We start from the raw sequence: 57,671 nt of genomic DNA on the forward strand, positions 1-57,671 counted from the left end.
CCGAAATCAGTTGCAACACGATATAGCGCATGGCGCCGGCATCGAACATTTTTGGACCGCGGCCGCGGCCGCCGCCACCGCCGTGATGCGGACCATGTGCCGCATGGGGATGGTGTGAATGATGTGAGAATCGAAACATTTGGAACTCCTTCTTCAGATATAACAAGTTAAGATATAACTTATTAAGATATATCTTAGCGTATTTTTGGAAGACTTCAAGTTTCGATTTGTAACAGGCGAAAAAAAAGCAGACCATAACGGCCTGCCTTTGGGTTGCTGCCGTTTCGCGGTCAGCTGTCGAGGTGGGAAATCAGCAGGCGCCGGTTGTCGGTTTCGCCGCTCTTGGCTTTTTGCTGCACCACCACGCGCGAGTTCTGCGTGTCGAGCGAGATGCCCACCGACAGGATGTCGATCAGCAGCAGCTGCAAGATGCGCGAGATCATCGACAGGAACGTTGTGCTGTCCTCCGTGTGATCGACCGCCAGGCAGACGCTGGCCTTCTTCGCCAGCGGCGAGTTGCTGGCGGTGATGGCGATGACGTCGGCACCCGCCGCGCGCGCCGCGTCGACCGCTTCGAGCAGGTCCGGCAGCTTGCCCGAATTGGAAATGGCGATCACCACGTCGCCCGGATTGAGCAGCTCGGCCGCCAACGTCAACAAGTGCGAATCGCCGTAGGCCGACGTCGGAATGCGGAAGCGGAAGAACTTGTGCTGGCCATCCAGCGCCACCACGCGCGAATTCCCCATCGCGTAAAACTCGACCCGCTTGGCCTTGGCCACCAGCGCGATCGCCTTGTCCAGCGAGCGCACGTCCAGCTGGTCGCGGAATTTCAGAATCGCGGAAACAGTATTGTCGATGACCTTGGCGCTCAAGTCGTGCGTGCTGTCGCTGACGCGCACCTGGCTGTGACGCACCGGTATCGCGCCCGTCAGGCTGCTGGCGAACTTCAGTTTGAAATCGGCCAGGCCGAGGAAACCGAGCGAGCGGCAGAAACGGATCACCGTCGGCTGGCTCACTTCCGCCAGGCGCGCGATGTCGGCGATCGGCTCGTTGAGCACAAGGCGCGGCTGCTCCAGCACCAGCTGCGCCACGCGCTGCTCGGCCGGCGTCAGCTCGTGCTGCAGATGCTGCACGCGCTCCATCAACGTATTGGCGCCGCTGCGTCCGCGCAGGTGCTCGGACAAGATCGTCGCCACGCCGTAGAAGGCCGGATTCGGCGTCGTGATGACGTACGTCGGAATCTCCGACAGGTAGCTGGTGAAGCGGCCCTTGGCCTCGAAGCGCGAACGGAACGGCGACGAGGCGAACCACTCCCCCATGCGCGGCACGATGCCGCCGCCGATGAACATGCCGCCGAACGCGCCCAGGGTGACGGCCAGGTTGGCGGTGGCGCCGCCCAGCATCGCGCAGAAGCACTCCAGCACCTCAAGGCACAGCGGATCCTTGTCGGTCAGCGCGCCGGCCATGATCTCCTGCGAGGTCAGGTCGCGCACCTGGCGGCCATTGCGCTTGGCGATGGCGCGGTAGATGATTTCCATGCCGGGGCCGGAGATCAGGCGCTCGGTCGAGACGTGCGACCAGGTCTGCCACGCGTACTGCAGGATCGAATATTCGCGTTCGTCGGCCGGGGCGAAGTTGGTGTGGCCGCCCTCGGAGCCGAGCGTGACAAAGCCGTCGACGGTCGGGATCACGCCCGAGACGCCAAGGCCCGTGCCCGGTCCCAGCACGCCGATGACGGAGTTCGAGGCCGGCTTGCCGCCGCCCACCTGCATCAGATCCGCCGGTTTCAGGCCCGGCAACGACATCGCCAGCGCCGTGAAGTCGTTCACCACTAATAAAGTGTGCAGGCCAAGCGCGCGCCGCACTTCGTCGGTGGAGAATTCCCAATCGCGGTTGGTCATGCGCACATGGTCGCCGCTGACCGGATTGGCCACCGCCAGCGCGGCGTGGTTCAAGGTGATGTCGGCGTGGTCGGACAGGTACGATCGCAGCATGGCGACGATGTCGCTAAAGTCGTCGCACTTGAGCACACGCACGGCGCGGAATTCGCCGGGGGCCGTTTGCAAAGCGAAGCGCGCGTGCGTCGCGCCGATGTCGGCCAGCAGGCGCGGGCCGTCGGCGAACGCCGTGCGGTTGAGTTTTTGGTCTACTTCAGCTTGTTTCATCGTTCGATTCAGTCAAAACAGTTGGCGGAAGCATACCCGAAATATCTGGTGTTAAGAAGTAAAGGCGTTAAACCAAGCCCCGTCTTGCGATACGCTTGCGTCGCGTCTTAGGGGTCGGACCCAGTGGGGTCCGACCCCGCATGGCCGTCCGGGTTAGCTGCGAGCGTAGCCGAACCAGGCGCCGAAGGCCGGCAATTGCACCTGGCTGGCGTCCACCGTTCCAGGCAGGTCGTAACCTTCCATCTGTTCGGCGCCCGCTACTTGCGGTAACGTGAAGCTGACCGGTTCCCCGCCAAGATTGAACACAGCGATGATCCCGCGCTCGCCGTCGGCATCGCGTCGCAGCGCCAGCACCGGCTCCGGCGTGTCGAAGAACTGGATGCCGCCGCGCGTGAGCTGCGGCAGCTTGCGGCGCCAGGCGATGAACTTGCGCGTGAACGCCAGCGACGATTCGGCATCCGATTCCTGCACCGCCGCCGCCTTGGCGATATGGTCCGGCGACACCGGCAGCCATGGCTTGCCGGTGGTGAAGCCGCCATCGGCTTCTCCGGTCCACGCCATCGGCGTGCGGCAGCCGTCGCGGCCCTTGAACTCCGGCCAGAAGGTGATGCCGTACGGGTCCTGCAGCAGTTCGAACGGCACGTCCGCCTCGGCGAACGCCAGCTCGTCGCCCTGGTACAGGCACGGCGTGCCTTTGAGGGACAACTGCATCGCCAGGATCATCTTGGCGAACGCCTTCGGCGCGCCCGGCCCGCCCCAGCGCGTGGCGACGCGCTGCACGTCGTGGTTACCGACCGACCACGAGGCCCAGCCGCCCTTCACGCGCGCCTCGAACTGCTCTACCTGTTTGCGGATGTAGTGCGACGAACAGGTAGGCACCAGCAAGTTGAAGCTGTAGGCCATGTGCAGCTTGTCGCCGCCGGCGGTGTATTCGGCCATGACAGCGAGCGAATCGTCGGCGCCCACTTCGCCGATCGACACCGCCTGGTATTCGTTCAGCAGGGTGCGCAGCTTTTGCAGGAACGGCAGGTTCTCCGGACGGCTCTTGTCGTAGACGTGGGCCTGCATGCCGTATGGGTTCACGTCCGACACGGTGGCGGTGTCGCGGTTGACGGCCGGCGGATTGCTGCGCAGCTCAGGATCGTGGAAGTGGAAGTTCGACGCGTCCAGGCGGATGCCGTCGACGCCGCGTTCGAGCCAGAAGCGCAGCGCGTCCAGGTGCGCCTGCTGCACTTGCGGGTTGTGGAAGTTGAGCTGCGGCTGGCTGACGAGGAAATTATGTAAATAGTATTGACGACGGCGCGTATCCCACTGCCACGACGAGCCGCCGAACACCGACATCCAGTTGTTTGGCGGGTTGCCGTCCGGCGCCGGGTCGGACCATACGTACCAGTCGGATTTCGGATTGTCGCGGCTCGCCCGGCTCTCCTTGAACCACGGGTGCTCCTCGGCGGTGTGCGCCATCACCTGGTCGATCATGATCTTCAGGCCGAGGCTATGCGCCTTGGCGATCATCGTGTCGAAGTCGGCCAGCGTGCCGAACATCGGATCGACGTCGCAGTAGTCGGAAATGTCGTAGCCGAAGTCCTTCATCGGCGATTTGAAAAATGGCGAAATCCAGACGATGTCCACGCCCAGCGATGCGATATAGTCCAGCTTTGCCGTAATCCCGGGCATGTCGCCGATGCCGTCGCCGTTGGTGTCGAAGAAACTACGCGGGTAAACCTGGTAGATGATGGCCTCGCGATACCAGTCTTTAATGTGCGGGGAAACTTGAGTTAGTTGCTTAGTCATAAGAGAATCCGGGGTTGGCTGCGTGTCGTGGAAGGCGCGCGGATGAGTTTGTAGAGAATATACATCACGATATTGTTTTTTTCAATCGTGTACAAGATTTGGAATTATCACAATTAATTCATACAAATCAATTAGTTATGAGTTTTTATCGGAATTCATAAAACAAAAATGAGTAGTCAAACTACACAAATTTTAGGAGAAACTACGTGACCAGCAGCGCTATCGCCAACGGCAACGGGCCGATGCCCCGACAAATTCCCTACATCATCGCCAACGAGGGCTGCGAGCGTTTCAGCTTTTACGGCATGCGCAACATCCTCACGCCGTTTCTTCTAAGCACGCTTTTGCTGTTCATTCCGATGGAAGACCGCACCGCCGAGGCCAAGCACGTCTTCCATACCTTCGTCATCGGTGTGTACTTTTTCCCGCTGCTGGGCGGCTGGCTGGCCGACCGCTTTTTCGGCAAATACAAGACCGTGTTCTGGTTTAGTTTGATTTACGTGGCGGGCCACGCCTGCCTGGCGATCTTCGAGGACAATCTCAAGGGCTTCTATTTCGGCCTGGCGCTGATCGCGTTCGGCTCGGGCGGCATCAAGCCGCTGGTGGTGGCCTTCGTCGGCGACCAGTTCGACCAGACCAACAAGAACCGCGCCAAACTGGTGTTCGACGCCTTCTACTGGATCATCAACTTCGGCTCGTTCTTCGCCTCGCTGCTGATGCCGGTAATGTTGCGCGACTACGGCCCGGCCGTGGCCTTCGGCATTCCCGGCATCCTGATGGCCATCGCCACGCTGGTGTTCTGGATCGGCCGCAAAAAATACGTGCACGTGCCGCCGGCCGCGCCCAATCCGGATTCGTTCAGCAGCGTCGCGCGCACCGCGTTGTTCGCCAAGGCGCCGGGCAAATCGCGTCCGGGCCTGATCGTCGCCGGCATTGGCGCGGCCGGCGCGGTGCTGTCGCTGTGCATGTCGCCGCAGTGGGGCTTTGTGATCGCCGCCTGTACCGCGCTGGTACTGTTGCTGGCGTTCGGCGGTTTCGGCGTGTCGATGCAGCTCGAGCGCGCGCGCGGCCTGCACACCGACGAAGCGGTGGAAGGCGTGCGCGCCGTGCTGCGCATACTGATCGTGTTCGCGATGATCACGCCATTCTGGTCGCTGTTCGACCAGAAGGCGTCGACCTGGATCGTGCAGGCCAACGCCATGGACAGCCCGCTGCTATCCATCTTCGGCTGGGAATTCACCCTGCTGCCGGCGCAGATGCAGGCCATCAATCCGATCCTGGTGATGCTGCTGATCCCATTGAATAACATTGCGCTGTTCCCGCTGATGCGCGCCATCGGCATCACGCCGACGCCGCTGCGCCGCATGGGCATGGGCATCGCGCTGTCCGGCGCGGCGTGGATCGTGATCGGCGCCATTCAGCTGCAAATGGACGGCGGCGACAAGGTCTCCATCCTGTGGCAATTGCTGCCGTACGCGCTGCTGACGTTGGGCGAGGTGCTGGTGTCGGCCACCGGCCTGGAATTCGCCTACAGCCAGGCCCCCGCGCCGATGAAGGGCATCATCCTGAGCTTCTGGTATCTGGCTGTCACGGTCGGCAACCTGTGGGTATTGATCGTCAATTCGGGCGTGAAGAACGACGCGGTCAGCGCGCATATCGCCACCAGCGGTATGAGTTCGATCGCGTTCCAGATGTTCTTCTTCGCCGGCTTCGCGCTGCTGACGGCAGGGTTGTTCGCGCTCTACGCGATGCGTTACAAGATGGTCGATAATTACCGCGTCGCGGCAAAATAACACTGCCGAGCGCGTGCAATCCGACTTGCACACGAGCAGGTATCCTACTTGGAAAGTGTTTTGGGTGTGAAACAATCGTCGCATTATTAGCGCATTCAAGGAGACGATCATGTCCACCCAATCCACCAAGGCCAAAGCCGCCATCGGAATCGCCGCTTTCTGCCTGTCCGCTGCCTTCAGCGCAGGCGCGCAGGCGCAAAGCAAACCGATGTCGGACAAGGATGTTGTTCAACCCACCGGCAGCACCGGCGCCACGGCCTTCCAGTCCAAGGGCGCAGCCAAGGGTGAGGCCGAGGCCAATACCGGCGCCCAGAACGGCAACGCAGGCATGCAGCCGACCAGCAAACCTGGTTTCGACAACAAGCCGCCAAAGGGTGCCAAGGCCGATTGCCACCGCCCTCAAGGCGGTGTCGATGCCTCCGGCGGCGAAAACATCGCCACCGCGCACAAGGACAATACCACCTGCACTAACCAGCCAGCGAAGAAGGCCGGCGGCAAATAGACACGGCGGCCAGGCGCTGCCGGCTGCAATCCAGGTACAGCTGGAGGTTCGTGCCGATTTGCCGCGCCTCGGCCAGCAGGACAGGATCGACCGCCAACGGCGCCACGTCGGCCTGGCGGCTGATCAGCTCATCGCGGTACACGCTGGCGAACTTCTTGTAACGCAGCTGGAATGACCAGTGAATCGACAGAAAACCGAACACCTCGGCGCACTGGCTTTGCATCGACTTGTAATTCACCACCAGATAGCGGTGCCTGGGCAGCTTGTCCAAGGTCTGCAGGATCTTCCGGTTGTACACCACCCAGGCTTTCAGATAACGCTCGCGGTGCTTGCGGCGATGCCGCGCCAGCCGAATAGATCGGTAAAAACACTTCCACGCCATGCGATACGGCCAGCTTTTTGCCCGGTATCGGTTATCGAGCAGGCCGAAGTCGCGCTTGAGCAGCGAATGCACGACCTCCTCGTAATCGCGCAGCAGCACCAGATACTTCGCCTGCGGCAGCAAGGCCGAATACGTGTCCAGCAACAGGCAGGTACGCGGCTCCTTCCAGCCCCATTGGGGGAAACTGGAATTTCTCGCGTCGATGAGGGACCGCATCTCGGCCTGCTCCCGCGCGCTCGGCGTCATCGCCTCGGGCGGATGCAGGCCGTCGGGATGAACACCTTTGTCGATCAGGATCTGCTGGTGCAGCTGGAAGAAGTCTTCGTCTTCAAAATGGCCTTCGACATTCCCAGTGCCCGCGCCCACCAGGCGTTCGCCAACCTGCAGGCCGCAATCGTGCAGCCAGTGCGTGATCAGCGAGGTGCCGGAGCGGTGCATACCGGCGATGACCAGGACGTTATTGGCCACGCCGCGTCCTTCTGCGCTTTGCGACATCAGTCTGGCCCAGCACATACTCGCAGATGCGCGCGGTGCACTCGGCGACGCCGCTGTCGCGGGTGTTGAAATACAGATCCGGTTCGGACGGCGGCTCGAACGGATCATTGACGCCGGTCAGGCAGTTTAACTTGTCGGGCGCATCGTCGGGCAGGCTGGCGCGCCGGTACAATCCCTTGGTATCGCGCCGCTGCAGTTCTTCCAGCGTGCAATCGATGAACACCACCCTCACATCCGGATAGAGCGCGACCAGCTCCTTGCGCACTTCGTCGTAAGGACTGATGGCGCTGACAATACTGACGATGCCATGCGCCGCGAATTTGTCGGCGAGGTAGCCCAGGCGGCGCAAATTCTCGCTGCGGTCCTCACGTGAAAAACCCAGGTCGGAAAATAAGCTTGCGCGATACGCGTCGCCATCGATGACTTCAACCGGCACTAACTGCAGGCCAAGCCGGTCCCTGACGCTGTTGGCAAGTGTCGACTTGCCCGCGCCGGACAGGCCGCAAAATAGCAATATCATGGTAGCCCTTGTAAATTGGAAACGACGCGGCCAAGATAGCAGCGCGCGCGCGACCCACACCCGACAATTACCGATTGATACAGGGCGTACAGTACGGCACAGGGTGTAAACGAAGCGGCAAGAAAATCCGTACACCATGCGGCTTTATGTTAATTTTTGATAAGAAGTAGATGCGTCCGAACGGTGTTTCGTATCGAAACTACAGATTCTGGAGTACCATATCCGCCAAATTTAAGGGTGATGCGCGAGTTCTGTAGTCGCACTACTCAAATCAACGGTATGGAGACGGAATATGGCTGGTAGGCGTTTGATGGCGGGTTCGTTTGGGGGCGCGCTGGCGCTGACATGTTTGGCGGCTTCGGCCGCGCCGGTGCTGGCGGACTGCGACGGCGCGTTTGCCACGCCGCTGCGTGCGGCGCCCGCCATCGACGCCCGTGCCTACTGGCTCAACCGCCAGTTGATCAAATGGCCGGGGGCGGATGCGGGCAACGGGGTGTTTAAACTCTATTATTCGGCGAATGCCTTGCTGCGCGCGGCGCCCGGTGCGCGCGTCACAGGTGCGGACGGCGAGCTGACTTTGTCGCGCTACGATGGCGCCGTGCCATCCGATGTCGCGCGGCGTTTCAAGTTTGTCGGCGACGGCGCGGTGCTGGGCGTTCCCGATGCTGCGCGGCTGCTGACGCAGCAAGTGCTGCTGGTCCGGGAAGGCGAGGACGGCGTCGTGCGCGATGTGACGTCGCTGCAAATCGCCGGCGCGCTGGACGACCTGTACGCCGGCGCCGCCAAGGTCAAGGACCTCGGCGCGACAGTCAATGGGCGCGGCGCGGCTTTCAAGCTATGGGCGCCCACCGCGCAGAATGTGGCCGTGTGCACCTACGCCAGCGGCTCGTCCAAGGCAAGCGCCATCACACCGATGGAGCGCGACGACGCCACCGGCATCTGGTCCGCGCGCGCCAACGGCGCCTATTACCAATACCTCGTCGACGTCATGACGCCCACTGCCGGCATCGTGCGCAACCTGGTCACCGATCCCTACTCGGTGAGCCTGACCACCGACTCCAAACGCAGCTACGTCGCCAACCTGAACGCCGCCAGGCTCAAGCCGGCCGGCTGGGACAGGACGCCGTCGCCGAAGAAGGTCGCGGCGCCGACCGACATGACGGTCTACGAACTGCATGTACGCGACTTCTCGATCAACGACAGCACTGTCAGCGCGGCCAACCGGGGCAAGTACACCGCCTTCACCGAAACCGGCTCCAACGGCATGAAGCACCTGGCCGCGCTCAGCCGCGCCGGCATGACCGACATCCATCTGCTGCCGGTCTACGACATCGCCACCGTGCCGGAACAGGGCTGCGTCGCGCCGGACATCGCCGCCCTGCCGGGCCTCAAACCGGACGGCCCGGAGCAACAGGCGGAAGTCACCAAGGTCAAATTCACCGACTGCTACAACTGGGGCTACGACCCGTATCACTACACCGCGCCCGAAGGCAGCTACGCCACCGATCCGGCCGACGGCGCCAAGCGCATTGTCGAATTCCGCCAGATGGTGCAGGCGCTGCACAAGGCCGGCCTGCGCGTGGGCATGGACGTGGTGTACAACCACACCTTCATCGCCGGCCAGAATGAGAAGTCGGTGCTGGACCGCGTGGTGCCCGGCTACTACCACCGCCTGAACGCGACCGGCGGCATCGAACGCTCGACCTGCTGCGACAACACCGCCACCGAAAACCTGATGATGGCCAAGCTGATGATCGACTCGGTCGAGACCTGGGCGGTGCAGTACAAGATTGACTCCTTCCGCTTCGACCTGATGGGCCACCAGCCGCGCGCCGCGATGGAGGAGTTGCAGGCGCGCGTCAACCGCGCCACGGGCCGCCGCATCGACTTGATCGGCGAAGGCTGGAACTTCGGCGAAGTGGCCGATGGCGCCCGCTTCGTGCAGGCCTCGCAGTTGTCGCTGAACGGCAGCGGCATCGGCACCTTCAGCGACCGCGCGCGCGACGCCATGCGCGGCGGTGGCGCGAGTGATGGCAGCGCCCAGATCATCGCGCAGCAGGGCTACATCAATGGCCTGGTCTACGCGCCCAACGCGCAAGCGCCAGCACGCCCGGCCGGCGACCTGCTGCAAGCGTCGGACATGGTCAAGGTCGGCCTGGCCGGCTCGCTGCGCAACTACACGATGCGCACCTGGCAGGACGAGAGCAAGCAGCTGCAGGACATCGTCTACGGCGGCAACCAGCCGGCCGGTTACGCCAGCCAGCCATCGGAAACCGTCAACTACGTCGAGAACCACGACAACCAGACGCTGTTCGACATCAACGTCTACAAGCTGCCGCTGGAAACCACCGGCGCCGAACGCGCGCAGGTGCAAATGCTGGGCGCCGCCATCAACGCCTTCAGCCAGGGCGTGGCCTACTTCCACGCGGGCTTCGACATCCTGCGTTCCAAATCCCTGGACCGCAACAGCTTCGAATCGGGCGACTGGTTCAATCGCCTGGACTGGACCTACCAGGACAATTACTACGGCACCGGTCTGCCGCGTGAAGAAGACAACGGCAAGGACTACGCGCTGATGAAGCCCCTGCTGGCCAACGCCGCGATCAAGCCCGCGCCGGCGGACATCGCCTGGTCGCGCGACGCCTTCCGCGATTTGCTGGCGATCCGTTCGAGCAGCACGCTGTTCCGCATGCGGACCTCGCTCGACATCCAGCAGCGCCTGCGCTTCCACAACACCGGATCGACGCAGGTGCCGACGGTGATCGTCGCGCACCTTGACGGCGCCGGCTACCCTGGCGCCAACTTCAAGTCGATCACGTATCTGATCAACGTCGACAAGGTCGCGCAGCGGGTCACCGTGGACGATGAAAAGAACCGCCGCTACCAGCTGCATCCGGTGCATCTGCGTCCGGGCGCAGCGGACAAGCGCGTGGCGCAAGAAGCGCGGTACGACGCCGCCACCGGCACGTTCACGCTGCCGGCGCGCAGCGCGGTGGTATTCGTAGAGTAAAAATACCCATCACCCCTCTGGAACCCAAAGCCGCTTCGATGGCGTGACCTTGCTGATCGGCGGCCTGCTGCTTTATTATTCGTCACGACTGGGACGCGCGCCAGTGACAAAAATTTGACTTGCGGGGAATGCGGCATGACTTCGATCTATGCGTTAATGACGGGATGCGCGGCGGTGGCCGGGGCGTTTTCGGGATTGGCTTTTCTGGGCCTGGCGATGGATCGCCACTGGGCCGACGTGCACGGGCGGGGCACGGAACCGTCGCCGGCGCAGCGCCGCCGGCTGCGGTGGTACGGTAGCGGACAGCTGTTATTGTCGCTGTTGGCTTGCCTGGCGCTGCGCGGCAGCACGCAGGGCTGGGTGCTGTGGCTGGGGGCGCTGACGGCGGCTGGGTGGATGGCGGTGCTGATGCTGACGTATGCGGCGCAGCGGTTGCCGCGCAGCGGCATGGCCGCTGGTGGGTTGGCACTGCTGGGGGCTGGGGCGGCGATGTTGATGCATTGAACCAGATCATGAAACTGAACGCACTTTATTTGCCGGCTGTGTTGTTCGCGCTAGCCGGATCGGCATCGGCGGCGCCCGTTGTTGAACCAGTCGACTGGGTCAATCCACTGATGGGCACCGCCAGCAAGCCCGAACTCTCCAACGGCAACACCTACCCGACCATCGCCCTGCCGTGGGGGATGAATTTCTGGACGCCGCAAACCGGCAAGATGGGCCATGGCTGGACCTACACCTACGACGCCGACAAGATCCGCGGCTTCAAGCAAACGCACCAACCGTCGCCGTGGATGAACGACTACGGCCAGTTCGCCATCATGCCCGTGGTCGGCCAGGCGGGCGGCAAACCCAAATTCACGCAGGACGACCGCGCCAGCTGGTTCTCGCACAAGGCCGAAGTGGCCAAGCCTTACTACTACAGCGTCTACCTGGCCGACGCCGACGTGACGACCGAAATCACACCGACCGAGCGCGCCGCGCAATTCCGCTTCACCTTTCCGCAAACCGACGAAGCCTACGTGGTGGTGGACGCCTACGACAAAGGCTCGTACATCAAGGTCATTCCGGCCGAACGCAAAATCGTCGGCTACAGCACCCGCCACGCGCGCGGTCCGCTGCCCAAGAGCTTCAAAAACTATTTCGTCATCCATTTCGACAAGCCGTTCGCCTCCACCAGGCTGTGGAACGGCGACCAGCTGGCCGGCGACCTATTGGAACTGGCGGCCGACCATGCCGGCGCGCTGGTCGGCTTCAAGACCGCCAAAGGCGAGAAGGTCGGCATGAAGGTGGCCTCCTCCTTCATCAGCGAGGAACAGGCGGAGTTGAACCTGAAGCGTGAACTGGCCGACGACAGCTTCGACACGACCGCGCAAAAAGGCAGGGATATCTGGAACAAGACGCTGGGCCGCATCAGCGTCGAAGGCGGCAGCGAGGAGCAGACGCGCACCTTCTATTCCAGCCTGTATCGCACCTTGTTCTTCCCGAATAAGCTCTACGAGATCGACGCCGGCAACCGCATCGTCCATTGGAGTCCTTACAACGGCCAGGTCCTGCCGGGCTATATGTTCGCCGGCACCGGCTTCTGGGATACCTTCCGCGCGCTCTACCCTTTCCTCAATCTGATGTACCCGTCGATCAACCGCGAAATGCAGGCGGGCCTGGTCAACGACTTCAAGGAGGGCGGCTGGCTGCCCGAGTGGTCGAGTCCCGGCTACGCCAACGTCATGATCGGGAATAACTCCGCCTCCGTCGTGGCGGAGGCGTACATCAAGGGCCTGCGCGGCTACGACATCGAAACGCTGTGGCAGGCGCTCAAGCACGGCGCCGACAACGAAGGGCCGATGAGCGCCGTCGGCCGCGCCGGCGTCCGCTATTACAATGATTTGGGCTACGTGCCCTACGATGTCAAGATCGACGAAAACGCCGCCCGCACGCTCGAATACGCGTACGACGATTTCGCCATCTACCAGTTGGGCAAGGCGCTGGGCAAGCCGCGCTCCGAGATCGCCATCTACGGCCAGCGCGCGCTGAACTACAAAAAACTGTTCGACCCGGAGACGGGTCTGATGCGCGGCAAGAACAAGGATGGCACCTTCCAGTCGCCGTTCAACCCCTTCAAATGGGGCGACGCCTTCACCGAAGGGAATAGCTGGCACTACACCTGGTCGGTGTTCCAGGACGTGAACGGGCTGATAGAGCTGATGGGCGGGCGCGACAAGTTCGTCGCCAGGCTCGATGAAGTGTTCACGCTGCCGCCGATTTACGACGAGAGCTACTACAAGGCCGTGATCCACGAGATCCGCGAAATGCAGATCGCGAACATGGGCCAGTACGCGCATGGCAACCAGCCGATCCAGCATATGATCTACCTGTACGGCTACGCCGGCGCGCCATGGAAAACCCAGTACTGGGTGCGCGAGACGATGAACCGCATGTACAAACCGACGCCGGACGGCTACTGCGGCGACGAGGACAACGGCCAGACCTCGGCGTGGTACGTTTTCTCCGCGCTCGGTTTCTACCCTGTCACCCCGGCGGTGCCGCAGTACGTGGTTGGCGCGCCGCTGTTTAAAAAGGCGACGCTGAAGCTGGAGAACGGAAAAACCGTCGTCATCAACGCACCCGCCAACAGCGACAGCAAGCGTTACGTGCGCGCGCTGAAGGTCGACGGCAAGGCCACGTCGAAGAACTGGCTCGGTCACGCGGACCTGACGCGCGGCGCCACCCTTGACTTCGACATGGCGGCCCGGCCAGAAACACGGCGCGCGACATCACCGGCCGACGCGCCCTATTCCCTCTCCACCGATCCGCAGTATCAATAAAGCCACAGGGCGGGCCTCTTCCCGCCCCTGTTTTCCCCCTCGCGTATTTGTCGCAGAGCAATTTTTACGCGCATCGCGCGCAGCGATTTAAAAATCGTGCTATGATTTATTTCATCAACGCAATAATGTTTTCCTTATTGCAAACAGCCTCAGAGCCGCAGAGCCTTAGACACGCTCACCTCTTGCCGTTCAACAGGCGCCTGTGACCCTGCCGTCACGCGCGCCCGCCAGTGCCTCACCCCGCATTGAATAGCACCTTGTCAACCAATTAAAGAATGACCGGACCATGACTATTTCTTGCCAACTCAATGAAGCGCGCCGGCTGGAGGCGCTCAATAAACTCAACCTGCTCGACACGCCGCCCAGCGACGCCTTCGACCGCATCACCCGCATGGCCGCGCGCCTGTTCGACCTGCCGATTGCGGCGGTGTCGCTGACGGACGCCGACCGCCAGTGGTTCAAGTCGCGCGTCGGCGTCGAGCACACCTCGATCCCGCGCCTGCTCGCGCCGTGCGGCGAAGTGGCCGACAGCAGCCGCGTGCTGGTGATCCCCGATATGCTGAACGATGCGGCCTTCCGCGACAGCCCGCTGGCCGCCAGCGGCATCCGCTATTACGCCGGCGCGCCGCTGACCACCATCGACGGCTACTGCCTGGGCGCGATGTGCGTGCTGGGCACCGAGCCGCGCGAGACCACGCAGGCGGAACTCGACATCCTGTCGGATCTCGCCGCGATGGTCATGTCGCAAATCGAGATGCACCACGCGCTGGGCCGCATGGACCCGCTCAGCGGCCTGCCGAACCGCAACCAGTTCATCGAAGACTTCCAGGATATGCAGCGCGACCGGCCCGCCAACGAGCAGCGGCTGGCGGTACTGATCAACCTGGCCACCCCCGGCCAGATGTCGCACGCCGTGCGCGCGCTCAATCCAACCTTCCTCGACGAACTGGTGATCGATTCGGCGGCCTGGATACGCGCCGAGACGGGGCCGCACCGCAAGGTCTATCACGTCGCCGCCATGCAGTTCGCGCTGCTGTCCGAGCCTGGCGTAAAGCTCGAAAACTATTTGCCGATCCTGGAAGAGAAATTGGAGATCGGCGTCAGCATCAGCAAGCTGCGATTCGTCACCACGCCGTCGATCGGCGTCACGCCGTTCGAAGTCGGCACGGCCGATGGCTTGAACGTGCTGCGACAGGCGCAAAGCGCCGCGCAAGACGCCTTCGACAAGACCACCCATGTCGCCGTGTATTCGGCGGTTGAAGACCGCTTGTATCAGCGCCGCTTCGACCTGCTCAACGACTTCGCGGCGGCGCTGACCAGCCGCGATCAACTGCGGCTGGTGTACCAGCCGCGGATCGACATCGCCAGCGGCGAGTGCATCGGCGCCGAGGCGCTGCTGCGCTGGACCCACCCGACGCTCGGCCCGATCGGTCCCGGCGAATTCATTCCCATCATCGAACGCTCCGGCCTGGCCCAGGCGACGACGGCGTGGGTGCTGAACCGGGCCTTGCGCCAGCAGCAGGCATGGCGCAAGGCCGGCCTGGAGCTGCAGCTGTCGCTCAACGTCTCGGCCTCCAATCTGCTGGAGCCGGACCTGGCCGACCGCGTGGTCGCCGGCTTGGAACAATATGGGCTGCCGCCGGAATGCCTGGAGCTGGAGATCACCGAAAGCGCCATCATGGAGCAGCCGGTCAAGGCCAACGCCATGCTCGAAGCGCTGGCCGGCACCGGCGTGCACCTGGCGATCGACGACTTCGGCACCGGCTACAGCAGCCTGTCGTACCTGCAGCGCATGCCCGCCAATGTGGTCAAGATCGACCAGTCGTTCATCCTCGGTCTGGAGGACGACTATCGTCAACAGGGCCTGGTCAGGACCATGATCACGATGTCGCAGGATTTGGGGCACCGCGTGGTGGCGGAAGGCGTTGAGCGCGGCGACGTGCTGGCGTTCCTGCGCTCTGCCGGCTGCGACGAGGCGCAGGGGTATTTGTTCGCGCGTCCGCTGGAGGTGGAAGCCTTCGCGGCGTGGTGCCGCGACAGCAGCGCGTGGGACAATGCGGTCGCCGCGAGCATTCCCCGGCGCGAGGCGCGCGCATTGTGCTCGCTGACGCGGCCGAAGGTTAACACGGCGGCGTCGCGCCGCCGCCACCAGGCGCGTTAGTAGCGATTGGGCGTTACTGTCCGATCAGCACGATCGGGTTGCGCGTGCCGAAACCGACTTTGCCGCCTTTGACCACCGCCGTCTTGCCCGAATAGTAGTCCCTGACCTTCTGGCCATTGGCGAACACGCCGTGCACATTGATCGTGCTGGCCTTATCGGTCGGCAGGTCCAGTGCCACGACAACCTTGTCGCGCAGCCCACCCTTGTCGTACGTCCGCTTGAATACATACGGCTTGGCTTGCAGCTGCTGGTGCACGCCCGCCCCCACCGCCACGTGCGCTTGGCGGAACAGGCCCAGCTTGCTCCAGTGCGCGCGCACGTCGGCGATCTTGTAGCCGTCGCGCGCGGTGTTCTGCTGCAGCTCATCCCAATTCATGAACGTCCGCAGCTTGGCATCGCCCACCGCGTCGGCCTGATCGAGCTTGCGTGCGGTTTCGTCACCGTAGTAAATCTGCGCGGCGCCGGGCGCCAGCAGCAGCTTGGTCGCGCTCTCGAACGGTTTTTTACGTTCGCGATCGAACGGCTGGTCGTAGTCGTGCGAATCGAGATAGTTCAGCACCGAGTAGCCGTTCAAGACGCCGCCATGCAGCGCATTCGAGTAGCTGCTGAACAGCGCCTCGTAATCCTTGTTCGCATCGCGTACCAGGCCGAAGTTGATCAGGCTATCGAAGCCGTTTTGATAGTAATTCGCGCTCTGCCCACCCAGGTCGTAATTCTGGCCATGGGCGATATCGTAGTTGTAGACTTCCGCCGTCATGTAGAACTTGTCGTCGCCGAGCTTCTTGTCCGGATTGGCGCGCTTCCAGTCCTCGAACGCGGCATCGGCCACGGTGCGCAATTCCTTCCACACCCCCGCCTCGACGTGTTTGACCGTGTCCGCGCGGAAGCCGTCCACGCCGAACTTGCGTATCCAGTCGGCGTGCCACTTCATCAGGTAATAACGCGGCGCGCGCGGATAGCCGGTGCGCTTGAAGAACTCGTCGAGTTCCTTGACCTCCTGCGTATAGCGGCCTTCGCGACGCCACTTTTCCACCAGCTGCGGCGGCAGCTCGACCTCCTCGTTGCTGTCGGTGCGCACGTCCGGCAGGTTCTTCACAAGTGTGCACTCGATGGTGGTCTTCGCATCCTTGTGCGTGCACGCCGGCTCGGTGCGCACCCACTGCTGCGGCCATGCCTTGTCGATCGTCGTCTCCGGACCGATGTGGTTCATCACCACGTCGAGGATGACGCGGATGCCGCGCGCGTGCGCGGCTTCGACGAAATTGCGGAAATCGGTTTCGGTGCCCAGGTTGGCGTCGACGGCGGTGAAGTCTTTCGCCCAGTAGCCGTGAAAGCCGTAGGACTTGCCGGTGCCTTCGTCGGTGCCTTCGTGGATCTGCTCCACCGGCGGCGTGAGCCAGATCGCGTTCACGCCCAGGCTGTCGAAGTAGCCGTCGTTGATCTTGTTGGTGATGCCGGCCAGGTCGCCGCCCATGAATCCGCGCAGCGGCGCGGCGTCGGCGTTGCGGCCATAGGCCAGGTCATTGCCGGTGAAGGCGTTGTTGAAGCGGTCCGTCAGCAGGAAATAGACTGTGGCGTTCTCCCACAGGAATGGTTTTTTTGCGGCCGCCGGCGGTGTCGGCGATTTAGCCACCGATTTTGCCACCGCCTGGGCGGCGACTGCCGGCGCGCCGAAGGCCATTGCCAAAGCCATTGCAAGAGTCGTACGTTTACTCCACTTCGTCCATTCCATGCTGTCGTCCTATGTAGTTATGTGGTGACGGTCGGACGCGCGCGTCCGGTCCATCCTTCAATGCCGCCGACCTGCTCGGCGATCAAGATCAATGCGGAAAGCGCCTGCTGGGTAGGCAGGTGGTGCATGGCAGGATCGTCCTCGTAGCGTTCCAGATAAACGCGCAAGGTCGCCCCTTCCGTACCGGTGCCCGACAAACGGAACACGATGCGCGAGCCGTTGGTCATGACGATGCGGATGCCCTGCTTCTTCGACACCGAACCGTCGATCGGATCGGTGTATTCGAAATCGTCGGCGAAATCGACGACGTAGTGGCCCAGGTCCGTGCCCTTCAAGGTCGCCAGCTTGATGCGCAGCGAATCCATCAGCTCATTGGCCCCTTCGACCGGCACGCCCTCGTAGTCGTGACGCGAATAGTAATTGCGGCCAAAGCGCGCCCAATGCTCGCCGACCAGCTGCTCGACCGACTTGCCGGTGACGGCCAGCAGGTTAAGCCAGAACAGCACGGCCCACAGGCCGTCCTTTTCGCGGATATGGTCCGAGCCGGTGCCGTAGCTCTCTTCGCCGCACAGCGTCGCCTGGCCGGCGTCGAGCAGGTTGCCGAAGAACTTCCAGCCGGTCGGCGTCTCGAAACTCGGGATGCCCAGCGCGGCGGCCACGCGGTCCGACGCCTGCGACGTCGGCATCGAACGGGCGATGCCTTTCAGGCCTGACTTGTAGCCCGGCGCCAGCGTCGCGTTCGCGGCCAGCACGGCCAGGCTGTCCGACGGCGTGACGTCGAACTTGCGGCCGACGATCATGTTGCGGTCGCCGTCGCCGTCCGACGCGGCGCCGAAATCCGGCGCGTCGTCGGCGGCCATCAGCTCGATCAGCTGGGCGGCGTTGACGGGGTTCGGGTCCGGATGGTGGCCGCCGAAGTCCTCCAGCGGCTCGCCGTTGATGACGGTACCGGCCGGCGCGCCCAGCATCCCTTCCAGGATCGCTTTCGCATAAGGGCCGGAGACGGCGGACATGCCGTCAAAGCACATGCGGAAGCCGCCGCCGAACAGTTTTTTGATGGCGTCGAAATCGAACAGCTCCTGCATCAGTTCCGCGTAGTCGGCCACGGAGTCGATCACTTCGACGTCCATCTGCTCGATGCGCGAGGCGCCGATTTTATTCAGGTCGATGGCGGCGGCGTCGCTGATGCGGTAGGCGGTGAGCGTCTCGGTGCGCTGGAAGATCGCCTCGGTCACGCTCTCCGGCGCGGGACCGCCGTTGGCGATGTTGTACTTGATGCCGAAGTCGCCATCCGGTCCGCCCGGATTATGGCTGGCCGACAGCACAATGCCGCCCAGCGCCGCGTGCTTGCGGATCACGCAGCTGACGGCGGGTGTCGACAGGATGCCGCCCTGGCCCACCAGCACCTTGGCAAAGCCGTGCGCCGCCGCCATGCGCAGGATGACCTGCACCGCCTCGCGGTTGTGGAAGCGGCCATCGCCGCCGACCACCAGCGTCTTACCGGCGACATCGCCCAGCGTATCGAACACGCTTTGCACGAAATTCTCAAGATAGGACGGCTGCTGGAAGACGGTGACTTTTTTCCGCAGGCCGGAAGTCCCCGGCCGCTGGCCGGGGAAAGGTGTGGTGGTGACTGTCTGAATGCTCATGTTCGCTCCGGGTGGATAAGAATGACAAATTGGTGACATCGGGTGACAACGACGGGTTGCAATCCCGCCCAATCACGCGTCACCGCGCTGCGACGGTTGTACCTGTTCCGGCCAAATCGCGTCGCACAACATACTTGTCTCACGAACAATATTACATCATCAGCCCTTGGGGTCCGCGTTATCCTGGACGGACATCGTCAAAACCGCCGCCACCAGCATGCACACGCCGCCCAGCATCAGGGTCTTGACGGCGTGGCCGTCGAACACGTGCTTGGTCATGAAGCCGAGCAGCAGGCCGCTGACGATCTGCGGAATCACGATGAAGAAATTGAACACGCCCATGTAGTAGCCCATGCGGTTGGCGGGCAGCGCGCCGGCCAGGATCGCATACGGCATGGTCAGGATGCTGGCCCAAGCGATGCCGACGCCGATCATCGGCACGAAGGCCATGTTCGGATCCTGGATCGCGAAAAGGCTGATCAGGCTCGCGCCGCCGATGGCCAGGCAAGTCATGTGCACGAACTTGCGGCTGGTGTGGCGCGCGAACACCGGCAGGATGAACGCGGCCAGCGCGGACACGCCGCTGTAGACGGCGAACATCACGCCGACGTGGTTGCCGGCCTGCTGGAAGGCGGCCGATTGCGCGTCGGTGGTGCCGTAGACGCTTTCGCCGATGGCGTTGGTGGTGTAGATCCACATCGCGAACAGGCCGATCCAGGTGAAGAACTGCACCGCCGCCAGCTGCACCATCGTCTTCGGCATTTTGCCAAAGCCGCTGAAGATCTCCGTCAGCGCGTGGACCAGGCCACGGCTGCGCTGCTGCTCGACGCGGAACGCTTCCAGGTCGCTCGGCGGTTCTTCCTTCGCCGTCAGCACGGTCCACATCACGGCGATCATGTAAATCGCGCCGCCGGCGTAGAACGAATAGCGCACGGTGTCCGGTATCGCGCCGTTGACCGGCACATTGCTCACGCCCAGATAGTCGGCGAAGATGGTCGGCAGCAGCGAGGCGATCACCGCGCCCCAGCCGATGAAGAAGGTTTGCATCGCGAAGCCGGCGGTCTGCTGCGACGGTCCGAGCTTGTCGCCGACAAAAGCGCGGAACGGTTCCATCGAGACGTTGATCGCGGCGTCGAGCATCCACAGCACGATCACCGCCATCCACAGCGCCGAGGAATTCGGCATCAGGAACAGCGCCAGCGACGCCAGCACCGCGCCGATGAAGAAGAACGGACGGCGGCGGCCCCACAGCGGGTGCCAGGTATTGTCGCTCAGGTAGCCGATGATGGGTTGCACCAGCAGGCCCGTGACCGGCGCCGCCAGCCAATACAGCGATAAATCGTCGGGATTGGCGCCGAGCGTGGAGAAAATCCGGCTGGTGTTAGCATTCTGCAGCGCGAAGCCGAACTGGATACCGAAAAAGCCAAAGCTCATATTCCATAGCTGCCAGAACGACAGTATGGGCTTGCTGCTGGAAGATTTCATGCGACGCGTCCCGATTATTGAAATTTGTAGCAAAATAACACGACACCCCATGTGTGTCAATTGAAAGGATACCAAGGTAAAATAACGCTAAACGGCGCACCTTGGACCAAATTTCGTCGCCAAATGTAGCCAAACAACAGAACATTACACATCACGAGACTTTTACCCGACATGACAAGCAATCCCTTCGTTAAACTTGCCGTTTTGCCATTAGCACTATTCACCCTGTTTGCCGGCCACGCCCCGTCCGCGCTGGCGCAGAACGCCGGCCGCATCTTCGCCAGCGCCAAGCTGCATGGCGGCTTCATGGAAGTGCGCACCAGCGACGGCGTTTACCTGATCAAGCCCTACACCCGCAGCATCATCGAAACCACCTTCATCCCCGAGGGCGAGACGGCCGATCCGGCCTCGCACGCGGTGGTGCTGGCGCCGGCGGCGGTGACCACCTCGTTCTCGGAGAAGGCAGACAAGATCGAGTACGCGACACCGGGCCTGGTGGTCACGGTCACCAAGTCGCCGTTCCAGATTTCGTACGCGTACAAGGGCAAGCAGCTGGTCGCGGAGAAGAAGGGCTACATGAAGGTCACCGACGACGTCGCGACCGGCAGCAAGGATATCAACAAGGGCGCGCCGCGCGTGCTGGAGGCGATCGAATTCGCGCTCGACAAGGACGAAGCCTTATATGGCGCCGGTGCGCGCGCGGTCGGCATGAACCGGCGCGGCAACCGCTTCACGCTGTATAACAAGGCGGACTACGGCTACGGCGCGACATCGAAGCAGCTTAACTACGGCATGCCGATCGCGCTGTCGTCGAAACTGTACGCGCTCCATTTCGATAACACCCGCACCGGCTACCTCGATTTCGACAGCAAGAAGGACAACAGCCTGCGCTGGGAAACCATCGGTGGCCGCAAGACCTATCAAATCGTCGCCGGCGACAAATGGGAGGACGTGGTCGACAACTACACCTACCTGACCGGCAAGCAGCCGATGCCGCCGCGCTGGGCGTTCGGTAACTTCGCCATGCGCTTCGGCTACCATAGCGAGACGGAAGCGCGCGCGGTGGTCGACAAGTTCATCGCCGACGACATCCCGCTCGACGCCATCGTCTTCGATCTGTACTGGTTCGGCAAGGAGGTCAAGGGCACGATGGGCAACCTGGCCTGGGATGCGGACAACTTCCCCAACCCTATCGGCATGATCTCGGACTTCAAGCAAAAAGGCGTGCAGACGGTGGTCATCAGCGAACCATTCGTCGTCGACACCTCCAGCCGCTGGAAGGAAGCGGTCGACAAGAAGATCCTCGGCACCGACGCCAATGGAAAGCCGCTGGCCTACGACTTCTTCTTCGGCCATACGGGCCTGATCGACATCTTCGGCCAGCCCGGCAAGGACTGGCTGTGGAATATCTACCGCGACCTGCGCCTGCAAGGCGTGACCGGCGTCTGGGGCGACCTGGGCGAACCGGAGCTGCATCCGACCGAGATGCGCCACGCCACCGGCAGCGCCGACGAAGTCCACAACGTCTACGGCCACCAGTGGGCCAAGCTGGTGGCCGAGGGTTACGAAAAGGACTTCCCCACCGAGCGTCCGTTCATCCTGATGCGCGCCGGCTACTCCGGCACGCAGCGCTACGGCATCATCCCGTGGTCGGGCGACGTCGATCGCAGCTGGGCCGGACTGCAATCGCAGCCGGAGATCTCGCTGCAAATGGGGATGCAGGGCGCCGGCTATATGCACTCGGACCTGGGCGGCTTCGCCAACCCGGTGCTGGACAACGAGCTATATGCGCGCTGGCTGCAGTACGGCGTGTTCCAGCCGGTATTCCGCCCGCACGCGCAGGAGGAAGTGCCGTCGGAGCCGGTCTTCCGCGACAACAGAACCAAGGCGCTGGCGCGCGACGCCATCCGCATGCGTTATCGCCTGCTGCCATATAACTACACGCTCGCCTTCGACAACAACCAGAAAGGGCTGCCGCTGATGCGCCCCATCGTGTACGAGGAACCGGGCAACGCCAAGGTCCGGGCGATGTCGTCGACCTACCTGTGGGGCAAGGACTTCCTGGTCACGCCGGTGATGAAGGCCGGCGCCACCAAGGCCGACGTCTACTTCCCCGCCACCGCCGCGTGGTTCGACTTCTATACCGGCGAGCGCCAGGCCGGCGGCGCCACCCGCTCGGTGAAACTGAGCCCCGACCACGTGCCGGTGTACGTGCGCGCCGGCGCCTTCATCCCGATGACGCGCGTGGTGCAGACGACGCGCGATTACACGACCAAGAACATCGAGCTGCACTACTACCACGACGCGTCGGTGAAAACCGCCACCGGCAAACTGTATGACGACGATGGCCTGACCGCGCAAGCGTTCGAGCATGGCAAGTACGAGCTGGTGACCTTCACCAGCAAGGTGTATCGGCGCGGCCTGTCGATCAGCATCGACTCGGCCATCGGCGACAACTGGCGCCGGCCGGAACGCAGCGTCGACCTGACGGTGCATAACGTCGGCGCCAAGCCGGCGTCGGTGCGGGTCGACGGCAAGGTGACGACCTTCGCCTGGGACGCCGGCAGCAAGCTGCTGACACTGGTGCTGCCACCCAACGCCATGCCTTCGCGGACGGTCTCCATCGCCCTGTAAGCGTGTATGATTGCTGGCCATCGACTCAGCGGATTCGATGGCCGACAAGACTACCCAGGGAGATGCACTTGACACCAAAAATTATCAGCACGCTGCTGGCGGCTTCCGCCATGACAGCCGTCAGCGTTACCGCGCTGGCCGCCCCCGCAAAAAAACCCACCGTCGCCGAAGCGGAACGCTTTTTGGCCGACACGGAAGAACGCCTCAACAAGCTCAACAACGAACAGGCGCGCGGCGCCTGGGTCGGTTCCAACTTCATCACCGATGACACCGAGGCGATCGCCTCCTACTTCGCCGAGCGCTATCTGACGGCGTCCGGCGAAGCGGCGATCGGCGCGCGCCGTTTCAACGGCCTGAAACTGCCGGCCGAATCGGCGCGCAAGCTGATGCTGCTGCAGCAAACGCTGGTCTTCGCCGATCCGAAGGAGCGCGAACAATACGCCCAGCTGCAGGCGGCGATGAACGGCGCCTACGGCAAGGCCAAATACTGCGTCAAGAAGGACGACGGCACCGGCGACGCCTGCATGGCGCTGGGCGAGATGGAAAAGGTGCTGGCGAACAGTCGCGAAGAGCCCAAGCTCAGGGAAATGTGGCTGGGCTGGCACGCGCAATCGCCTTCGTACAAAAACAAGTACACCGAATACATCGCGCTGTCGAACAAGGGCGCCAAGCAGATGGGCTTTGCCGACACCGGCGCCATGTGGCGCGCGCAGTACGACATGCCGCCGGAAGCCTTCGCCGCCGAAATGGAGCGCCTGTGGCAGCAGGTCAAGCCGCTGTACGAATCGCTGCACACCTACACCCGCTACAAGCTGCGCGAAACCTACGGCCCGGACGTGGTGCCGCTGACCGGCCCTATTCCGTCTCACCTGTTCGGCAATATGTGGAGCCAGAGCTGGGACAACCTGTACCCGATCCTCAAGCCGAAAACGGGCGCCAGCGGCTACGACCTGACCAAGGTACTGGAAGCGCGCAAGACCGACGCCAAGCAGATGACGCAATACGCCGAGCGTTTCTACACCTCGCTGGGCATGCAGAAGCTGCCGGCCACGTTCTGGGAACGCTCGCTGCTGACCAAGCCGCGCGACCGCGACGTCGTCTGCCACGCCTCCGCCTGGCCGCTGAATGAAAAGGACGACGTGCGCATCAAGATGTGCATCACGCCGACGGCGGAGGACTTCACCGTCATCCACCACGAGCTGGGTCACGTGTACTACTTCCTGGCCTATAACAAGCAGCCCTTCCTGTTCCGCAATGGCGCCAACGACGGCTTCCACGAAGCCATCGGCGACACGGTGGCGCTGTCGATCACGCCGGATTATCTGAAGAAGGTCGGCCTGATGGAGCAAGCCCCGGAAGCCGACGCCGATGTCGGCGACCTGCTGAAGCGCGCGCTGTCGAAAGTCGCGATCCTGCCGTTCGCCTACTCGGTGGACAAGTGGCGCTGGGATGTCTATGCCGGCAAGACCAAGCCGGATGACTACGACAAAACCTGGTGGCAGTTACGCGAGCAATACATGGGGATGAAGCGCCCGGCCGCGATGGTGGCGGGCGGTTTCGATGCCGGCGCCAAGTACCACGTGGCGGCGGACGTGCCGTACGCGCGCTACTTCCTCGCCGACATGCTGCAGTTCCAGTTCCACCGCGCGCTGTGCCGCGAGGCCGGTTATGCGGGTCCGCTGAACCGCTGCTCGGTGTACGACAACGCCAAGGCCGGCGCCAAGCTGCAGCAGATGCTGGCGATGGGCGCCAGCAAGCCATGGCCGGAAGCGTTGAAGGCGATATCGGGCGAGGACAAGATCGACGGCGGCGCGCTGCTGGAGTACTTCGCCCCGCTGAAAACGTGGCTGGACCAGCAAAACGCCGCCTTCGCCGCCGCCCAGAAATAAACTCCTGAGCCATAAGAAAAAAACCCTCGCCGGCTTGCGCTGGCGAGGGCTGAAGAGCTCAGATACTACCGGTTTAGAACTTGTAGTTCACGCCAGCGATCACGGTGCGGCCATACTTCGCGTATTCCAGCTGCTGGGCGCGGTCGCCGTTATAGGTTTCATACGCGGCGTTGCGCAGGTTGTTGACCTGCAAAACCAAGCCAACACCCTTCATCGCACCGCTGTTGAAGGTGTAGCCGATCTGGAAGTCGACGACATTCTCACCCACCACATAACGCAGCGCGCGGTCGTTCGAGAAGTTGCCGATCTCGCCGACGAAGTCGGAACGACGACGCTGGCTGATGCGCGTTTCAAACCCATTCTTCTCGTAGTAAGCGGTCAGATTGGTGGTGCGCTTCGACAGGCCCGGCAGCGGGATGTTCGAACCGATGCTGCCGCTTGGATCTTCAATGGCGATCTTGCTGTCGGTGTAGGTGGCGCTGGCGCTCACACCGAAGCCGTCGAGCACCGGGGTCAGCATGTTCAGCGGCATCGAGCCGGACAGCTCCACACCCTTGAGGATGCCACCGTTGCCGTTATAGGCGGCGGTGTAGTTACCGGTGCGGCGGTTCAGCGGCAGGCCATCAGCCGTCACGAAACCTGCCGGGAAGTAGTTGGAGAAATCGTATTCCTTGGTCTGCGTGAAGATGTAGGTATCCAGCTTCTTGAAGAACGCGGCGGCCGCGACATACGCCTTCTTGGCGAAATACTTCTCGTACGAAATGTCGACCGCCTTGGCGCGCCATGGGTCCAGGCGGGCATTACCGCCGCTGGCGCTCGGCTCGCGCTTGGCGGTGTCGACGTTGATTTCCAGCGCCGAACGCAGCTGGTCCACCCGTGGGCGCGCCAGTTGCTTGGCCAGGCCGAAACGCACGGTCTGGTCGTGTTCGAAGCCGAACGCCAGGTTCAGGCTCGGCAGGAAGTCGGTGTAGCTCTTGCCGTCGTGGACCGGCTTGATCTGGCTGCCGGCCGGCGCGCTGTTGTCGACATAGCGCGAATCGGACGACTGGGTGGTGTTCTGCATCTGCACGCCCACGTTACCGCGCAGGCTCACCGTCGGGCTCAGTTCCGTCTCGATGTTGGCCTTGGCGAAGCTGGTCACGACTTTCTCGTTGACCGTCCACGCTTTCGGGATCAGGTAGGTCAGGTCTTCGCTCGGCTGGAACGACATGAACTGGCTGACCATGCCCGGCACGTTCCAGGTCGGAATCGAGCCGGCGCCGGCGAAGCCGAGGTCCGCATTGCCATACTGCAGGCTGCCAGGCACGGCGATCGGCGCGCCGACCAGGTTGATGGCGCCTTCCGCCTGGCGCTTGCTCTTGCTGCGGTCGGCGTAGTTGACGCCGAAGTCGAAGCTCGAGAACACTTTTTCCAGATCGCCGCCGGCACGCACGTTGGCGGTCAGCTTGGCGCCCTTCAGTTCGTCTTCCACGCTCGGCACCTTGCCATAGCCGGAGCCGTAGATGGTGTTGCCGACGAACAGGTTGGCCGGGTTGCTGTAATCAAGGCCGGTGGTCAGGCGCGAGTAGCCGCCATTGCCGTAGCCCAGGCTGACCTTGTCGAGCAGGGCCGAGGCGCCGCCGTTGCTGTATTGCAGATTGTTTTCCAGGCCGGTTTCGTTGCGCTTGGCTTTCGAGTAGTTCAGGTCGGCGAAGATGGTGAAGTCGTTGTTGCGGAATTCATTGCTCCAGCCCAGCGCGCGGATATCGTCCTTGCGCTTGTTGTACATGCCGCGCACCAATGGACGCACGTTGTTGAGCGTGCCGCCGGCGATGGTGCCGTTGTTGACCTGCACCGGGTTGTAGTTCGATTCGCTCTGCTCAAGCGAGATTTCCAGCTGGTTGGCGGTTTCCTCGGCCTTGAAGCGCGACGCGTACACGTCAAGGATGCTGGTCCATTGCTTGTTCGGACGGTATTGCAGCACGCCCATGACGCCGTCGCGCTGGTTCTCGCCGCTGCGGGCCACGGCCTTGATGCCGTTCGAGGCGAAGGTGCCGGCCGGCAGGCCGTTGCGCGCATCGCGTTTCCACGGCTCGTACAAGCCGGTTTCATTGGACAGGATCGGAGTCTCCAGGCGCGCGTAGCCGAGCGCGATACCGATCGTGCGGTCGGCGAACTGGTCGATGTAGCTGGCGCTGAAGCGGTTGCCGGTGTCTTTCGCGTTGCCGATTTTGCCCAGCGAATTCTTCTCGCCACGGGCGTTCAACGCCACGGTGCGGCTGGAGAAGTTCAGCGGACGCACGGTTTGCATGTCGATGGTGCCGGACAGGCCCTGGCCGACCAGGCCGGCGTCAGGGGTTTTGTAGACGGTCACACCGCTCATCAGCTCGGACGGGTATTGATCGAACTCGACACTGCGATTGTCGCCGGTGCTGACCTGCTCGCGGCCGTTCAACAAGGTGGTCGAAAAGTCCGGCGACAGGCCGCGAACGCTGATGACCTGGGCACGGCCGGCGACGCGCTGGGCGGCCAGGCCTGGCAGGCGCGAGATCGACTCGGCGATGGAAACGTCCGGCAGCTTGCCGATGTCTTCAGCCGAGATGGCCTCGACGATGGAGCTGGAATCCTTCTTGACCGAGATCGCGCCCTCGATACCGCGACGAATACCGGACACGACGACGGACGCGATCGGCGCCTCGGTCGCCGCCGGCGCGTCGGCGGTGGTCTGCGCGTAGGCCGGGCTGGCCAACGCGGCGACAAACAAAGCGCATCCCGCTGCGACCGGCTTTAGTGGAAATGCAGCGGTCTTGCTGCGCTTATTTGCGAAAATACTCATTCAATGTCCCCTCAACACGACATAAATTAATTTCCCGCAACATCAGGCGCACCGCATCGGGGCGTCACAACTACACGGGAATCCAAGGAAAAGCTGACGTTCTCAAGACGTTCTGGCAAGAATTTTGTACTAAAACTAGATTCACTGTCAATTGAACTTCTGTTTACCTACGGATTGCCGGGCTTGGAGGCAAGCGGCTTCCCTATGAAGATGCGTTTGCCGTTGTATTTCCACTACAGGACTATGCCGAATCATATGTAGTAGAACTACATATTTTCCGAAAAAACGACGTGTTTTTGAAAGCAAATGTCAGTTTACTGCTGAGTTGTCGGCATGCCGGCGCCGTCGCAGGCCGCGAAAATGCGCGCTATTTCGTCACGCCGCCGAAAAACCACAAGATTTTTGTATTTCGAGTAAATTTCGCGGTGGCGCTCTGCTTGGTCGTGTCGTCCATACAGGGTATTCCCCGGCCCGGGGGAGAACATACCGGGTTCGAGCCGCGAAATCGGCTGTTGTAGTACGACTACGTAACGCCCACCGTGGATATCTATAAAGAAAAGCATGACACTGGAGATACAACAATGAGTTTTCGCCTGACCGCGCTGTGCGCCGCCATGTCCTTCGCTTCGCTGGCATCGGCCGCAACGACAGCCACCGCCAACTATCCAACCTGGGACGGCAAGCCGGAGACCGTCCGCTATGCGACGCCGGATGCCAACGCAGCGCTGCGCAGCTACACGCAGGCGACCACGATGCGCGTGCGCGAAGGCGGCAAGCAACAAATCACCTATCAGGAATCGGCGGCCCTGCCGACGGTGCGCAGCGGCACCCTGGCCTTCGACGCGCTGTTCGCGCTGGCCGGTGTCGAGATGAAGCAGGACGCCGTCAGCGAAATCCGCGACGGCAGCTACAACGGCGGCAACGCCATTCCCTGCGAGTGCTTCGAGACCGGCGAGTTATGGCACTACGTGTGGACCCGCGACCTGTCCTACGCCGCGTCGCTGGGCCTTGGCATGCTGGATCCGCAACGCGTGCGCAACTCGCTGCTGTTCAAGCTATCCGGCTATCGCGATGGCGTGCAGCCGGGCGCGCACGTCGCCGGCAGCGCGGACGGCCTGCAGATCATCCAGGACACCGGCAGCGGCGGCAGCTGGCCGGTCAGCACCGACCGTGTCAGCTGGGCCTTCGGCGCCGACGAAGCGCTCAAGGCGCTGGCGCCGGAGGAGCGCCGCGCGTTCGCCGCCACCGCGCTCAAGGCGCTGACCAACACCCTGGAAAACGACAGGATCGCCGTCTACAACCGCGCCGATGGCCTGTACAACGGCGAAGAATCGTTCCTCGACTGGCGCGATCAAAGCTATGCGGCCTGGATACCGGGCGACCTGGCCAGCATGGCGACATCGAAGGCCTTGTCGACCAACGCCGGCCATTACAAGGCGCTGACACTGGCCGCGCAACTGGCGGAGGAACAAGGCGACAAGGCGCTGGCCGCCAAGTACGCGGCGTGGGCGGCCGATCTGAAGCGCGCCATCAACCAGCGCTTCTGGCAGGCCGACACCGGCATGTACAGCAGCCTGACCGCCGGCCACTTCGACGGCGCCCCGCTGTACAAGTATGACTGGCTGGGACAGTCGCTGGCCATCGTCACCGGCATCGCCGACGAACGGCAGGCGCAAAGCATCCTGGCGCGTTATCCGCATGGCCCGCTCGGCGCGCCGGTGATCTTCCCGCAGCAGGCCGGCATGGCCGTCTATCACAACCGCGCCATGTGGCCTTTCGTGACGGCCTACGGCCTCAAGGCGGCGGCCATGCACGGCAACGTGGCGGTGGCCGACGCGGCCTACGACACGCTGATGCGCGGCGCCGCGCTGAACCTGTCCAACATGGAGAACCTGGAATGGATCTCCGGTCAACCGATGCTGGAGGATAAGCGCAAGGTGGACGGCAAGCAGGTCGACCTGAGCGGACCGGTGGTCAACTCGCGCCGCCAACTCTGGTCCGTGGGCGCCTATCTCGGCATGGTGGTGGGCGAGGTATTCGGCGTGCGGACGACCGACAGCGGCATCGCGCTGCGGCCTTTCGTTACGGCCAAGCTGCGCCGGGAGGCGTTCGCCGGCACCGACGTGGCGACGCTGGACAACCTGAAGGTGCGCGGCAAACGCCTGCGGGTGCGTCTGCTTCTGCCCGCCGCCGCGCCATCCGGCACGCAAGGTTACTACGCGGTCGACAACGTGACGGTGAACGGCAAGGCCGCCACCCAATCGCTGGATTGGTCGGCGCTGGCCGGCGACAACCAGATCGACATCCGTTTGGGCGAGCTGCTGCCAGGACGGCAAGAGAAGCGCGACGTCCGCGCAAAACCGCTGGTCGAAGATCCGTCGGTGTACGCGCCATCCGAGCCGCACATCGCCAAGCTGGAACGCGGCAGCTACGGCTTCCCCACCCTGCACATCGCCTATCCCGGTTCCCCCTCCGGTGCCAGCAAGGGTGTGGTCTACAACATCTATCGCAACGGCGAACTGGCGACGCAACGCATCACGGCGCGCAAGTGGGCCGATCGCCGCGCGCCGCGACCCGGCAAGGGCGATGGCGATGGCGGAAATGTGTGCTACGCGGTGGAGGCGATGTATAGCGGTTCCGGCAACCGCAGCCACCACAGCGCGCCGGTGTGCCTCGAAACGGGGCTCGAAATCGGCGCCGCCGACGCCCGCATCCAGTCTGGCATTGCCGCCACCGGCGGACGCATCGCCGGCTGGGGCGCGCCGGCGGACAAGTTTGCGGTGAACGACATCAAGGTGGCGCGCGACGGCAGCTATGCGCTGCAGATCAAGTACCGCAACACCGCGCACCAGATCAACCTGGGCATCAGCGGCGGCGTAAAATGGCTGTCATTGAAGGACGACAGCGGCAAGATCGTGGCCGGCGGCGTGGTTCAGTTGCCGCACTCGCCGGATCAGGCAGGCCCGTCGTATTCGACGCCGATCCGCGCCGTGCTGAAGGCCGGCGGCTACCGCCTGGAACTGGAGGACCACTACAACATGACCTACCTGAAAAGTAACACCACCTACAGCGACGCCGGTGGCGTGAAGGGACCGTCGAACAAGTTCGACATCCACGGCGTGCGCGTCATGCCGGTGGCACCGCAGGCCGGCGCCGATGCCGGCGCCAGCGCTGGCGCCGACGCGGCCGCCGCGCCCGCGCCGGCCGGCACCATCCGCATCGTCGAAAATTTCGCGTCGCCGCAACTGGGCAACAGCCGCAATCTGCGCATCTACCTGCCGCCGGGTTACGAAGCCAATCCGCAGCACCGCTATCCGGTACTGTACATGCACGACGGCCAAAACCTGTTCGACGCCAGGACCGCCGCTTTCGGCGTCGCATGGGATATCGGCATCACGATGGACCGCCTGATCGCCAGCGGCGCGATCGAGCCGGCCATCGTGGTCGGCATCGACAACACCAAGGCGCGCATGGACGAATACACGCCCTGCTGCGACCCGAAACACGGCGGCGGCAACATCGACGCCTACATGGCATTCATCGTCGATACGGTCAAGCCGTGGGCCGACGCCAACCTGCGCACCCTGCCCGGCCGCGAGCACACGGCCATCATGGGTTCCTCGCTGGGCGGCCTGGCCTCGGTGTATATCGCCCAGCGGCATCCGGAGATCTTCTCCAAGGCCGGTGGCGTATCGGGCTCGTTCTGGTGGAATGACGGCGCGTTCATGAAAAACGTGCCCGCGCGGCAGCCGGTCAAGTTCTACCTCGATGCCGGGTCCAAGAAGGACGGTATCGAGCATACGCTGAAGATGCGTGACGCCATGCTGGCGCAAGGCTACAAACTGGATGAGGATTTGTATTTTTACGAGTCACCCGACGGCATCCACAACGAAAAATCGTGGGCAGCGCGCGTGCACCTGCCGCTGACCTGGTTCTTCGCCGCTACGAAGTGATCAACTCGATGCACCGGCCGCGGTTGGCCAGCAAGGTCTCCACCTCGCCGGGCGAGACGGCGGGGCTGAGGCAAAAGCCGAACGCTTCGTCGCAGTTCATCGCCATCAAGCGCGCCAGCTGATCGCCGGTTTCGACGCCGCCGGCGATCACCCGCATGTTCAGCGTGTGAGCCATGGCGATGATGGCGCGCACCATGGCGCCGTCGGCCGCGCCCTTGGTGGCGGCCGTGTTGGCGGCCTTGGGGCCATCATGCATGTCGGCGGGCTGGCGCGCGCCCTGCAGCTCGTCGATAAAGCCCTTGTCGATCTTTACCACGTCAACCGGGAAGCGCCGCAGATAATTGAGCGAGGCGTAGCCGGTGCCGAAATCGCTGATCGAGATGCGCACGCCGAGCTCCTTCAAGCGCCGCAAGGTGCCCTCGCAATTCTGGTTACGGTCGATCAGCATGCCTTCAGTGATTTCCAGCTCGATCAGGTGGCCCGGCACGCCCGCCTGCTCCAGTATCGCGGCGAAGGTCTGGGCGATGTCCTTCTGGTAGAACTGGCGCGGCGACAGATGCACGGACACCGTCAGCGGCAGTCCGCGGTCCATCCACAATCGCGCCTGCGCCGCCGCCGTCGCCAGCACCCAGGCGCCGACCGGCAGGATCAGCGCACTCTCCTCGAGCACCGGCAGGAAATCGAGCGGCATCACCAGGCCGAGCTCCGGGTGGTTCCAGCGCAGCAGCGCCTTGACGCCGGTGATGCGCTGTTCGCGCAGGTCGAGCCTGGGCTGGTAGGCCAGCACGAATTCCTTGTGGTCGAGCGCGTGCCGGAGCGCGGTCTCCAGGATCAGCCGCGAGTACGCCTTCACCTGCATGCTCGGCAGGAAGCGCACGCTGGTGCCCTTGCCGCGCTGCTTGGCCGCGTACATCGCCAGGTCGGCCTTCTCGACCAGGTCTTCGATGCTCTCGTCGTCATCCGGGTAGACCGCCACGCCGACGCTGGCGGCCACCGGCAGCGACTCGCCGTGGATGGTGAACGGCGCGCCGATGGCGGCGATGATCTTCTCGGCCACCTGGCGCGCGTCGTCGGCCTCGCGCAGCTCCGTCAGCAACAGGATGAACTCGTCGCCGCCCTGGCGCGCCACGGTATCGACCTCGCGCACGCACTGCCGCAGCCGCTGCGAGAACTGCACCAGCACCTGGTCGCCGGCGTCGTGGCCGAGCGTGTCGTTGATATGTTTGAAATGATCGATGTCGACGAACAGCACCGCCAGCAGGCTTTTGTGGCGCCGCGCGTAGGCCACGCCGTGTTCGAGCCGCAGCTGGAATTGCAGGCGGTTGGGCAGGCCGGTCAGGCAGTCGTGATGGGCGATGAAGTCGAGCCGCATTTCGGTGTCGCGCTGCGTTTCCAACGCACTTTGCAAATGCGCGCAGCGCCGGCGCAGCACGCGCGCGCGCGTTTCGCCATACCATAGCGCCAACAGACACGGGGTGACGCCTATCAATGCCGGCCACAGGAGCTCCATGGGATCCCTCTTCTTCTGGTACAGCGGTGAAGAGCGAATCATAATGGATACTGCCCGTCAGCAATGGGCGTTCGGCGGAGCGCTTGACGGGCGTCAAACCAAGTTCAGATGTTCCTCAAGCCGGCAATAACTTGCGCCGTTCAGGCGCCGGCAAGCGCGCGGCCGGCCCTTGGGCCTGCTCCTCCAGCTTGAAAATGCTGACCGCCTCCGTCAGGCTTTCCGCCTGCTGCGTCAGCGCCTCTGCCGCAGCGGCGGCCTCCTCCACCAACGCGGCGTTCTGCTGCGTCACGCTGTCCATCTGGCTGATGGCGATGCTGATCTGCTCGATGCCGTCGCGCTGCTCGCCGCTGGCGACCGAAATCTCGCCGATGATGGCCGTCACCCGCTGCACGCTGCTGACCACCTCGCCCATCGTCTCGCCGGCCTGCCCGGCCAGCCGGCTGCCGGCCTCGACGCGGCTGACCGAGTCGCCGATCAATGCCTTGATCTCCTTGGCGGCCGACGCCGAGCGCTGGGCCAGGTTGCGCACCTCCGACGCCACCACCGCGAAGCCGCGCCCCTGCTCGCCGGCGCGCGCCGCCTCCACCGCCGCGTTGAGCGCCAGGATGTTGGTCTGGAAAGCGATGCCGTCGATCACGCCGATGATGTCGACGATCTTGCGCGAGGATTCGTTGATCGAACCCATCGTCTGCACCATCTGCTCGACCGCGTCGCCGCCGCGCTCGGCCACCCGCGAGGCGACGTCGGCCAGCTTGCTGGCCTCGTTGGCGTTGGCGTTGTTCTGCTGGACGGTGGTGGTCAGCTCCACCATCGCCGCCGCCGTCTCCTCGAGCGAGCTGGCCTGCTGCTCGGTGCGGCCCGACAGGTCCAGGTTGCCGGCGGCGATTTCCACCGTCGCGCCGTGGATGGTCTCGGTGCCGGCGCGCACCTTGCCGACGATGCCGCTCAGATTGGTCTGCATGGTCCTGAGCGCGCCTAGCAACTCGCCGATCTCATCCTTGCTATCGACCCGCACCTCGCTGCGCAAGTCGCCGCCGGCCACCGTCTGCGCCACACCCACGGCGGCGTGCAGCGGCACGGTGATGCTCTTGATCAGCCAGAACACCGTCACGCAGCCGACCACCAGGGTCACCGCCAGGGTGATGCCCATGACCAGCATCGCCTCGGCGTGCGCGGCCCGGCTTTCCTCGTCCATCTGCCGCATCAGGCGGCTCGACTCCTTGCCGATGTAGGCGACGATATCGTCGATCTTCTTGGTCGGCTCGCGGTCCATGCCCTTGACCAGGTTGTCGACCACCTTGGCGCTTTCGGGATTGGCGGAGTCGTATTGCTTGAGCGCCTCGAGATAGCGCGCGCCGAGCTCGCTTTGCGTCTTGATGGCGTCGTCGACCAGCGGGGTGCCCAGCTTGAGCGCGTCGAGTTGCGCATCCAGTTTTTGCAGGTTGGCGCGGGTGGCCTCGCCGGCTTTGACGAAGGCCTTGGTGTAGCGGTCCAGCTGCGCCGGATCGTTGCCGCGTATAAGGATGTTCTTCCACTCCTGCACCTGGATCTTGAATTCGACCTGCGCGCCGCGCGCGGTGTCGATGGCCTGGCTGATCGCCAGCGAGCGCTGCAAGGCCTGCAGGCTGCGTGCGTCGCTGTCACCAAGCGCGCGCCAGCCACCCGTGGCAACAATGGCAAGCGCGACAAAAAAGAACGCGCCCAGCAACCCCAGTCGAACCCCTATCTTCAGATCGCCGAGTTTCATAGTTTTTCCTATGGCAAGAGTTGACTTTCATCATGCGCTTGCCGCGCAAGGATGCCAAGACCGGCATGCTGGAAACAGGAAGGATTCGCGCCGTTGCAACAGATCAGGTCGGCTGGGGAGAAAACTCGATGCAGTAAATATTGGTAGGACGATCATTCGGCGGCAACGGCCGGTTCTCGACGAAGCTCAGGCCCAGCTTGTGCAGCAGGCTGATCGAATTGACGTTGCCCGGGTCCGTCAAGCCCAGCACACGCTTCATGCCCAACACGCCGCGCGCGTAGGCCAGCACGGCGACCGCCGCCTCATGGGTATAGCCCTGGCCGAAAAACGCGGGGCGGATGGCGTAGCCGATATCGGGCCCGGGCAGCGTATCGCGCTGGATCAGGCCGCACAGGCCGAGCGCCCGGCCGTCGCCCTTGCGCTCCATCACGTACAGCGAATGGCCGCAGCGCTGCTGCATCGCGCGCGGGCCGTCGATGATGGCGGTGCGGGCGTCGTCGAGGCTGCGGATGCCTTTGTCGCCGATGAATTCCAGCCACGTCGGATCGTTGACCAGTTCGTAATAAAAAGCGGCGTCATCGACTTCGATGGTGCGCAGGCGCAGGCGTTCGGTGTCCAGTATGTTCATGAAGTCAGGCGTCGGGCCAATGGGAGGGGTCGTCCAGCAACTGGTACATGACGTAGACGTCGACGTAGCCCAGGTACTGGTGGTAATAGGCGCGCGGCAGGGTGCCGACGATGGAGAAACCAAGTTTTTTCCACAGCAGCACGGCGGCTACATTGGAACTGACCACGTAGTTGAACTGCATCGCCAGGTAGCCTTGGGCGCGGGCGCGGTCGAGGCAGTCACCGCCGAGCAACTTGCCGACGCCGACGCCCTGGGCCGCCGGGCTGACCATGAACGAGGCGTTGGCGACGTGGCCGCCACGGTCGCGCTGGTTGGGGATCAGGCGGTACATGCCGACCAGGCGTTCGCCGTTGAGCAGCGCGACATACGCTTGCACGCCGGGGCCGAACCAGTAGGCGTGGCAATCTTCGCGGCTGGTATCGGCGGCGAAGTAATAAGTATCGCCGCTGGCGATGAGCTGCTGGAAAATTTCCCACATGGCGCCGAAGTCGGCTTCCGTGGCGGCGCGGATGGCGATTTCTTTCAAGTGGGCTCCAGTACGGATAATGTAAGTCCAACGGAAACGCGTCGGGCGGATTAGGCGGAACGCCGTAATCCGCCAATGCATGCGCTGTCGAAACGCATGCATTGGCGGATTACGCTTCGCTAATCCGCCCTACGTGTCACCAGAAAAATCATGCTCGATTGTCATGGATTTCCGCCGGCAAGTCCAGCCAAGTCCAGCCGCTAACGGTTCAGGCGGAAATTGACGCTGTCGGCCCGGCCCGGCAAATTGAGCCGCGCATGCGCGCGCGGCGATTCGGCGATCACCTCGCCGCGCCGCATCACCAGGCGGCGCGCCGCGCGCAGCCGGATCGCCTCCACCGGATCGGCCGCGTCCAGCAGCACCAGGTCGGCGTGGTTGCCGACCGCGATGCCGTAATGCTCCAGCCCGAGGATGCGCGCCGGCGTCGTCGTCACCGCCTCGAAGCATGCGCGCATCGCGTCCTGCCCGGTCATCTGCGCCACGTGCAGGCCCATCTGCGCGACCTCCAGCATGTCGCCCGAGCCCAGGCTGTACCACGGATCCATCACGCAGTCGTGGCCGAAGGCGACGTCGATGCCGGCCGCCAGCATCTCCGGCACGCGCGTCATGCCGCGCCGCTTCGGATAGCTGTCGTGGCGCCCCTGCAAGGTGATGTTGATCAGCGGATTGGCGATGGCCGCCACGCCGCCCTCGCGTATCAGCGGCAGCAATTTGCTGACGTAATAATTGTCCATCGAGTGCATCGACGTCAGGTGCGAGCCGGTCACCCGGCCGTGCAGGCCGAGCCGGTTGCTTTCATAGGCCAGGGTTTCGATGTGGCGCGAATGCGGATCGTCCGATTCGTCGCAGTGCATATCAACCCGCAAGCCTTTGTCGGCGGCGAACTCGCACAGGATGCGCACCGATTCGGCGCCGTCGGCCATGGTGCGCTCGAAGTGCGGAATGCCGCCCACCACGTCGACGCCCATGGCAATGGCGCGTTTGAGATTGGCCAGCGCCGTCGGACTGCGCAGCACGCCGTCCTGCGGAAACGCCACCAGCTGCAAGTCCAGATACGGCGCCACCAGCCGCTTGACCTCCAGCAGCGCCTCGACCGCCAGCAGGCGGTCGTCGCACACATCGACATGCGAGCGGATCGCCAGCAGCCCGCGGGCCACGGCCCAGTCGCAATACTGCAACGCGCGCTCGATCAGCGCCTGCTGCGTTAGGTCCGGCTTCAACTCGCCCCACAGTGCTATGCCTTCAAGCAAGGTGCCCGAGGCGTTGACCCTCGGCAGGCCGTAGCTGAGCGTGGCGTCCATGTGGAAGTGGGCGTCGACGAAGGGCGCGCTGACCAGATCGCCACCGGCGTCGATCTCGCGCGCGGCGGTGATCGGCAGCGCGAGGCCGATGGCGGCGATACGCCCGTGTTCGACGGCGATATCGACACCTTGCCGGCCATCGGCCAGATTGGCATTTCGGATGACCACATCCATGGAGACGCTCCCGGCGTTGTTTTTCAGTAAGTCGATTGTAGTCATTTTCAGATAAAACCACCACTTGTTGCGCCGCAGCAATCGACGTGTGTTTCGGGGACGTTTTGCGCTGGATCAAACTTCCGTGAAGTAGTGCTCACTCCGCATTTTTCCTAGCGGCACTCTTTCCGCAGTGGTACAAAAAATAACTTTCCAAGGCTGTTGTTCGTCGCTAGAATGTTCTCATATTGCATCGCAACAGACGTTCCACCGTCGTCCAGGAGAAACCATGTCTTCGCTTACCGAACAGTTTTCCGCCGTCACCAAGTCGCAGTTGGAAGCACAGTTTAAGATTTTTAATACCTTCGCCAGCACCGCCGTCGACAGCGCCGAAAAAGTCATCGCGCTTAATCTCAGCACCACCAAGGCCTCGGTCGAGAAATCGTCGGCAGCCGCCAAAAAGCTGCTGGAAGCCAAGGGTCCGCAGGAGCTGTTCGGCCTGAACGCGGGGCAGCCGACCGGCTTCGACAATCTGCTGGCCTATGGCCGCCAGTTGGTCAGCATCGCCACCGCCGCCCAGACCGAACTGCTGCAAAGCGCGCAGAGCGGCATGAAACAGGCACAGGAACAGGCGCAGCAGCTGGCCAGCACGTCGCCGCTGGCGGCAGTGGCCAAGCCGGTCCTGGCCGCCGCCCCGGCGCCCGTCGCCACGCCGGCGCCACTCGCATCGGTCGCCCCGGTCGTCGCGCCGCTGGTCGAAACCGCACCGGCTCCCGAGCCTGCCGCGCCGCCGGCGACCCTGTCCGCCGCCGTTTCGGCCGCCGTGGCCGTGGCAACGCCGGACAGCGCGCCGGTGATCGCGGAAGCCTCGACCGCCTCGGCCAACGAACCGCTCGCTTCGCCGCCACAGAAAGCGGCCAAGAACCCGGTCAAGCCGAAGCCGGCCGCCGCCCCGATCGAGCCGCCCGCGCCGGTCGAAGTCAAGGCCGAGGTCAAGCCCGACCCGGTGAAATCCGCCTTCCCCGCGCCGGCACAAAAGCCGATCGCGCTGGCGCCGGAGACCAAGCCGTCCAAGCTGAAGGAAGTGGCGCCGAAAGGCAAACCGGCGCCGGGCAAGCCGCTCGACATCATCAGCGGCGGCAAGGGCAAGAAATAACAGGCCGCTCCGCGCACCAGGCGCACGCACACGCACACGCATCAAACCAGCGGGCTCCGGCCCGCTTTTCTTTGCCTTGCTGTATCCTAACGGACTACGCGCCGGCAACGTTCCGCCGGCCCCACGCTATTCCGAGGCAACATGTCTACACTCTCAGCGCTGATTGGCGGCTTTGTACGCCAGCACAGCCGCGCCTATGCCGTCTCCGGCCTGATGCTGGCCGGCGTGGCCACGCTCACCGTTTGGGTGCCGCGCAAGGTCGGCTCCATGATCGACGGCCTGGCCGCCCACACCCTGTCCGGCAACGCCCTGCTGATGGAAATCGGCGGCCTGCTGCTGATCGGCCTGGCCATCTATTTCCTGCGCGTGGCGTGGCGCCAGATCCTGTACGGGGCCGCCTACAAGCTGGGCGTGTCGCTGCGCACCCGCCTGTACGCCCGCATGTCGCTGCAGGGCGCCGGCTTCTACCAGCGCCAGCGCACCGGCGACCTGATGGCGCTGGCCACCAACGATATCGACGCCATCGAGATGGCCGCCGGCGAGGCCATGCTGGCCGGCTTCGACGGCGCGCTGACCCTGGTGCTGGTGCTGGGCGTGATGCTGCTCGGCGTCGACTGGCGCCTGGCCTGCGTGGCGCTGCTGCCGTTTCCGCTGATGGGCTGGGCGTTCTGGTATATCTCCGGCCACATCCACACCGCCTCCACCGATTCGCTCAAGCGCTTCAGCGACTTGAACGACCATGTGCAGGAAACCCTGTCCGGCGTGCGCACCCTGCGCGCGCTCGGCCTGGAACAGCGCAGCGCCCAGCAGTTTGGCGAGCTGGCGCGGCATGCGTCCGACGCCAGCCTGCGCGCGCAGGTGTGGGAAGCGGCGTACGAACCGGCCGTTGGCCTGACCCTGACCGCCGCCAGCGCGCTGACCATCGGCGTGGGCGGCTATCTGGTGTGGCAAAACCAGCTGACCATCGGCTCGCTGACCGCGTTCACCATGTACCTGGGCCAGCTGATCTGGCCGATGTTCGCCGCCGGCTGGGTGCTGTCGCTGATCGAGCGCGGACGCGCCGCCTGGGCGCGCCTGCAACCGATGCTCGACGCGCCGCTGGCCATCGACGACCACGGCAGCCTGACCAAGGTCGAACCCGGCCCGCTGGCGCTGACTGACGTCGGCTACGCCTATCCGGAACAATCGGCGCCCGCCCTCGGCGGCATCACGCTCGAACTCAAGCCTGGCCAGACCCTGGGCCTGGTCGGCCCAACCGGCAGCGGCAAATCGACCCTGCTGCGCGTGCTGATGCGCCAGCTCACGCCGCAATCGGGCAGCGTGCGCTGGAGCGGCCACCCGCTCGACCAGTACCGGCTGCACGCGCTGCGCGCGGCCATCAGCTGGGTGCCGCAGGAGTCGTTCCTGTTCTCGTCGTCGATCGCCGACAACATCGCGCTGGCCCGCCCCGGCGCCACCCGCGCGCAAGTCGAGCACGCGGCCAACCTGGCCGCCATCCACGACGACATCCTCAAGTTCCCGAACGGGTATGAAACCGAGGTCGGCGAAAAAGGCATCACCTTGTCCGGCGGCCAGCGCCAGCGCGTGGCCATCGCCCGCGCGCTGCTGGCCGATAACGACCTGCTGCTGCTCGACGACGCGCTGTCGGCGGTCGATACCGGCACCGAAACGCGCATCCTCGAGCACCTGGAGGAACTGCGCCAGGCGCGCCCGGGCCGCAGCGCCGTCATCGCCAGCCACCGCCTGAGCGCCGTCGTCAACGCCGACCTGATCGTCGTGCTGCGCGACGGCCGCATCAGCGAAACCGGCAGCCACGAACAACTGCTGGAGCAGGATGGCTGGTATGCCAGCCAGTGGCGCTATCAACAATTGGAAGCCAGTCTCGATGCCCTCTAATACCGAAGAAAAAACCGGCAGCCAGACGCGCCAGGCGTTCGCGCTGCTGCACCGTGCCGCCCGCCCCGACCAGCACCACCTGGGCTGGGCCGTGATGTGGCTGATGCTGGCCGCGCTGCTGGAGGTGCTCGGCCCGATCATGGGCAAGGCGCTGATCGACGAACACCTGCTGCCGCGCCACCTGGACTGGCCGCGCATGGCGGCGCTGCTGGCCGGCCTGCTGCTGACCGGCTGGATCGCCAGCGGCCTGCGCTACCTGCAACTGGTGCGCCTTTCCGGCCTGGCGATGCGCTCGGTGATGCGGCTGCGGCAAATGGTCTACGGCCACGTGCTGCTGCTGCCGATGTCGTTCTTCGACCGCGCCATCACCGGCCAGCTGGTCTCGCGCGTGACCAACGACACCGAGGCGGTCAAGAACCTGTACATCCAGGTGCTGTTCGTCATGCTCGACAGCACCATCGTCCTGGTCGGCACCATCGCCGCGATGGCGTGGCTGGACTGGCGCCTGATGTCGATGGTGCTGGCGCTGCTGCCGGCGGTGCTGGTGATCGTCTGGCTGTACCAGCGCTGGAGCGCGCCGGCCGTCACCCGCGCCCGCGCGCTGCGCAGCGACATCAACGGCCAGATGGCCGAGTCGATCGGCGGCATGAGCGTGCTGCAGGCGAACAACGCCGAGGCCCGCTTCGGCGCCCGCTTCGCCGCCACCAACCACGACCACTACACGGCGCGCCTGGCCGAGCTGCGCGCCAACGCCTGGCTGCTGCGCCCCGCGCTGGACCTGTTCAACATCATCCTGCTGGCGGCCGTGATTTTCATGTTCGGCAACCGGGAGATGACGGCCTCCGAGGTCGGCGTGCTGTACGCCTTCATCAGCTACCTCGCGCGCGTGATCGAGCCGCTGATCCAGATCACCATGCAGTTCAGCCAACTGCAGCAGGCGGTGGTGGCCAGCGCCCGCGTGGCGACCCTGCTGGACGAGGCGGCGGCCAACGAGCACGCCGCCGCGTCGCCGAGCAACGGCAACAACGCCCGAGCCGACAGCCGCAAGGTCGGCAACAACGACGGCGCCCGGCCTGCGGTGGCGATCAGCCATCTGAACTTCGCCTACAACGAAGGCCAGACGGTGCTGCACGACCTGTCGCTGGAGATTCCGCAGGGGGCGTTCTTCGGCATCGTCGGCCACACCGGCAGCGGCAAGTCGACGCTGCTGTCGCTGCTGCTGCGCTTTTACCCGGCGCGCCACGGCAGCATCGCCATTCACGGCGTGCCGCTCGACGAAATCGACAACGAGCGCTTCCGCGCCGAGGTCGGGCTGGTGCCGCAGGATCCGTTCCTGCTGGCCGCCTCCGCCCGCGAGAACATCGACATGGGTCGCGGCCTGACGCAGGCGCAGATCGAAACGGCCGCGCGCGCGGCGCACGCGCACGACTTCATCACGGCGCTCGACCAGGGCTACGACACCTCGCTGGGCGAAGGCGGCTCGCGCCTGTCGGTCGGCCAGAAGCAGCTGATCGCCATCGCCCGCGCGCTGGCGGGACAGCCGCGCATCCTGCTGCTCGACGAGGCCACCTCGCACATCGACTCGCAAACGGAGCAGATCGTGCAGGTGGCGATGGACGAATTGCGCGGCAAGGTGACGGTGATCGCCATCGCGCACCGGCTGTCGACGATCCGCGACGCCGACCGCATCATCGTGCTCAATCACGGCCGCATCGCCGAGACCGGGCCGCACGAGCAGCTGATGCAGATCGACGGCGGGCTGTATCAGCGGCTGTACCTGTTGCAGCAATTGGCCGCGTAATTACCACGGGGTTGCCACGGGGTTGCCACTAAGTTGATACGAAGTTGCCAACCCGGCCAGCTTGTTTTGTCAACATGTGCGCTTTTCGATGAAAAATACGCGTACCACGTCTTTCGAAGTTGCAACACGAATATAATTACCCGGACGACTCCGCAGTGGCGGAGCGCTTTCAGGGGGCTTGGCGTTGGCGGTGAAGAGAAACAGCTGGTGGTTGATCCAGGCGCGTAGCAGCGCACTGGCGGCGGCTCTCACGCTCTGCCCCTTGGCGGCCTTCGCCCAGATGGACGAGGCCGCGCTCAACAGCCGCCTGTTCGACATCCGCGAGCAAAGCCGCTTCGTGCCCGACAAGGCGCTGGCCGAGCTGCTGACCTTGCAGCCCGAGGCGGCCGACAAATCCCCGTACACCCGCGCCGAACTGCTGGTCCAGATCAGCGCCTCGCGCATGCGCATGGGCGACAACGCCGAGGCGATGGCCGGCGCCGAGGAGGTCATCGCCTACGGCAAGAGCCTCAAAGACAACGGCATCATCGCCAAGGGCATGCTGAACAAGGTCTACGTACTGTCCGCCAAGGCCGACATCGACGCCGCCCACGCCCTCGCCTTCGACGCCGAAAAACTGGCCGCGACCACCGACAACGCCGCGCTGCGCACGCAGGCGACCATCACCGCCGGCCAGAGCTACGCCGAGCAGGGCAACTTTCCGCAGGCGCTGATCAAGTTGCAGCAGGCGGTCGACCTGTCGCGCACCGTCAAGGACGATCCGGCGATGCCGGCGGCCGCGCTCAACGCGCTGACCACGCTCTACACGCAGATGAAGGAATTCGACAAGGCCTCCGCCAGCTTGGTGGAGCTGCTGGCCGAGACCGAAAAACTCAACTCGCCGGGCCGCATGGCGATGGCCAAGACCACCGAATATGGCCTGGCGATCGACTCCGGACAACCCAAACGCGCCCTGGCGGCGCTGCTGCGCACACTGCAACTGGTGCGCAAGCTGGGCGCCGAACGGATGGTCGGCTCCACGCTGGTCAACCTGTCGGACAGCTATCTCAAGGAGCGGGACTACCCGCGCGCCGCGCAATACGCGCTCGAAGCCTTGAGCGTGACGCAGCGCAGCAACGACGAATCGAGCACCGCCGTGGCGCGCATCAACCTGGCCCAAGCCTATCTGGCGATGGGCCGCATCGCCGAAGGCAAGGAACAGTACGAGGCGGGCATGGCGCGCTATGAGCGGGAAAACAACAAACCCTATCTGCAACAGGTGCTGCGCGAGTATGGCGAGGTGCTGGAGCGCTCGGGCGACCTGGCCGGCGCGTTGTCGGCCTACCACCGCGAGCGCGAGCTGTCGAACGAACTGTTCGAGAAGCAGCGCCAGAAAGCGGTGCTCGAGCTGCAGGAAAAATACGAGACCGAGAAGAAGCAGCGCCAGATCGAACTGCTCAGCCGGGAGAACCAGCTCAAGGGCGTGGAGATCGACAACCGCCGCCTGCAACAGCGCATCTGGTGGCTGCTGGCGCTGGTGTTCGGGCTGGCCTCGGTGATGATCGGCATGTTGTACCGCAAGGTGCGCAACGCCAACGCGCAGCTGGAGGAGAAAAACCTCGAGCTCAAGGCGCAATCGACGCTCGATCCGTTGACGTCGCTGTACAACCGGCGCCACTTCCAGGAGTACATGCGCGGACTCAAGCCGCACGAAAAGCTGCCGCCCGAAATCGAAAAGCGCGCCGAACACCGCAACGACATTGTCGGCGCGCTGTTCCTGCTCGACGTCGACCATTTCAAGAACATCAACGACACCTACGGCCACGCCGCCGGCGACGCCGTGCTCAAGATGATCGCCGAGAATTTGCGCATCGCGTTGCGCGAGACCGACATGATCGTGCGCTGGGGCGGCGAGGAATTCCTGGCCTTCCTGCCGGCCAGTCCGCGCCACGGCCTGGACGACATCGCGCGGCGTATTTTAACGGGCATCTCGTCGCAGACGATCCGCTATCAGGGGCACGATATTTCGGTGAAGGTGTCGGTGGGCTTCTCGCCGTTCCCGCTGACGCCGGGCGGCATGCCGCTGCCGTGGGAGCGCGCCGTCAACCTGGTCGACATGGCGCTGTACCTGGCCAAGTCGCACGGACGCAACCGCGCGTACGGGGTACGCGGCTTCGCCAACCTCGAACGGACATCGATGGAGGCGATCGAACAAGACCTGGAACGCGCATGGCGCGACGGATTCGTCGATTTGAGCGTGGTGTTGGGCGAGACGGCGGCGCAGGCGTTGACGCCGGCCGCCGCCTGACCTCACCGTTGGTTATTTGCCGGCCGTTACTTCGCCGGCGTACTGCCCGCTTCGCGCTCGCGCGCCTTTTCCTGCATCTTCTCGCCCGCCTGTTCCAGCTTGCGGCCGGCCGCATCGGTGGCCTCGTTGAACTTTTGCCCGGCGGTCGTGGCGGCGCTGTCGATCTTCTGCCCCGCCGTCTCGCCGGCGCGGTCCAGTTTTTCCCCGGCGGTCTCGGCGGCCCGGTCGATCTTCTGGCCGGTGTCCCTGGCCGCTTCGCTCATCTGCTGGCCGGCGTTCTCGCGCACCTGGCTCAGCTCGCTGCCAGCCTTGGCGGTGGCCTGGTCGACCTTGCGGCCGGCGCGCTCGGCCGGACCGGCCTCGCTCGGATCGTCCTTTTGGCAACCGCTCAGTAACGCCGCTACCGCCAGCAGCAAGGCGCCGGCGCCGCGAATGGTCGTGCTTGTATTAACAGCCATGATAGTCTCCCTCAAGAATTACATATTGTCATTAACATACAACATCCGGCGCCGATGCAGCGCACGGGACACGATGACAGGGAGACTGCGGGATCAGTCGATTTTCTTGGGAGGGGGCGGCGGCGTGAAGACGATGTTTTCAGACGTCGGCGCGGTGTCGCCGGCTTCCGATGTTTCCAGCCAGTTCAACAACTTTTCCATGCGCCGGATCAGGATACCCTTGCTGCTGATGTAGCCGACCTGCTCGAAGTTTTCCGGCTTGCTGACCATTTTGGACACCGTCGGCAGGTTGTCGGCCAGGCGCTCGAAGGCCTTGCGCGCCTTCTGCTCCCACTTGACCAGATTGGGCTCGTTGAAGCGGTTGCTCTCGTAATAGATGGTTAACGTCCGGTCATGATTGCCGAAACCGACAATGGCCGAACCCTTGCGCACCGTCTCCAGCACGTCTTCCTTGATGCTGGCCGTCGGCACGAACAACGCGGCGCGTCCGTTCGCGTCCGGGCGCTCCAGCGGCAAATCCTGTCCCATTATTACCGTCATATGCATCCTGTTGTTATGCCAAGGAGTTGCTGCTAGGCTATATTCCTGATTCTATATCGCTCCCTTGGTCATTACAAGGAGAATGCGCTGCGGCGTGGCGGCGACGCGAATGCCCATATGAAAGCGTTATAATCCCACCTTTAATGCGGCATTCCCCACGGCAGACCCTGTTTCCTTAATGACTACTCCCCGCTTCGGCGACATTCCCGACCACGCGGTCGACACGGCCGAGCGCAATGTGCGCGACACCCTGGCGCTGGCCATCGAACACGCCGCGCCGCGCGGCGCGCTGATCGTCTACGACACCCGCACCGACCTCAACCGGGCGCTGACCGAGGCCTACCGGCGCGTGGTGCCGGACGCGCGCTTCGTCGACTTCGACACCGTCTCGCCGGACGACGTGCTGGCCGCCTTCGCCGGCATGGCGGCGGGCGACCTGGTGGTACTGATCCAGTCGACCAGCTTCCGGCTCGAGGCCTTCCGCATCCGCATCGAGCTGTTCAAGCGGGGACTGAAGGTGATCGAGCATGTGCACCTGTCGCGCATGCCGGGTGAGCAGGGGCTGCACTACATCGATTCGCTGGCCTACGACCCGGCCTACTATCGCGGCGTCGGCCACGCGCTCAAGGCCCGCATCGACGCCGCGCAACACGGCGTGGTCGACAGCGGCGACGGCGAGCGGCTGGTCTTCGGCTCGCCGTTCGAATCGGCCAAGCTCAATATCGGCGACTACAGCGGCATGAACAACGTCGGCGGCCAGTTCCCGCTGGGCGAGGTGTTCACCGAGGCGCGCGACCTGGAGGCGGTCAACGGGCGGGTACGCATCTTCGTCTTCGGCGACACCGCCTTCCTGGTCAACAAGCCGGCCACGCCGGTGACGTTGATCGTTGAAAAAGGCCGGGTAGTGGGCGCCGAAAACGCCACGCCGGAATTCGACAACATGCTCGCCATCATCCGCGCGCACGAGGGCGAGGTGTGGCTGCGCGAGCTGGGGTTCGGCATGAACCGGGCGTTTTCGCGCGATTGCATGGTCGACGACATCGGCACCTTCGAGCGCATGTGCGGCATTCACCTGTCGCTGGGCGCCAAGCATGGCGTGTACGCCAAGCCGCAGTTCAAGCGCAAGGAGGCGCGCTATCACGTCGACGTGTTCGCGGTGACCGAGGCGGTGTATCTGGACGACGAGCAGGTCTACCGCGAAGGCGCGTGGCAGGTTAAGGTGGCTTAAAAACCATCTAAAACACGTAGGGCGGATTAGGCGGAACGCCGTAATCCGCCATCTGTGAGCCGCCGAGACGCACGCATTGGCGGATTACGCTACGCTAATCCGCCTACGTGGATCCGTGGTCCTTCAACTTGTTGTCCCAAGGCGGCACCGGCTGATACTCGGCCACCAGATAATCGATCAACGCCCGCACCTTCGGCGACAGCTGGCGGCTGGCCGGATACAGCGCGCTCAGATAATTGAGCGGCAGCTCCCAGTCCGCCAGCACCGGCACCAGCGCGCCCTCCCTCAGCGCGCGCCAGGCCAGGAAGGTCGTGTTGTAGACGATGCCCAGCCCCTGCTGCGCGGCCTGCTGCAGCACCAATCCATTATTCGCGGTGAACGCCGCCTGCACGCGCACCGTGCGCCGCTCCTCCCCTTTGCTGAAGTGCCACGCCGTGCCATCGGTCAGATGGCTGAAATGCAGGCAGCGGTGGTCGTGCAAATCCTCCGGCGTGCGCGGCACGCCATGCCGCGCCAGGTACTCCGGTGAGGCGCACAACACGCCCCGGCACGGCGCCAGGGGCCGCATCGCCAGCGCATGCACGTCCGGAATGCCGCCCACCCGTATCGTCAGGTCGAAGCCATGCTCGATCGGATCGAGCAGCGCGTCGTCCAGGTACAGCATCGGCGACAGCTGCGGGTGCAGCAGGTTGAAACGCGCCACCGCGCCGGCCAGCCATTCGCTGCCAAAGCTGGACGGCGCCTGTATCCGCAGCGGCCCGGCGAGCTCCGCGCCCGCGTGGGCGACCACCCGCGCCGCCTCGCGCGCCTGCTCCACCGTCGCCATGCACGGCGCAAGGTAGGCCTGGCCGGCGTCGGTCAGGCTCACCTCACGCGTCGAACGGTGCAGCAGGCGCGCCTGCAACCGATCCTCCAGTTGCAGGATATGCTTGCTGACCATGGCCCGCGTCAGCCCCAGACGGCGGCCCGCCTCGCTGAAGCTGCGCAGCCGTGCCACCTCGACGAATATCTCCATTGCGCGTAACTGATCCATGCCCGATTGTCTCCACTTTGACGACAATGTGTCAACCTTTTGCGGATTGTCCGGCCGCGCGCCGCGCCGTACAATGTTCGATCCTCACTATCACTCCGGAGCCGGGCATGCTGACAGACGCGCAAAAACAACAATACCAACGCGATGGCTACATCGTGCTGCCGGACTTTAAAAGCGCCGCCGAGATCGCGGGGCTGCGCGCGCGCGCCGCGCAGATTGTCAACGAATTCGACCCGAAAGGCGCCGGCATCTTCAGCACCGTCGAACAGGAAAAGACCACCGACGACTACTTCCTGCGCTCCGACAACACGATACGCTGCTTCTTCGAAGAGGAAGCCTTCGGCCCGGACGGCGAGCTGAAACAGGACAAGTCGCTGTCGATCAACAAGATCGGCCACGCGATGCACGATCTCGATCCGGTGTTCCGCAGCTTCTCGGCCGACGCCCGCCTAGTCGCCGTCGCCCGCGACTTGGGCCTGAACGACGCCCAGGTGTGGCAGTCGATGTACATCTTCAAGCAGCCCGGCATCGGCGGCGAGGTGCGCTGGCACCAGGACGCCACCTACTTCGACACCGATCCGGTGAGCGTGACCACGTTCTGGTTCGCGCTGGAAGACGCGACCCTGGAGAACGGCTGCATGTGGGCCGAACCGGGCGGCCATCGCGGCCCGATGCGCGAACGCTTCCTGCGCACCGGCGACCACGTACGCATGGAAAAACTGAGCGACATGCCATGGCCGGACGACAGCACCGCCGTGCCGCTCGAATGCAAGGCCGGCAGCCTGGTATGCTTCCATGGCCTGCTGCCGCACTACAGCGCGCCGAACCGCTCGGCGTTCTCGCGCCACGCCTACACGCTGCACGTCACCGACGCCGCCACCGAATACTCGCCGCTGAACTGGATTCAGCGCGACGCCAGCTTCCCGGTGCGGGGTTTCCTTTGATCGTACAAATCTTCGCCGCCCACTGGGGCAACAACGAGCTGGCGCCGCAGGTGTTCGTCGACCGCGTCAAGGCGGCCGGCTTCGACGGCATCGAAATGTCGCTGCCGCTGGACGCCGCCGCGCGCGAAGACTGGACCGGCCGCATCGCCGCCGCCGGGCTGGGACTGATCGCCTCGCAGTGGGAGACGGCGCTGGTGCCGGACTTCGACGCCCACCGCGACGCGCTGGACGAGTTGTTGAACAACGCCTGCGCCGCCAAGCCGCTGCACGTGAACTCGCAGACCGGCAAGGACTACTTCACGCCGGAGCAGAACGGCGCGCTGTTGGAACTGGCGCAGGCCATCTCGCGCCGCCACGGCGTGCCGATTTACCACGAGATCCACCGCAGCCGTTTCAGCGCGCATCCGATGCTGTTGCTGCCGTATCTGGAGCGGATGCCGGAACTGCGGTTGACGGCCGATCTGTCGCACTGGTGCTGCGCCTGCGAATCGCTGCTCGACGACCAGCCGCAAACCCTGGCCGCGACCTTGCCGCATGTGCGCCACATCCACGCGCGCGTCGGCCATCCGCAAGGGCCGCAGGTGGCGGACTTCCGCGCGCCGGAATCGCAGGCGGCGCTGGCGGCGCATCTGTCGTGGTGGGACGAGGTGGTGCGCCTGCGCCGCGCGGCCGGCGCCGGGCGCATGACGTTGACGCCGGAATTCGGCCCGGTGCCGTACACGCAAACGCTGCCCTACACGCAAAAGGAAGTGTCGAACGCGTGGGAGCTGAACGTGGCGATGCTGGCGCTGCTGCGCGAACGGTATTGCGATTGAGGGACCGCCCAGTTGTCACTGTGGCGGGTCCAATGGCAGCTCCAGGGTCACGCAGGTACCCTTCGCGGGTTCCGCCTCCACCCTGATCGTCCCCCGCAACACCCCGGTGACAATGTTATAAACGATATTCATCCCCAGTCCCGATCCGCCTTGCCCCAGTTTGGTGGTGAAGAACGGATCGAAGATCTTGTGCAGCGTGCCGGACGTCATGCCGACGCCGTCGTCGCGGAATTCCAGCGTCGCCGAGCCCTCGGCGCTGCGCCGCGCCCGGATATGGATGGCGCCACAATCCCGCCCGTCGAAACCGTGCAGCAGCGCGTTGCCGATCAAGTTGCTCAGCACCTGGCCCAAACTGCCCGGATAGGAATCGAACTCCAGATCCTGCGGCACGTCGACAACGACCTCGCATGCGTGTCGCCGCAGCTGCGTGGCGTAGGTCGCCAGCGTGTCGCGCACCACCTCCTCCAGACGAAAGGTGCGCCGCTGGCCGCTGGCCTGGTCCACCGCCACCTGCTTGAACGACGTGATCAGATCGGCGGCACGCGTCAACGAGTGGTTCATGATGTCGCAGGCCTTGCGCGCCTCGGCCAGGTGCGCCTCCAGCGCCGAGCGTTTCAGGCCGCCGTCGGCCGCCAGGCGCCGTTCGAAATCGCGCACCATGTCGCTCAACGCGCTGGCCGTCAGCAGGCTGTTGCCGATCGGCGTATTCAGTTCGTGGGCGACGCCGGCCACCAGCGCGCCCAGCGCCGCCATCTTCTCGGCCGTCACCAGGTTGGTTTGCGCCTGCTTGAGCGTCTGCACCACCGACGCCAGGTCGCTGCGCGCCTGCTCGACGTTGCTCTTTTGCCGCTCCAGCTCCGCCAGGCTGTGTTCCAGCCCGTGCTTGGTGTCGGTCAGGCGCCGCGCCGACACCAGCAGCGCCGCGATCAAGGCGCTGATGATGAATCCCGCCACGCCGATCAGCAGCACCGGCATCGACGAACTGCCGTAGCGCGAGCCCTCGTGGCCGTGGAAGCGCATCAGCCAGCGGCGATGGCCGACCGGCAGCACCTTCACCGACGTTAAATCCAGCGGCAGCAATTTGGCCGGCTCGATGGCATCGACCTTGCCGTCGCTGTCGTACAACAGTTTGTCGCCCGAGGCGGGCGGCATAGCCTTGCCGCCGTAGCCGCTGTCCTCGATCCGCACGTGCAGATGTTCGAGCAAGGGCGCGTCGATCACTTCGCGCATCAGGGTGTTGACGCGGAAGACGATGGCGACGAATCCCACCAGCGCCGCGTCGCGCTGCTCGGCCGTCTGGATCGGCATGCCGTTGCGGAAGACCGCCGCGCGGGCCACGAAAGCCGGCTCGCCGCTGTTGTCCTGCACCAGCGTGATGCGCTCGGTGGCGACGATGTCGCCGCTGTCGCGCGCCATCTCCAGCGACTTCAAATGCAGCGGCAGCGTCGCCAGATCGAGGCCGAAGGCATTCTCGTTGCCCCTGAGCGGCTCGGTGTATTCGATGATGTAGTGGACCGGGCGCCGGCTGGCCGGATGGACGTGGAACGCCGGATAGCCGCGCGGATCGACGCTGGTGTCGCCCCGCACCGACTCGGTGAACGCGGCCAACTGCGGTTCCGGCACCACCCGCACGAACTGGATCGCCTGGAAGCCGGGGTAGCGCCGGTCCAGTTTGAGCTCGCGGATGAAGCGGTTGAAACCGGCGCGATCGATGCGGTTGTCCAGCGCGTACATGCCTTTGATACTGAGCAGCATGTCGAAGTAGGTCTGCAGCCGCACCTCGGTGTCGCGCGTGACCTTGTCGGCGTCGCGCTGGAAGTTGGCCCGCACCTGCGCGCGCTGCTCGGTCGCCACCACGTAGCAAATGCCGATTGTCACGCATATGCCGATGGCGAAAGCCAGTAAGCCGCGCGAGCGCATGTCGGTCCCGGGTCAGGTCTCGACGAACGGCAGCGAGTCGCCGCCCTCGTCGCCCGGGCTGTCGCTATAGCGCTCGGCGATGGCCATGAATTCCTCCTCGGCCGTCAGCATCGCGTCCACCACGTCGGGATCGAAATGCTCGCCGCTGGCCTGGCGTATCATCTCCATCGCCGTCTCGTGGGTGAAGGCGGGCTTGTAGACCCGCTTGGAAATAAGCGCGTCGTAGACGTCGGCCACCGCCATCAGCCGCGCCGACATCGGTATCGCCTCGCCGGCCAGGCCTTCCGGATAGCCGGAGCCGTCGTACTTCTCCTGGTGCGAATAGGTGATCTCGCGCGCGTAGCGCAGGAAGGTGTTGGTGTAGCCGAGGTGGTTTTCGACGTTGACGATGGCGTCGCGCCCGTACACCGTGTGCATTTTCATGACGGAGAATTCGGCCTCGGTCAGGCGGTCCGGCTTGAGCAGGATGGCGTCTGGGATCGACACCTTGCCGATGTCGTGCAGCGGCGCGGCCTTGTACAGCGATTTGATGTTGGCGTCGCTGAGTTCCTCGGAAAAGCGCTTGTGCCCCTGCAGCTGGCGCGCCAGCGCGACCACGTAGTGCTGCACGCGGCGCAGGTGGTTGGGGGTCTCGTATTCGCGCGTCTCGGCCAGCGACGCCAGCGCCCAGATCATCGCGTCGAGCATCTGGCTCAGCTCCAGCGTGACCTCCTCGACCACGTGTTCGAGCAGGTTGCGCTGCTGCTTGAGCAGCTCGCGCGAGTGGCGCAGCTGCAGGTGGGTGTCGACGCGCGCGCGCAACACGTCGCCGACCACCGGCTTGACGACGACGTCGGCGCCGCCCTCCATCAGGGCTCGCTCCTGGTCATCCTCGGACGCCGTCTGCAGGAAGATCACCGGAATGTCGGCGGTGTCGGGATTCGATTTGAGCTGCTGGCAGACGGTGTAGCCGTCGATGTCAGGCAGCGCCGTGTCCAGCACAACCAGATGCGGGCGCGGCACCTGCTGCATCACCGACAGCGCCGCCCGGCCGCTGTTGGCCAGCCGGATTTCGTACTGTTTCTGCAACAGGCTATGCATCTCGATCAGACTGTCCGAAGCCTCGTCAACGATCAATACGATGGCTTTTTTGACGTTCATGTACCGCTACTCCCCCGGTTTGGTCCTATACAACCGCTGTCGCTTGCTGGTCCGCGCAGCATCCGACTCAATCATAACTGAGTGGGGCCGAATAACTAGCCTAATCTCCAGCCTAATCTGCCCCTAACATTTTTTTACACGCAATCGCTTGCAATTGTATAGCGCACTACCCATAATGAAAGCATGAACACGAAAAAACACCCCGACGACACCACGGCAGCCGCCGTACCGCAGCTGGACGGGCAGCTGTGCTTTGCGCTCTATTCGACATCGCTGGCGATGAGTAAAATCTATCGCAAGCTGTTGCGCGGACTGGGCCTGACCTACTCGCAGTACCTCGTCATGATGGTGCTGTGGGAGAAAAACGAGTTGACCGTCTCGGAAGTGGGCGAACGCCTGTTCCTCGATTCGGCCACCTTGACGCCGCTGCTCAAGCGCATGGAGCAGGCCGAATTGCTGACCCGCACCCGCGCCGCCAGCGACGAGCGCCAGGTCATCATCACGCTCACGCCGCAGGGCGATGCGCTGCGCCACGAGGCGGCCAAGCTGCCGCCGTCGATCCTGCAAGCGACCAAATGCACCCTGGACGAGGTGGTCGGCATGAAGCAGCAGCTCGACGCGCTGCGCGCCAGCCTGATGGCCTCGGCCGGCTAAGCGCATGACCACCTCCGCCCCGATTTTTACGCCGCCCGGCGACACCGTGGCGACACTGCGCGGCGCCGGCTACGCCTTGCTGGCGCCCGGCGACGTGGCCGCGCTGGCCGGCGTGACGATCGCCGAGCTCAATGCGCTCATCCCCGCCTGGGATGCGCTGGAGCTGGATAACTATCTGAAGGACGGCGGGCGCTATCGGCGCCGCCGCCATTCGTGCTTCGTGCAGGACGGCGACCAACTGACGCAGACGGCGCACCGCGCCCACTGGCAGCCGCTCGAGTACAACGCCCTGCACGGCGGCATGAACCGCCTGTTCGAGCCGATGCTGCCGGAAACCGTGGCGCAGCCGGCCTGGAAAGCGCTGGTGGCGGCGATCGGCCAGGTATGCGCCGCCGCGCGCGGCGACGCCCACGTGGGCAAGCCGTGGTACGTGGAGGCACACCAGTTCCGCATCGACACCACCGACGGCATCGGCCGCCCGACCCCGGAAGGCGCGCACCGCGACGGCGTCGATTTCGTCGCCGTGATCCTGATCGCGCGCGCCGGCATCAAGGGCGGGGAGACTCGCATCTTTGAAGCCGATGGACCGAACGGTAAACGCTTCACGATGACCGCGCCGTGGACCATGCTGCTGCTCGACGACGCCACCGTGATCCACGAATCGACGCCGATCCAGCCGCTGTCCGGGCATGGCCACCGTGATACGCTGGTGCTGACCTGGCGCGCCGGTGGCTTCCAGGGACAGGAAAATCCCCTGCTTAACAGCTAAATCCGATATAGTCACATCAGCTAAATACAGCAATCAGGAGGGTCGTCTGTGGACGCCAGCTACGAGATACAGCCCGACGAAATCGAAATTCTGATCGTCGAAGACAGCCCTACCCAGGCCGAAAGACTGCGCCGCCTGATCCAGTCGATGCGCTACAAGGCGCGCGTGGCCGGCAACGGCCGGCTGGCGCTGGAGGCGATCCGCGAACGCAAACCGCACCTGGTGCTGTCCGACATCGTGATGCCCGAAATGGACGGCTACACGCTGTGCCGCGCCATCAAGACCGATCCGGACCTGCGCGACATCCCGGTGATCCTGGTGACGTCGCTGATGGATCCGAAGGACATCATCCGCGGCATCGAATGCGGCTCCGATAACTTCATCCGCAAACCGTACGCGGAAGACTATCTGCTCAACCGCATCGGCCACATGCTGATGAACCAGAAGCTGCGCAAGAACCAGAACATGGAAGTCGGCATCGCCCTCTACCTGGGCGATCAAAAGCACTTCATCAACGCCGAACGCCAGCAAATCCTCGACCTGCTGATCTCCACCTACGAGCAGGCGGTGCAGGTCAACAGCGAACTGCAGGCGCGCGAGCGCCAGGTGATCGAACTGAATATGCGGCTGGCCCACCACGCCGGCGAACTGGAAACCATCAACCGCGAGATCGCGCTGAAAAACCTCGAGCTGGCCGAGGCCAGCCGCATGAAGTCGGCCTTCATCGCCAACATGTCGCACGAGCTGCGCACGCCGCTCAACGCCATCATCGGCTTCACCGGCGCGCTGCTGATGAAGCTCCCCGGCCCGCTGACGGTGGAGCAGGACAAGCAGCTCAACACCATCCGCACCAGCGCGCGCCATCTGCTCTCGCTGATCAACGACATCCTCGACGTGGCCAAGATCGAAGCCGGCAAGGTGACACTGGAGCTGGAGACGGTGCAGTGCCAGGAGCTGGTCACCGACGTCGTCGACACCCTGCGTCCGCTGGCGCTGCAAAAAGGACTGGCGCTGGAGATCGACCTGGCGCCGGGGGCCTTGGTGCTGGAGACCGACCGCCGCGCGCTGACGCAGATCCTGCTCAACCTTGGCAATAACGCCATCAAGTTCACCGAAACGGGCACCGTCCGCGTGACGTTGGCGCTGCGCCCGGGCGAAGGCCAGAACCTCATCGAGTTCTCGGTGGCCGACAGCGGCGCCGGCATCCGCGAGGAAGACCAGAGCAAATTGTTCCAGGCGTTCTCGCAGCTCGATTCGACCTCGACCCGCCACGCGGAAGGCGCCGGACTGGGGCTGTACCTGTGCCAGAACCTCGCCAACCTGATCGGCGGCTCGCTGTTCTTCAAGAGCGATTTCGGCCACGGCAGCACGTTTACCCTGGCGTTGCCGCGTCGCGGATAGCGCGGAACTGCTGAGTTATGCGGTGTGGCAACAAAAACACAGTATTTCTACCGTATTGCACCGCAACATAAATCGGGATATATTGGAACTGTCTCCTCCAACCGTTCGCTGAACATTGGAATTCAGCCCGCCACCTCACGGTCGCGGGCTTTTTTTTGCCCTTTTTTTGGTGTTTGCCGAAGAGTTGTCGATGCGCTAGCTCTGCTGCACTGCGATACCTCATCACTAAACTAAACAAACGATTTAGTTATATCATTTGTTTGAGTTATGTGATGTAATCGCGCCATGAACACTAAAGTCCCTTCCCCCACAGCCCCCATCACGGCCGCCGCCGCCAGCCAGCCAGCGGACGACGTCCGCAAGCCACGCTCCGATGGCGAGCAGTCGCGCGAGCGCCTGCTGGTCTCGGCGATGCGGCTGTTCGGCCAGCAGGGATTTTCCAAAACCTCGACGCGCGAGATCGCCCAGGCGGCCGGCACCAACGTCGCCGCCATCAGCTACTACTTCGGCGACAAGGCGGGGCTGTACCAGGCCTGCTTCAGCTTTATGTGCGCCGAGGCGGGAGGGAATCTGGCCGCGTTCGACCAGCCGCATTTCACCTTGCGCCAAGCGCTGGAAGGCTACTACGGCCAGATGATCGCCCCGCTGCTGAACAAGAAGCAGGAGGCGGACGTGATGTTGCGACTGTTCTTCCGCGAGATGCTCGAGCCCACCGGGCTATGGGCGATGGAAGTGGAAAACAACATCAAACCCGAGCACCTGGCGCTGGTCGGGGTGCTGTGCCGCCATCTGGGCCTGGCCGAGGCCACCGACGACGTCCACCGGCTGGCTTATTCGATTCCTGCCCTCTGCGTACAATTATTGATCTCCCAAGACGTCATCAATGCGATCACCCCGCACATGTTGTCCACGCCGGAGGCGATAACCGAGTGGGGCGAACGGCTGGTCGACTATGCCGAAGCGCTGTTCAACGCCGAAAAACTTAGATTCCAAAGGAAAGCATGAAGATTATCGTACGCGCGACGGCGGCATTGGCCGTCGCCACGGCGCTTAGCGCCTGCGCCCTGACGCCACCAGCGCCGCACGTCGACGCCCAGGCGCCACAGCAGTGGCAAGCGCCGCTGCCGTCGCAGTTGCCCCCGCAGTTACCTCACAACGGCAACCAGGCCGACCTGGCCACCTGGTGGCGCCACCAGGGCGACACGCTGCTGGTGCAGCTGATCGAATCGGCGCAGGCGGTCAGCCCGACGGTGGCATCGGCCGCCTCGCGCATTGCGCAGTCGCGCGCCGACCGCGTGGCCGCCGGCGCCGCGCTGGTGCCGACGCTCGACGGCACGGGCAGCATCAGCCGCGCCAACCAGCAATCGGCACTGCCGATGGGGACCACCTCGCAGGCGGCCTTGCAGACAGCCTGGGAGATCGACGTTTTCGGCGCCAACCGCGCCACCCGCGACGCCGCGCAGGCGCGCCTCGACAGCGCGCACGCCGGCTGGCATGACGCCCGCGTCTCCGTCGCCGCCGAAGTGGCCAACCAATACTACGCGCTGCGCGCCTGCGAACAATTGCTGGCGGTCGCCAAACAGGATGCCGCCTCGCGCGCCGACACCGCGCGCCTGACGGAGCTGAGCGCGACCGCGGGCTTCGAATCGCCCGCCAATCTGGCGCTGGCGCGCGCCAGCGCGGCCGAAGGCAACAACCGTTATCTGACCCAGCGTGCCACCTGCGACGTCAACGTCAAGGTGCTGGTGGCGCTCACGGCGCTGCCGGAGGCGGAATTGCGCCGGAAGTTGATCGACGGCGTGGCGGCGTCCGAAGCGGTGGCGCCGGCCATGGCAATCGCCGCGCTGCCGGCCAACACCTTGAACCAGCGCCCGGACGTGTTCACCGCCGAACGCGAAGTGACCGCCGCCAGCGCCGAAGTGGGCAACGCCCAGGCGCAGCGCTATCCGCGCCTGACGTTATC

At 64.1% G+C, this 57,671-nt stretch carries 40 protein-coding genes (2 of these 40 cut by a window edge); 21 read left to right on the top strand and 19 right to left on the bottom strand.

The genetic code is table 11. The features are described 5' to 3' along the window. The 3 genes from AC0IYS_RS25145 to AC0IYS_RS25155 form a co-directional block, all read right to left on the bottom strand. Positions 1–49 carry the 5' portion of a PadR family transcriptional regulator gene (locus tag AC0IYS_RS25145; RefSeq protein ID WP_471707724.1) on the bottom strand. 389 nt of this gene lie to the left of the window's left edge, so only the first 49 of its 438 coding nucleotides appear in the window; its start codon is at positions 47–49; the stop codon falls past the left edge of the window. A gap of 241 nt (positions 50–290) precedes the next feature. After that, entirely contained in the window at positions 291–2,165 is a 1,875-nt protein-coding gene (locus AC0IYS_RS25150) for a glucokinase (protein WP_315221359.1), read from the bottom strand. 153 nt (positions 2,166–2,318) lie between these two features. Then, positions 2,319–3,959, bottom strand: coding sequence for an alpha-glucosidase (locus AC0IYS_RS25155; protein WP_471707725.1), 1,641 nt, complete (start codon positions 3,957–3,959; stop codon positions 2,319–2,321). Positions 3,960–4,201: 242 nt separating this feature from the next. Between AC0IYS_RS25155 and AC0IYS_RS25160 the strand changes: the two genes are divergently transcribed. After that, positions 4,202–5,752: a POT-type proton-dependent oligopeptide transporter gene (locus AC0IYS_RS25160; RefSeq protein WP_471708936.1), complete on the top strand. Its 1,551-nt coding sequence runs from the start codon at positions 4,202–4,204 to the stop codon at positions 5,750–5,752. 109 nt (positions 5,753–5,861) lie between these two features. Continuing rightward, positions 5,862–6,254 (top strand): hypothetical protein, encoded by a 393-nt coding sequence (locus tag AC0IYS_RS25165; RefSeq protein ID WP_471707726.1) that lies wholly within the window; start codon positions 5,862–5,864, stop codon positions 6,252–6,254. On the opposite strand, the gene AC0IYS_RS25170 is transcribed toward AC0IYS_RS25165, so the two are convergent. Together AC0IYS_RS25170 and cysC are read right to left on the bottom strand one after the other, a co-directional pair. Continuing rightward, positions 6,220–7,104 (bottom strand): sulfotransferase, encoded by an 885-nt coding sequence (locus AC0IYS_RS25170; protein ID WP_471707727.1) that lies wholly within the window; start codon positions 7,102–7,104, stop codon positions 6,220–6,222. The genes AC0IYS_RS25165 and AC0IYS_RS25170 overlap by 35 nt on opposite strands. Further along, positions 7,094–7,789, bottom strand: a complete 696-nt coding sequence (gene cysC, locus AC0IYS_RS25175; RefSeq protein ID WP_471707728.1) for an adenylyl-sulfate kinase — start codon at positions 7,787–7,789, stop codon at positions 7,094–7,096. The genes AC0IYS_RS25170 and cysC overlap by 11 nt, the downstream gene beginning before the upstream one ends. Positions 7,790–7,943: 154 nt before the next feature. Between cysC and pulA the strand changes: the two genes are divergently transcribed. The 4 genes from pulA to AC0IYS_RS25195 all read left to right on the top strand — a co-directional run bounded on the left by pulA (position 7,944) and on the right by AC0IYS_RS25195 (position 15,644). Beyond that, positions 7,944–10,661 carry a pullulanase-type alpha-1,6-glucosidase gene (gene pulA, locus AC0IYS_RS25180; protein ID WP_471707729.1) on the top strand — a complete coding sequence of 906 codons (2,718 nt, stop codon included), beginning with the start codon at positions 7,944–7,946 and terminating at the stop codon, positions 10,659–10,661. Positions 10,662–10,796: 135 nt separating this feature from the next. After that, positions 10,797–11,165, top strand: coding sequence for a DUF3325 domain-containing protein (locus AC0IYS_RS25185; protein WP_471707730.1), 369 nt, complete (start codon positions 10,797–10,799; stop codon positions 11,163–11,165). Between the two features lie 8 nt (positions 11,166–11,173). Beyond that, positions 11,174–13,483 carry a GH92 family glycosyl hydrolase gene (locus AC0IYS_RS25190; protein WP_471707731.1) on the top strand — a complete coding sequence of 770 codons (2,310 nt, stop codon included), beginning with the start codon at positions 11,174–11,176 and terminating at the stop codon, positions 13,481–13,483. Between the two features lie 286 nt (positions 13,484–13,769). Continuing rightward, a complete protein-coding gene (locus AC0IYS_RS25195) occupies positions 13,770–15,644 on the top strand; it encodes a sensor domain-containing phosphodiesterase (protein WP_471707732.1) in 1,875 nt (624 codons plus the stop codon). Between the two features lie 13 nt (positions 15,645–15,657). Here the strand turns inward: AC0IYS_RS25195 and AC0IYS_RS25200 are convergent, their stop codons facing one another. The 3 genes from AC0IYS_RS25200 to AC0IYS_RS25210 form a co-directional block, all read right to left on the bottom strand. Next, positions 15,658–17,337: an alpha-amylase family glycosyl hydrolase gene (locus tag AC0IYS_RS25200; protein ID WP_471707733.1), complete on the bottom strand. Its 1,680-nt coding sequence runs from the start codon at positions 17,335–17,337 to the stop codon at positions 15,658–15,660. 56 nt (positions 17,338–17,393) lie between these two features. Further along, the gene (locus tag AC0IYS_RS25205) at positions 17,394–19,025 is read right to left on the bottom strand and encodes an alpha-D-glucose phosphate-specific phosphoglucomutase (protein ID WP_471707734.1); all 1,632 of its coding nucleotides are present in this window, start codon (positions 19,023–19,025) and stop codon (positions 17,394–17,396) included. Positions 19,026–19,184: 159 nt separating this feature from the next. Next, complete coding sequence (locus tag AC0IYS_RS25210) at positions 19,185–20,510, bottom strand: MFS transporter (RefSeq protein ID WP_471707735.1); 1,326 nt, start codon at positions 20,508–20,510, stop codon at positions 19,185–19,187. A 171-nt stretch (positions 20,511–20,681) separates the two neighbouring features. Here AC0IYS_RS25210 and AC0IYS_RS25215 point away from each other — a divergent pair, with 171 nt between their 5' ends. Both AC0IYS_RS25215 and AC0IYS_RS25220 read left to right on the top strand, forming a co-directional pair. Then, positions 20,682–23,144: a TIM-barrel domain-containing protein gene (locus AC0IYS_RS25215; protein ID WP_471707736.1), complete on the top strand. Its 2,463-nt coding sequence runs from the start codon at positions 20,682–20,684 to the stop codon at positions 23,142–23,144. A gap of 62 nt (positions 23,145–23,206) precedes the next feature. After that, positions 23,207–25,033: a M2 family metallopeptidase gene (locus AC0IYS_RS25220; protein ID WP_471707737.1), complete on the top strand. Its 1,827-nt coding sequence runs from the start codon at positions 23,207–23,209 to the stop codon at positions 25,031–25,033. Between the two features lie 73 nt (positions 25,034–25,106). Here the strand turns inward: AC0IYS_RS25220 and AC0IYS_RS25225 are convergent, their stop codons facing one another. Further along, complete coding sequence (locus tag AC0IYS_RS25225; RefSeq protein ID WP_471707738.1) at positions 25,107–27,848, bottom strand: TonB-dependent receptor; 2,742 nt, start codon at positions 27,846–27,848, stop codon at positions 25,107–25,109. Positions 27,849–28,429: 581 nt separating this feature from the next. On the opposite strand from AC0IYS_RS25225, the gene AC0IYS_RS25230 reads away from it, so the two are divergent. Then, positions 28,430–31,801: an alpha/beta hydrolase-fold protein gene (locus AC0IYS_RS25230; protein ID WP_471707739.1), complete on the top strand. Its 3,372-nt coding sequence runs from the start codon at positions 28,430–28,432 to the stop codon at positions 31,799–31,801. Here the strand turns inward: AC0IYS_RS25230 and AC0IYS_RS25235 are convergent. The 5 genes from AC0IYS_RS25235 to AC0IYS_RS25255 all read right to left on the bottom strand — a co-directional run bounded on the left by AC0IYS_RS25235 (position 31,791) and on the right by AC0IYS_RS25255 (position 37,687). Next, a complete protein-coding gene (locus tag AC0IYS_RS25235; protein ID WP_471707740.1) occupies positions 31,791–33,311 on the bottom strand; it encodes a putative bifunctional diguanylate cyclase/phosphodiesterase in 1,521 nt (506 codons plus the stop codon). The two genes, AC0IYS_RS25230 and AC0IYS_RS25235, sit on opposite strands and share 11 nt — an antisense overlap. Positions 33,312–33,426: 115 nt before the next feature. Then, positions 33,427–35,058, bottom strand: coding sequence for a methyl-accepting chemotaxis protein (locus tag AC0IYS_RS25240; RefSeq protein WP_471707741.1), 1,632 nt, complete (start codon positions 35,056–35,058; stop codon positions 33,427–33,429). A 103-nt stretch (positions 35,059–35,161) separates the two neighbouring features. Next, on the bottom strand, positions 35,162–35,686 hold the full coding sequence (locus tag AC0IYS_RS25245) for a GNAT family N-acetyltransferase (RefSeq protein WP_471707742.1): 525 nt from the start codon (positions 35,684–35,686) through the stop codon (positions 35,162–35,164). Between the two features lie 4 nt (positions 35,687–35,690). Beyond that, positions 35,691–36,212, bottom strand: a complete 522-nt coding sequence (locus AC0IYS_RS25250) for a GNAT family N-acetyltransferase (RefSeq protein WP_471707743.1) — start codon at positions 36,210–36,212, stop codon at positions 35,691–35,693. Positions 36,213–36,412: 200 nt separating this feature from the next. Beyond that, a complete protein-coding gene (locus AC0IYS_RS25255; protein WP_471707744.1) occupies positions 36,413–37,687 on the bottom strand; it encodes an amidohydrolase family protein in 1,275 nt (424 codons plus the stop codon). Between the two features lie 268 nt (positions 37,688–37,955). On the opposite strand from AC0IYS_RS25255, the gene AC0IYS_RS25260 reads away from it, so the two are divergent. The 4 genes from AC0IYS_RS25260 (at position 37,956) to AC0IYS_RS25275 (ending at position 44,806) form a co-directional block, all read left to right on the top strand. After that, positions 37,956–38,822: a phasin family protein gene (locus tag AC0IYS_RS25260; RefSeq protein ID WP_471707745.1), complete on the top strand. Its 867-nt coding sequence runs from the start codon at positions 37,956–37,958 to the stop codon at positions 38,820–38,822. 141 nt (positions 38,823–38,963) lie between these two features. Beyond that, positions 38,964–40,718 (top strand): ABC transporter transmembrane domain-containing protein, encoded by a 1,755-nt coding sequence (locus AC0IYS_RS25265; protein WP_471707746.1) that lies wholly within the window; start codon positions 38,964–38,966, stop codon positions 40,716–40,718. Then, complete coding sequence (locus AC0IYS_RS25270; protein ID WP_471707747.1) at positions 40,708–42,519, top strand: ABC transporter ATP-binding protein; 1,812 nt, start codon at positions 40,708–40,710, stop codon at positions 42,517–42,519. Before AC0IYS_RS25265 ends, AC0IYS_RS25270 begins: the two co-directional genes overlap by 11 nt. A gap of 190 nt (positions 42,520–42,709) precedes the next feature. Continuing rightward, positions 42,710–44,806, top strand: a complete 2,097-nt coding sequence (locus AC0IYS_RS25275) for a tetratricopeptide repeat-containing diguanylate cyclase (protein ID WP_471707748.1) — start codon at positions 42,710–42,712, stop codon at positions 44,804–44,806. A 26-nt stretch (positions 44,807–44,832) separates the two neighbouring features. On the opposite strand, the gene AC0IYS_RS25280 is transcribed toward AC0IYS_RS25275, so the two are convergent. Then, positions 44,833–45,264, bottom strand: coding sequence for an apolipophorin (locus AC0IYS_RS25280; RefSeq protein WP_471707749.1), 432 nt, complete (start codon positions 45,262–45,264; stop codon positions 44,833–44,835). A gap of 93 nt (positions 45,265–45,357) precedes the next feature. Further along, positions 45,358–45,804, bottom strand: a complete 447-nt coding sequence (locus tag AC0IYS_RS25285; protein ID WP_471707750.1) for a hypothetical protein — start codon at positions 45,802–45,804, stop codon at positions 45,358–45,360. A 178-nt stretch (positions 45,805–45,982) separates the two neighbouring features. Here AC0IYS_RS25285 and AC0IYS_RS25290 point away from each other — a divergent pair, with 178 nt between their 5' ends. Then, positions 45,983–47,032 carry a M29 family metallopeptidase gene (locus AC0IYS_RS25290; RefSeq protein ID WP_471707751.1) on the top strand — a complete coding sequence of 350 codons (1,050 nt, stop codon included), beginning with the start codon at positions 45,983–45,985 and terminating at the stop codon, positions 47,030–47,032. A 103-nt stretch (positions 47,033–47,135) separates the two neighbouring features. Here the strand turns inward: AC0IYS_RS25290 and AC0IYS_RS25295 are convergent, their stop codons facing one another. Further along, entirely contained in the window at positions 47,136–48,065 is a 930-nt protein-coding gene (locus AC0IYS_RS25295) for a LysR family transcriptional regulator (RefSeq protein WP_471707752.1), read from the bottom strand. Between the two features lie 107 nt (positions 48,066–48,172). Between AC0IYS_RS25295 and AC0IYS_RS25300 the strand changes: the two genes are divergently transcribed. Together AC0IYS_RS25300 and AC0IYS_RS25305 are read left to right on the top strand one after the other, a co-directional pair. Continuing rightward, complete coding sequence (locus tag AC0IYS_RS25300) at positions 48,173–49,009, top strand: phytanoyl-CoA dioxygenase family protein (protein ID WP_471707753.1); 837 nt, start codon at positions 48,173–48,175, stop codon at positions 49,007–49,009. Continuing rightward, complete coding sequence (locus tag AC0IYS_RS25305) at positions 49,006–49,824, top strand: sugar phosphate isomerase/epimerase family protein (protein ID WP_471707754.1); 819 nt, start codon at positions 49,006–49,008, stop codon at positions 49,822–49,824. Before AC0IYS_RS25300 ends, AC0IYS_RS25305 begins: the two co-directional genes overlap by 4 nt. A gap of 15 nt (positions 49,825–49,839) precedes the next feature. On the opposite strand, the gene AC0IYS_RS25310 is transcribed toward AC0IYS_RS25305, so the two are convergent. Beyond that, positions 49,840–51,702: a CHASE domain-containing protein gene (locus AC0IYS_RS25310; protein ID WP_471707755.1), complete on the bottom strand. Its 1,863-nt coding sequence runs from the start codon at positions 51,700–51,702 to the stop codon at positions 49,840–49,842. Between the two features lie 54 nt (positions 51,703–51,756). Beyond that, positions 51,757–52,884: an HD-GYP domain-containing protein gene (locus AC0IYS_RS25315; RefSeq protein ID WP_471707756.1), complete on the bottom strand. Its 1,128-nt coding sequence runs from the start codon at positions 52,882–52,884 to the stop codon at positions 51,757–51,759. 183 nt (positions 52,885–53,067) lie between these two features. Here AC0IYS_RS25315 and AC0IYS_RS25320 point away from each other — a divergent pair, with 183 nt between their 5' ends. From AC0IYS_RS25320 to AC0IYS_RS25340, 5 genes are all read left to right on the top strand, one after another. After that, positions 53,068–53,538, top strand: coding sequence for a MarR family winged helix-turn-helix transcriptional regulator (locus AC0IYS_RS25320; RefSeq protein WP_471707757.1), 471 nt, complete (start codon positions 53,068–53,070; stop codon positions 53,536–53,538). A 4-nt stretch (positions 53,539–53,542) separates the two neighbouring features. After that, positions 53,543–54,307, top strand: coding sequence for a 2OG-Fe dioxygenase family protein (locus AC0IYS_RS25325; RefSeq protein WP_471707758.1), 765 nt, complete (start codon positions 53,543–53,545; stop codon positions 54,305–54,307). 48 nt (positions 54,308–54,355) lie between these two features. Next, positions 54,356–55,708: a hybrid sensor histidine kinase/response regulator gene (locus AC0IYS_RS25330; RefSeq protein ID WP_471707759.1), complete on the top strand. Its 1,353-nt coding sequence runs from the start codon at positions 54,356–54,358 to the stop codon at positions 55,706–55,708. A 285-nt stretch (positions 55,709–55,993) separates the two neighbouring features. After that, on the top strand, positions 55,994–56,713 hold the full coding sequence (locus tag AC0IYS_RS25335) for a CerR family C-terminal domain-containing protein (RefSeq protein ID WP_471707760.1): 720 nt from the start codon (positions 55,994–55,996) through the stop codon (positions 56,711–56,713). Continuing rightward, positions 56,710–57,671 carry the 5' portion of an efflux transporter outer membrane subunit gene (locus tag AC0IYS_RS25340; RefSeq protein ID WP_471707761.1) on the top strand. Its footprint extends 520 nt past the window's final position, so the window shows 962 of its 1,482 coding nt (coding positions 1–962); it begins with the start codon at positions 56,710–56,712; its stop codon lies off the right edge, out of view. Before AC0IYS_RS25335 ends, AC0IYS_RS25340 begins: the two co-directional genes overlap by 4 nt.

The sequence above is a fragment of the Duganella sp. AC237 genome (genome assembly GCF_979254035.1).

Bases quoted from the DNA above. Each gene is read 5' to 3' on its own strand.
- AC0IYS_RS25150 (WP_315221359.1), bottom strand. From the start codon at position 2,165: ATGAAACAAGCTGAAGTAGACCAAAAACTCAACCGCACGGCGTTCGCC.
- AC0IYS_RS25155 (WP_471707725.1), bottom strand. From the start codon at position 3,959: ATGACTAAGCAACTAACTCAAGTTTCCCCGCACATTAAAGACTGGTAT.
- AC0IYS_RS25160 (WP_471708936.1), top strand. From the start codon at position 4,202: ATGCCCCGACAAATTCCCTACATCATCGCCAACGAGGGCTGCGAGCGT.
- AC0IYS_RS25165 (WP_471707726.1), top strand. From the start codon at position 5,862: ATGTCCACCCAATCCACCAAGGCCAAAGCCGCCATCGGAATCGCCGCT.
- cysC (WP_471707728.1), bottom strand. From the start codon at position 7,789: ATGGTGTACGGATTTTCTTGCCGCTTCGTTTACACCCTGTGCCGTACT.
- pulA (WP_471707729.1), top strand. From the start codon at position 7,944: ATGGCTGGTAGGCGTTTGATGGCGGGTTCGTTTGGGGGCGCGCTGGCG.
- AC0IYS_RS25185 (WP_471707730.1), top strand. From the start codon at position 10,797: ATGACTTCGATCTATGCGTTAATGACGGGATGCGCGGCGGTGGCCGGG.
- AC0IYS_RS25190 (WP_471707731.1), top strand. From the start codon at position 11,174: ATGAAACTGAACGCACTTTATTTGCCGGCTGTGTTGTTCGCGCTAGCC.
- AC0IYS_RS25195 (WP_471707732.1), top strand. From the start codon at position 13,770: ATGACTATTTCTTGCCAACTCAATGAAGCGCGCCGGCTGGAGGCGCTC.
- AC0IYS_RS25200 (WP_471707733.1), bottom strand. From the start codon at position 17,337: ATGGCTTTGGCAATGGCCTTCGGCGCGCCGGCAGTCGCCGCCCAGGCG.
- AC0IYS_RS25205 (WP_471707734.1), bottom strand. From the start codon at position 19,025: ATGAGCATTCAGACAGTCACCACCACACCTTTCCCCGGCCAGCGGCCG.
- AC0IYS_RS25210 (WP_471707735.1), bottom strand. From the start codon at position 20,510: ATGAAATCTTCCAGCAGCAAGCCCATACTGTCGTTCTGGCAGCTATGG.
- AC0IYS_RS25215 (WP_471707736.1), top strand. From the start codon at position 20,682: ATGACAAGCAATCCCTTCGTTAAACTTGCCGTTTTGCCATTAGCACTA.
- AC0IYS_RS25220 (WP_471707737.1), top strand. From the start codon at position 23,207: ATGCACTTGACACCAAAAATTATCAGCACGCTGCTGGCGGCTTCCGCC.
- AC0IYS_RS25225 (WP_471707738.1), bottom strand. From the start codon at position 27,848: ATGAGTATTTTCGCAAATAAGCGCAGCAAGACCGCTGCATTTCCACTA.
- AC0IYS_RS25230 (WP_471707739.1), top strand. From the start codon at position 28,430: ATGAGTTTTCGCCTGACCGCGCTGTGCGCCGCCATGTCCTTCGCTTCG.
- AC0IYS_RS25235 (WP_471707740.1), bottom strand. From the start codon at position 33,311: ATGGAGCTCCTGTGGCCGGCATTGATAGGCGTCACCCCGTGTCTGTTG.
- AC0IYS_RS25240 (WP_471707741.1), bottom strand. From the start codon at position 35,058: ATGAAACTCGGCGATCTGAAGATAGGGGTTCGACTGGGGTTGCTGGGC.
- AC0IYS_RS25245 (WP_471707742.1), bottom strand. From the start codon at position 35,686: ATGAACATACTGGACACCGAACGCCTGCGCCTGCGCACCATCGAAGTC.
- AC0IYS_RS25255 (WP_471707744.1), bottom strand. From the start codon at position 37,687: ATGGATGTGGTCATCCGAAATGCCAATCTGGCCGATGGCCGGCAAGGT.
- AC0IYS_RS25260 (WP_471707745.1), top strand. From the start codon at position 37,956: ATGTCTTCGCTTACCGAACAGTTTTCCGCCGTCACCAAGTCGCAGTTG.
- AC0IYS_RS25265 (WP_471707746.1), top strand. From the start codon at position 38,964: ATGTCTACACTCTCAGCGCTGATTGGCGGCTTTGTACGCCAGCACAGC.
- AC0IYS_RS25270 (WP_471707747.1), top strand. From the start codon at position 40,708: ATGCCCTCTAATACCGAAGAAAAAACCGGCAGCCAGACGCGCCAGGCG.
- AC0IYS_RS25280 (WP_471707749.1), bottom strand. From the start codon at position 45,264: ATGGCTGTTAATACAAGCACGACCATTCGCGGCGCCGGCGCCTTGCTG.
- AC0IYS_RS25285 (WP_471707750.1), bottom strand. From the start codon at position 45,804: ATGACGGTAATAATGGGACAGGATTTGCCGCTGGAGCGCCCGGACGCG.
- AC0IYS_RS25290 (WP_471707751.1), top strand. From the start codon at position 45,983: ATGACTACTCCCCGCTTCGGCGACATTCCCGACCACGCGGTCGACACG.
- AC0IYS_RS25295 (WP_471707752.1), bottom strand. From the start codon at position 48,065: ATGGATCAGTTACGCGCAATGGAGATATTCGTCGAGGTGGCACGGCTG.
- AC0IYS_RS25300 (WP_471707753.1), top strand. From the start codon at position 48,173: ATGCTGACAGACGCGCAAAAACAACAATACCAACGCGATGGCTACATC.
- AC0IYS_RS25315 (WP_471707756.1), bottom strand. From the start codon at position 52,884: ATGAACGTCAAAAAAGCCATCGTATTGATCGTTGACGAGGCTTCGGAC.
- AC0IYS_RS25320 (WP_471707757.1), top strand. From the start codon at position 53,068: ATGAACACGAAAAAACACCCCGACGACACCACGGCAGCCGCCGTACCG.
- AC0IYS_RS25325 (WP_471707758.1), top strand. From the start codon at position 53,543: ATGACCACCTCCGCCCCGATTTTTACGCCGCCCGGCGACACCGTGGCG.
- AC0IYS_RS25335 (WP_471707760.1), top strand. From the start codon at position 55,994: ATGAACACTAAAGTCCCTTCCCCCACAGCCCCCATCACGGCCGCCGCC.